At 62.8% G+C, this 57,671-nt stretch carries 40 protein-coding genes, 1 tRNA gene and 1 pseudogene (1 of these 42 cut by a window edge); 7 read left to right on the top strand and 35 right to left on the bottom strand.

Annotation, left to right across the window (positions count from 1 at the left end; all coding sequences use genetic code 11):
- The 6 genes from NKH60_RS12190 to NKH60_RS12215 all read right to left on the bottom strand — a co-directional run.
- Positions 1-2,258 carry the 5' portion of a polysaccharide biosynthesis tyrosine autokinase gene (locus NKH60_RS12190; RefSeq protein ID WP_352872228.1) on the bottom strand. The gene continues 163 nt to the left of window position 1, outside the view, so the window shows 2,258 of its 2,421 coding nt (coding positions 1-2,258); its start codon is at positions 2,256-2,258; the stop codon falls past the left edge of the window.
- Between the two features lie 151 nt (positions 2,259-2,409).
- On the bottom strand, positions 2,410-3,306 hold the full coding sequence (locus tag NKH60_RS12195; RefSeq protein ID WP_352540412.1) for a UTP--glucose-1-phosphate uridylyltransferase: 897 nt from the start codon (positions 3,304-3,306) through the stop codon (positions 2,410-2,412).
- A 75-nt stretch (positions 3,307-3,381) separates the two neighbouring features.
- Positions 3,382-4,332 (bottom strand): glycosyltransferase family 2 protein, encoded by a 951-nt coding sequence (locus tag NKH60_RS12200; protein ID WP_352872230.1) that lies wholly within the window; start codon positions 4,330-4,332, stop codon positions 3,382-3,384.
- A complete protein-coding gene (locus tag NKH60_RS12205; RefSeq protein ID WP_352540410.1) occupies positions 4,322-5,272 on the bottom strand; it encodes a glycosyltransferase family 2 protein in 951 nt (316 codons plus the stop codon). The genes NKH60_RS12200 and NKH60_RS12205 overlap by 11 nt, the downstream gene beginning before the upstream one ends.
- Positions 5,272-6,264, bottom strand: a complete 993-nt coding sequence (locus NKH60_RS12210) for a glycosyltransferase family 2 protein (protein WP_352872233.1) — start codon at positions 6,262-6,264, stop codon at positions 5,272-5,274. Before NKH60_RS12210 ends, NKH60_RS12205 begins: the two co-directional genes overlap by 1 nt.
- Positions 6,265-6,275: 11 nt before the next feature.
- On the bottom strand, positions 6,276-7,448 hold the full coding sequence (locus tag NKH60_RS12215; protein ID WP_352872235.1) for a glycosyltransferase family protein: 1,173 nt from the start codon (positions 7,446-7,448) through the stop codon (positions 6,276-6,278).
- A 302-nt stretch (positions 7,449-7,750) separates the two neighbouring features.
- On the opposite strand from NKH60_RS12215, the pseudogene NKH60_RS12220 reads away from it, so the two are divergent.
- Positions 7,751-8,803, top strand: a pseudogene (locus NKH60_RS12220) (polysaccharide pyruvyl transferase family protein); the annotation flags it as partial.
- Between the two features lie 222 nt (positions 8,804-9,025).
- Here NKH60_RS12220 and NKH60_RS12225 read toward each other — a convergent pair.
- The 8 genes from NKH60_RS12225 to NKH60_RS12260 form a co-directional block, all read right to left on the bottom strand.
- Complete coding sequence (locus tag NKH60_RS12225; protein WP_352469926.1) at positions 9,026-10,489, bottom strand: lipopolysaccharide biosynthesis protein; 1,464 nt, start codon at positions 10,487-10,489, stop codon at positions 9,026-9,028.
- Positions 10,486-11,772: a glycosyltransferase gene (locus tag NKH60_RS12230; protein ID WP_352872237.1), complete on the bottom strand. Its 1,287-nt coding sequence runs from the start codon at positions 11,770-11,772 to the stop codon at positions 10,486-10,488. Before NKH60_RS12230 ends, NKH60_RS12225 begins: the two co-directional genes overlap by 4 nt.
- A 72-nt stretch (positions 11,773-11,844) precedes the next feature.
- Positions 11,845-12,924, bottom strand: a complete 1,080-nt coding sequence (locus NKH60_RS12235) for a glycosyltransferase (protein ID WP_352872239.1) — start codon at positions 12,922-12,924, stop codon at positions 11,845-11,847.
- Positions 12,925-12,955: 31 nt separating this feature from the next.
- Entirely contained in the window at positions 12,956-14,287 is a 1,332-nt protein-coding gene (locus NKH60_RS12240; protein WP_352448451.1) for a UDP-glucose dehydrogenase family protein, read from the bottom strand.
- 85 nt (positions 14,288-14,372) lie between these two features.
- Entirely contained in the window at positions 14,373-15,239 is an 867-nt protein-coding gene (gene exoK / locus NKH60_RS12245) for an endo-1,3-1,4-beta-glycanase ExoK (protein WP_352872242.1), read from the bottom strand.
- A 131-nt stretch (positions 15,240-15,370) separates the two neighbouring features.
- Positions 15,371-15,772 (bottom strand): hypothetical protein, encoded by a 402-nt coding sequence (locus tag NKH60_RS12250; RefSeq protein WP_352469921.1) that lies wholly within the window; start codon positions 15,770-15,772, stop codon positions 15,371-15,373.
- Positions 15,773-16,041: 269 nt separating this feature from the next.
- Positions 16,042-17,064 (bottom strand): glycosyltransferase family 2 protein, encoded by a 1,023-nt coding sequence (locus NKH60_RS12255; RefSeq protein ID WP_352469920.1) that lies wholly within the window; start codon positions 17,062-17,064, stop codon positions 16,042-16,044.
- A 455-nt stretch (positions 17,065-17,519) separates the two neighbouring features.
- A complete protein-coding gene (locus NKH60_RS12260) occupies positions 17,520-17,840 on the bottom strand; it encodes an exopolysaccharide production repressor protein (protein ID WP_352469919.1) in 321 nt (106 codons plus the stop codon).
- 558 nt (positions 17,841-18,398) lie between these two features.
- Here NKH60_RS12260 and NKH60_RS12265 point away from each other — a divergent pair.
- Entirely contained in the window at positions 18,399-19,076 is a 678-nt protein-coding gene (locus NKH60_RS12265) for a sugar transferase (RefSeq protein ID WP_023676307.1), read from the top strand.
- A gap of 207 nt (positions 19,077-19,283) precedes the next feature.
- Positions 19,284-20,495, top strand: coding sequence for a polysaccharide biosynthesis/export family protein (locus tag NKH60_RS12270; protein ID WP_352540403.1), 1,212 nt, complete (start codon positions 19,284-19,286; stop codon positions 20,493-20,495).
- A gap of 125 nt (positions 20,496-20,620) precedes the next feature.
- Here NKH60_RS12270 and NKH60_RS12275 read toward each other — a convergent pair whose 3' ends face one another.
- The gene (locus NKH60_RS12275) at positions 20,621-21,892 is read right to left on the bottom strand and encodes an O-antigen ligase family protein (protein ID WP_352813839.1); all 1,272 of its coding nucleotides are present in this window, start codon (positions 21,890-21,892) and stop codon (positions 20,621-20,623) included.
- A gap of 340 nt (positions 21,893-22,232) precedes the next feature.
- On the opposite strand from NKH60_RS12275, the gene NKH60_RS12280 reads away from it, so the two are divergent.
- The gene (locus NKH60_RS12280) at positions 22,233-22,985 is read left to right on the top strand and encodes an SDR family NAD(P)-dependent oxidoreductase (protein ID WP_352872246.1); all 753 of its coding nucleotides are present in this window, start codon (positions 22,233-22,235) and stop codon (positions 22,983-22,985) included.
- Positions 22,986-23,025: 40 nt separating this feature from the next.
- On the opposite strand, the gene NKH60_RS12285 is transcribed toward NKH60_RS12280, so the two are convergent.
- Together NKH60_RS12285 and NKH60_RS12290 are read right to left on the bottom strand one after the other, a co-directional pair.
- A complete protein-coding gene (locus NKH60_RS12285; protein ID WP_352540401.1) occupies positions 23,026-23,607 on the bottom strand; it encodes a DUF1349 domain-containing protein in 582 nt (193 codons plus the stop codon).
- A gap of 37 nt (positions 23,608-23,644) precedes the next feature.
- Positions 23,645-25,081, bottom strand: coding sequence for an aldehyde dehydrogenase family protein (locus NKH60_RS12290; RefSeq protein ID WP_352454833.1), 1,437 nt, complete (start codon positions 25,079-25,081; stop codon positions 23,645-23,647).
- Between the two features lie 175 nt (positions 25,082-25,256).
- Here NKH60_RS12290 and NKH60_RS12295 point away from each other — a divergent pair, with 175 nt between their 5' ends.
- Positions 25,257-26,288, top strand: coding sequence for a hydroxyacid dehydrogenase (locus NKH60_RS12295; protein WP_352769062.1), 1,032 nt, complete (start codon positions 25,257-25,259; stop codon positions 26,286-26,288).
- 27 nt (positions 26,289-26,315) lie between these two features.
- Here the strand turns inward: NKH60_RS12295 and NKH60_RS12300 are convergent, their stop codons facing one another.
- The 16 genes from NKH60_RS12300 to NKH60_RS12375 form a co-directional block, all read right to left on the bottom strand.
- On the bottom strand, positions 26,316-26,801 hold the full coding sequence (locus NKH60_RS12300) for a hypothetical protein (RefSeq protein WP_352872249.1): 486 nt from the start codon (positions 26,799-26,801) through the stop codon (positions 26,316-26,318).
- Between the two features lie 104 nt (positions 26,802-26,905).
- Positions 26,906-29,737, bottom strand: coding sequence for a nitrate reductase (locus NKH60_RS12305; protein ID WP_352872251.1), 2,832 nt, complete (start codon positions 29,735-29,737; stop codon positions 26,906-26,908).
- A 3-nt stretch (positions 29,738-29,740) separates the two neighbouring features.
- The gene (gene nirD, locus NKH60_RS12310; protein WP_023676297.1) at positions 29,741-30,070 is read right to left on the bottom strand and encodes a nitrite reductase small subunit NirD; all 330 of its coding nucleotides are present in this window, start codon (positions 30,068-30,070) and stop codon (positions 29,741-29,743) included.
- A 66-nt stretch (positions 30,071-30,136) separates the two neighbouring features.
- Positions 30,137-32,587: a nitrite reductase large subunit NirB gene (gene nirB, locus NKH60_RS12315; RefSeq protein ID WP_352872253.1), complete on the bottom strand. Its 2,451-nt coding sequence runs from the start codon at positions 32,585-32,587 to the stop codon at positions 30,137-30,139.
- Positions 32,588-32,606: 19 nt separating this feature from the next.
- On the bottom strand, positions 32,607-33,908 hold the full coding sequence (locus tag NKH60_RS12320) for an MFS transporter (protein ID WP_352448438.1): 1,302 nt from the start codon (positions 33,906-33,908) through the stop codon (positions 32,607-32,609).
- A gap of 58 nt (positions 33,909-33,966) precedes the next feature.
- Positions 33,967-34,164, bottom strand: a complete 198-nt coding sequence (locus tag NKH60_RS12325) for a twin-arginine translocation signal domain-containing protein (protein ID WP_352469909.1) — start codon at positions 34,162-34,164, stop codon at positions 33,967-33,969.
- A 391-nt stretch (positions 34,165-34,555) separates the two neighbouring features.
- On the bottom strand, positions 34,556-35,353 hold the full coding sequence (locus tag NKH60_RS12330; protein ID WP_352872256.1) for an ABC transporter ATP-binding protein: 798 nt from the start codon (positions 35,351-35,353) through the stop codon (positions 34,556-34,558).
- A gap of 11 nt (positions 35,354-35,364) precedes the next feature.
- Positions 35,365-36,261 carry a nitrate ABC transporter permease gene (gene ntrB / locus NKH60_RS12335; protein WP_352681457.1) on the bottom strand — a complete coding sequence of 299 codons (897 nt, stop codon included), beginning with the start codon at positions 36,259-36,261 and terminating at the stop codon, positions 35,365-35,367.
- A gap of 74 nt (positions 36,262-36,335) precedes the next feature.
- Positions 36,336-37,652 carry a CmpA/NrtA family ABC transporter substrate-binding protein gene (locus NKH60_RS12340; RefSeq protein ID WP_352681459.1) on the bottom strand — a complete coding sequence of 439 codons (1,317 nt, stop codon included), beginning with the start codon at positions 37,650-37,652 and terminating at the stop codon, positions 36,336-36,338.
- 359 nt (positions 37,653-38,011) lie between these two features.
- Positions 38,012-39,250 carry a CmpA/NrtA family ABC transporter substrate-binding protein gene (locus NKH60_RS12345; RefSeq protein ID WP_352681461.1) on the bottom strand — a complete coding sequence of 413 codons (1,239 nt, stop codon included), beginning with the start codon at positions 39,248-39,250 and terminating at the stop codon, positions 38,012-38,014.
- Positions 39,251-39,252: 2 nt separating this feature from the next.
- The gene (locus tag NKH60_RS12350) at positions 39,253-39,852 is read right to left on the bottom strand and encodes an ANTAR domain-containing response regulator (RefSeq protein WP_023676288.1); all 600 of its coding nucleotides are present in this window, start codon (positions 39,850-39,852) and stop codon (positions 39,253-39,255) included.
- 443 nt (positions 39,853-40,295) lie between these two features.
- Positions 40,296-43,499, bottom strand: coding sequence for an efflux RND transporter permease subunit (locus NKH60_RS12355; protein ID WP_352872259.1), 3,204 nt, complete (start codon positions 43,497-43,499; stop codon positions 40,296-40,298).
- Positions 43,496-44,602 carry an efflux RND transporter periplasmic adaptor subunit gene (locus NKH60_RS12360; RefSeq protein WP_352681567.1) on the bottom strand — a complete coding sequence of 369 codons (1,107 nt, stop codon included), beginning with the start codon at positions 44,600-44,602 and terminating at the stop codon, positions 43,496-43,498. Before NKH60_RS12360 ends, NKH60_RS12355 begins: the two co-directional genes overlap by 4 nt.
- Positions 44,603-45,098: 496 nt before the next feature.
- Positions 45,099-46,598: a helicase HerA domain-containing protein gene (locus NKH60_RS12365; RefSeq protein WP_352681463.1), complete on the bottom strand. Its 1,500-nt coding sequence runs from the start codon at positions 46,596-46,598 to the stop codon at positions 45,099-45,101.
- 150 nt (positions 46,599-46,748) lie between these two features.
- The gene (locus tag NKH60_RS12370; protein WP_352872261.1) at positions 46,749-48,815 is read right to left on the bottom strand and encodes a PAS domain-containing hybrid sensor histidine kinase/response regulator; all 2,067 of its coding nucleotides are present in this window, start codon (positions 48,813-48,815) and stop codon (positions 46,749-46,751) included.
- A gap of 52 nt (positions 48,816-48,867) precedes the next feature.
- Positions 48,868-54,579, bottom strand: a complete 5,712-nt coding sequence (locus NKH60_RS12375; RefSeq protein ID WP_352818793.1) for a HAMP domain-containing protein — start codon at positions 54,577-54,579, stop codon at positions 48,868-48,870.
- Between the two features lie 44 nt (positions 54,580-54,623).
- Here NKH60_RS12375 and NKH60_RS12380 point away from each other — a divergent pair, with 44 nt between their 5' ends.
- Positions 54,624-55,172: a hypothetical protein gene (locus tag NKH60_RS12380; protein ID WP_352469899.1), complete on the top strand. Its 549-nt coding sequence runs from the start codon at positions 54,624-54,626 to the stop codon at positions 55,170-55,172.
- 228 nt (positions 55,173-55,400) lie between these two features.
- On the opposite strand, the gene NKH60_RS12385 is transcribed toward NKH60_RS12380, so the two are convergent.
- Together NKH60_RS12385 and NKH60_RS12390 are read right to left on the bottom strand one after the other, a co-directional pair.
- A tRNA-Ala gene (locus tag NKH60_RS12385) sits at positions 55,401-55,476 on the bottom strand.
- Positions 55,477-55,639: 163 nt separating this feature from the next.
- A complete protein-coding gene (locus NKH60_RS12390; RefSeq protein ID WP_023676282.1) occupies positions 55,640-56,029 on the bottom strand; it encodes a TIGR02300 family protein in 390 nt (129 codons plus the stop codon).
- 194 nt (positions 56,030-56,223) lie between these two features.
- On the opposite strand from NKH60_RS12390, the gene aroA reads away from it, so the two are divergent.
- Entirely contained in the window at positions 56,224-57,582 is a 1,359-nt protein-coding gene (gene aroA, locus NKH60_RS12395; RefSeq protein ID WP_352769039.1) for a 3-phosphoshikimate 1-carboxyvinyltransferase, read from the top strand.
- Positions 57,583-57,671: the final 89 nt, after the last annotated feature.

The following is a 57,671-nucleotide window of genomic DNA, read 5'->3' on the forward strand; positions in this document are numbered from 1 at the left end:
GAGCTGAGCATGGATTGCACCATCGCACGCGGCGTGCGTCCCCACTCGGTGACCAGCACGAAGCCGTCGACAAGCGGAGCGAAGGCCTTGGCGTCGACGACAGGCCCGAGCGGCGGCAGATCGACGATGATGTATTCGAAGGTTTCCTTGGCGTTATCGATGAAACGCCGCATGCCGGCTGAAGACAGAAGCTCGCTGGTATGCGAAAACTGGCCACGCAGGACGGCCGGGATGATAGCCAGCTTGGTCTGCCGGTCGATCTTGCCGACCGACTGCCATGTCTGCCCGCTCACCACAGCTTCCATCAGGCCCTGCTCGGCCTCCATACCGAGGCTGCGGCTGAGGCCGGGATTGCGCAGGTCGCCATCGATCAGCAGCGTTTTCGATCCGTTGACGGCAAGCAGCCCGGCAAGATTGGCCGCCACCGTCGACTTGCCCTCGCCGGGAAGCACCGAGACCACGCCGATGACCCGGCTGCCCTGGCCTTCCATGACGACGTCGAAGGCGATCTTGGCGTTGCGCAGCGTCTCGGAGAACATCGATGCCGGGGCATCGACGGTTACCCGCATCCGCGCACGTTTTTCGGCTGCCGACAATGTTTTGGAGGGCTGGGATTTGGAGGACTTGGCGGACTTGGATTCAACGACTTTGACGTCAGGCTGACCGCCATTGCGCTGGTCATCCTTGCCAGGCTTGCCGATGACGGGCAGGTAGCCGAGGAATTTGAGGCCCACACGGTCGCGGACATCCTCGCCGGTCCTGAAGAAGCGTTCCCTGAATTCATTCAGGCCACCAACCCCTGCCCCCAGCATCATGCCAAGCGCCAGCGAAAGCCCCAGCACGATGGCTGTGCGCGGGGTTGCGGCCGACTGCGGCATCGTCGCGTCCGAGATGACCCGGATCTTGCCGACCGGGAAGGATTGCTGCTGGGCGGCCTCCTCATAGCGGTTCAGGAACGTCTGGTAGAGCGTCGACAGCGCCGTCGCCTTTTGGTCCAGCTCACGCAGCTTGACCTGCGACTGGTTGTCGATGGAGCTCTTGCCAGCCGCCAAGGCGACATTTGCGCGGAGCGCGGTTTCGCGCGCCAGAGCGACCTCGTATTCGTTGCGGTAGCTTTCGGTCAGTTGCTTCAGCTCGCCGAAAATCTGCGCCGATATGTCGGCCTTCTCCTTGGCGAGCGCGACGGCCTGCGGATGTTGCGGGCCGAAATTGGCTTCGACATCCTGCTGCCGCTTGGATACGGTGAGATAGCGGTTCTTCAGCGTCGTGATGACCGAGCTGCTCGGTTGGTCGTTCGATATCGCAGCGTCCTTGAACGCATTGTCCGACCCGCTTTCGACGATCGACTTGTACTGCTGATAGCGGGCGCCGGCACGTGCGGTATCGGCCTGCGCGACGATCAGCTGGGTGTTGAGATCGGACAATTGCTTGTCGCTGATCAGCTGGCCGTCATTGACGGCCAATCCGTGTTCGGCCCTGAACTTTTCGACCGCCAGTGCAGCCGCCTGGGAGCTCTCACGAAGCTCGGTCAGCCGGCCTTGCAGCCAGACCGCCGCCCGCTCGGTCGCGTCGAAGCTGGCATCAAGTTGATCGGCTAGATAGGCATCGGCATAGGCCTTGGTGATGGCGGTCGCAAGCGCCGGATCGGTCGCCTGAAAGGAGATGCTGATCACAAAGCTCCGGCCGATCCGCTCGGCATCGAGTTGGGTCTGCAGTTTGAAGATTGCGTAGTCACGGGGCGATGAGGATGCGGTGATCGCGTCACGCGTCGCAGCATCAAGCTGAGTGACATCGGTTGTGCTAGCGGCGCGCTTGGGGCGGACAGACTGGACGATACCGCGCACAAAGCCAGCAACCTTCGACAGGGCCGATGTCGGAGGGTTCATGAAAGCGTCGTTCTGATCGAGCTTCAGCTTGTCGACGACCACCCCAGCCAGCCTGGCCGACTGTAGTATTTCGATCTGGCTCAGAACGGCGGAGTCGGTCTGCATGCTGACCGACGCCGCCGAAATGTCGTCGACGACCTTGTTCAATCCTTCGTCGATCAGCACGCTGCTCGTCGCCACATAGGTAGGAGGCGTCGTCTGCAAATAGAGCACGCCGAGAAAGAGACCGATGACGGCGCAGGCGGCAACCACTTTCGCCTGCCGCGCGGCCATGCCAAGCAGGCGCTCGATGTCGATGAAGTCTTCGGCGTTTGCCGCATTAGAAGCCGGCAATGGCGTCCTCTTGTCGACAGGAAAATTGGCATAGTTCATCTTCGGTCCAATTCTAGTTTGCAGGCGCTACCGCCTCGAAGGTCGGGACATAGGGTGCAAACCTTGCGCCGGACACAGTGCGCGTTACGCGCGGCGCAACGGCCTGTCCTGCGTCATCAGCCGCACCCACAATGCCTCGAAAAAATGGACATTATGCGGCTTCTTCCCGACGCTGATGCGACCGGACGAATTCCTGCAGCATCTCGAAGATCGGGCCCTTCATGTCCTCCCGCGCCAGCGCGAAAGCGATATTGGCCTGGATGAAACCCTCCTTCGAACCGCAGTCGAACATGCGGCCGTCGAAAGGCTGGGCGAAGAAGGCCTGGGTCTGTGCGAGACGCACCATTGCGTCGGTCAGCTGGATCTCGTTTCCGGCGCCGCGTTGCTGGCTGGCAAGCAACGAGAATATCTCGGGCTGCAGGATGTAGCGGCCGTTGATGTAGAAGTTCGACGGCGCGTTGGCAGGAGCCGGCTTTTCGACCATGGCCGTTACCTCGAAGCCCGTGCCGACATCAGCGCCGCGCCCGACAATGCCGTATTTGCTGGTCTCGGTCGGATCGCAACGCTCGACGGCGATGACGTTTGCGCCAGTCCGTGCGTAAAGATCAGCGACTTCGGCGAGACAGCCACGCCCGCCGAAGGACACCATGTCCGGCAAAAGCAATGCGAAGGGCTCGTCACCGATGACTTCGCGCGCGCACCAGACGGCATGGCCGAGGCCTTGCGGCGACTGCTGGCGGATGAAGCTCGTCGCGCCGGCGACGGGAAGCAGGCTTTCAAGCGATTCGAGTTGCGCCTTCTTGCCGCTCTGCTCCAGGGTTCCGATCAGTTCAGGATGCAGGTCGAAATAGTCCTCGATCACCGCCTTGTTGCGGCCGGTGACGAAGACGATGTGCTCGATGCCGGCCTCGAACGCCTCGTCAACCGCATATTGCACGACAGGCCTGTCGACCACCGGCAGCATTTCCTTCGGCATGGACTTGGTCGCCGGCAGGAACCGCGTTCCGAGCCCCGCCACCGGTATGACTGCCTTCCTGACTTTTTTCATTGCATGTTCCTTCTGAGGAGATCGATTTCAACCCTGTCGCAGGCGGCGAAACTGTCTTCATTCACCTGCAGCCCTTCACCTCCCCGCCACTACGGCAAACTGTGCCGCTACCCTTCGCAGCCGGACGGCGATCGGCATGCTCATATGCCGAACCGCCGCCGGATCGCTGAGCGCCGTCCATATCGCCTTGAGCGGCGACCGCGCCTTGATGTGCTGAACCAGCGACAGGAATGATGCCGCCCGCCGCAGGCTGCGAGCGCGCCTGGCGAACGCCGCCTCGGCCGCAGCATCCATGGAATGGGTCGCGGCGAAGGTGGCATCGGCCCTGCGCATCGCCTCGACGTGATGAAGTTCGAGCACCCGGGAGATGGAACCGGTGCGAATGTGGTAGATATAGCCCGTCGTCGGCTCGACGACGCATTTGCCGCCTTTAGCCAGAGCACTGGCCAGGAGGATATAGTCTTCGCCAATGATCAGGCTTTCATCGTAACGAAGCCCGTTCTCGTTCAGGAACCGGCGCTGGAAGATCGGCTTGAGGTAGCCGAGATTGAACCTCGATTCGAAGAGGACATTGCCGCTGATGAAATCTACCAGCGAGATTTCACCGAGGCCTTCCAGATAGTCAGCCGGGAACATCGTCTCTTCGGCAACGCCATCCTCGCGAACGACCTGCAGATTATCGACCGCGATCTCGGCGCCCGCTTTCTCCGCGCGCTCGATCATGGTGCAGAGTCGCCCGGGATAGACCGCGTCGTCGGAATCGAGGACCGCGACCCACCTGCCGCGTGCAAGCTCAAGGCCGGCATTCCTGGCGCCGCCGGGGCCACGGTTTTGCTCAAGCGCGACAACGCGTACGATGTCTTCGGGGTAGGATCTTGCCAGGTCGAGCGTCCGGTCGCGCGACTTGTCGTCGACGACGATGACCTCGACGCTGATATTGCGCTGGGCGACGGCGCTGGCAATCGCCCGATCGATGGTCGCCTCGGCATTGTAGGCGGCAATCACGAAGCTCACGTCAGGCTGCACGCTTGCCCCCTTGCTGCGGCGAAGACAGGCCGTATTGGCGGATTTCACGAACCCCGACGAGGCCGCTGACGACGCCGACATGCATAATGCCGCGAAGCACGCTGCGGTTCCGACGTACGGGGTCGATGGCGACCGGAATTGCCGACAGGAAACTGTAGGCGGCCTTTGCCGCGGCAATGCCGACCTGCTTGAGCCGGGCAAGGCCGTGTGCGTTGCGCCCCAGAAGATGACCATGCGTCTGCCCAACGCGGAACCGGCGGCGGCCGAGCCAGTCGAATGCCGCCCTGGCAGGTGGCACCGCTTCGTCGACCCAAGCCTCCGGCGAAAAGGCGATGCGGCCGCCGGCCTTGACCATCTGGTCGAAGAATTCCGTATCTTCGCCGCCGGTCTGGCCACGCGCCAGGCTGAAGCGCCGGCCGCGCAGGCTCTCAGCGCCAATCCTGAGCAGGACGTTGCAGGTGTAGCCGGTGCGGATTTCGCCGCTCACCCAGACCGGCAAGGTCGAGTGGAAATCGCCTTTGCGCATCCAGGCGGGCGCATCCGGCAGGTAACGGGCTTGCACCGGCCCAAGCACCGTCGCAGCACCTGTTGCTTCCGCCGTCGCCACCAGTTCGGCAAGCCAGCCAGCGGTGGCCGTCTCGTCATCGTCGATAAAGGCGACGAAATCCGCCGCACTGGTATCGAGGCAAGCGTTGCGCGCGATCGAGATGTTGCGGGCCGGGGCGTGCCGGTAGGTCACCGGCAGCTTCAACTCCGCAGCCAGCGTCGTCACCATCTGTTCGGCCGTCGGCGTATCGTCGTTGTCCGCGATGATAACACCGACGTCGAATCCCGCGGGCATATCCATGGCCGCTATGGAGCGAAGCGTGTCGGCAAGCTCCGGCCGGCGAAATGTGCAGACGCAGATATCGATGCTTCGATTTTTCCTGACCGGGTCCATCACGCTACCCCGCGCTGCGGTCGCGGTGCGAGCAGTTGCAGCCAGAAACCGACCGACCAGCCGAAATGCATGACCATTGCCGAGACCCCGGCCAGCGCAATGTCGGCTTTGCGCTGGCTGACGGCGGTCCAAAAGCCGTAGCCGAGGCAGACCGACGCCCATAGCAAAAGCGGCACGGCCGCCAGCCAGTGGACGAAGGAAAAGGCGGCGAGAAGAACCACGGGGAACACTAGAAGCGGCACCATCTGCCGGATCTTCGGGATCATGCGGTGCTTGAGAACGTTCTTCGCCCGGCCACGGCCATAGCCGAGATATTGAAAATAGAGGCCCTTCAGCGAGGAGCGCGGGTAGTAGACCATTTGCGTCTTGCCGGTCATCCAGATGCGGTAGCCGGCCTGGCGGAGCCGATAGTCGAGTTCGGCATCCTCATTGTGGCTGAAGGTTTCGTCATAGCCGCCGACCGCGGTGAAGGCCGATATCCGTATCAGTGCGTGGTGGCCATGATCGACCCATTCCCCCGCCGAAAGATGCCGGTGCTTGGAGCCGCCGGTGCCGAGCCTGGAGTTCTGCGCCGCTGCCGCTGCTTTCTGAACCATGCCGCTGCCGCTGGTCAGCATTGAGACGACGACCGAATCCGCACCGGTGGCTTGCGCTTCTTCGACCAGCCGGTCGCAATAATCCGCTGGATAGCCGCCATGCGCGTCGATGCGAATGAGATAGTCGACGCCTTCCCCGAACCTGGCGACGGCGAGATTGATTGCCGCGCTCTGCAAGCGCTTTTCATTGTGCAGCAGGATCACCCGCTGATCTTTTGCGGCGATGTCCGCGACGATCGGCCTGGTGCCGTCCGTGCTGCCGCCATCGGCAACGATGATCACGGCGCCCAGCCTCTCGGCCGCAGGGCGGAGCTCTCGAAGCAACGCGCCGATATGGGCCGCTTCGTTCAGGCACGGAACCACGATCATGCAGGATGGAATTTCGGTTTGCGTCATCGGCAGTCCTTCTATGCCAATGCTTCGGCAGCATATGGACCGGGAGCCGCAGTCAGCCCGCGGAGCTTTTCGACGAGCGCCCGGCAATCGGCGCGGTCGTAGCTCCAGATGCGCGGATTGCGGGCGAGAACACGCGCCCTCAATGTCTCGAACCGATGCTGCTCCATCGTGCCGACGGCGGCTTCGAGCGCCTCGGGCGTGGCTTCTGGCAAAAGAACCCCTATGCCTTGCCGGTCGAGGAACCGGCCGGTTTCGGTGGCTTCCATCGAAATCGGCACGGCTCCGAAGCGGCAGCCCTCATAGAGCCGATTGGGCAGCAGCCATTCGGAGTTCAGGCCCTGCTCAAAAAAGTCGATGGCCCAGGAAAAGTGGACCTCGCGATAGATCGCCGCCATATCCTCGGGATTGCGGTAGGTCCCGCCAAACGAGAGCCAGGGTTCCGATTCGACGAAACCGTGGAAATCGGGAAATTCGGACAGCGCCGGGCGGCCCCTGAGGACGATTTCAAAGCGGCCGTCGAGGCGGCGCGAAAATTCGGCCAGAAGCTCCAGGGAGCGACGGCAGCGAAGCGCCCCGAACCAGCCGATCCGCCAAGGCGGCGCAACGGGGTTCTCCGGCGCCGCGCGGTCATCCAGCGAGGCCGCGGCTGGCTCGAAATACTTGTTTTCGAGCAGTTCGACCGGGGCGGCAATCTGTCCGAACGGCTTGAAATAGTTGGCGATGAAGGCCGGAGAGCTGGTCACCAGAAGCTTCACATCCCTGGCCAGGAAGCGTTCTGCGCCGCGCATCGCCCAGCCCAGCGGATCGTCGCGAAGCAGCAGGCGATGGATATCCAGGCACTCGTAGACGATCGGCACCGTTGCCTGGAAAGCCGACCTGGCGCGGCGGGCAAGCGCCAGCATTTCCAGATTGCGCGCGATAATGAGGTCGGGCCGTGGCATTGAGCCCAGCTTCGAGCCGGTCGAGACGACTGCCTTCATGATCGCGGCCAGACGTTGGGCGAATCGGCCATCACGAGTCGGGCCGAGATCGATCGGCTGCAAGCCCTCGACATCAGCAACTGCGCTTGCCGTACGACGAAAGCCCGCCAGCGTAACCTGGGCGCCGCCTGCCTTGAGCATTATGATCCGCCGGCGCACTGCCGGGTCGGAGACGTCGTGTACCAAGTACAAGACATGCAGCATGAAAACTCGACCGCTGTTGGCCCGCCCGCGACAATGCTAGTACAGCTCTTGCTGCATCGCAACATTTTTGGTTGCAGCGTAGCAAAGATCCCCGTTTTTTGTTGCACTGCAAAATCGATAGGTTAATCTCGCTCTGCTTGGGCCACATGGACCGCGCGTTGGCCTGCCAACGGGCTGCGCGCCAATAATCACGACGCGAGGACCATCCTTGGCGTGCAGCATTTTCGGCCAACCCGCCTGCAATCCGCCCCTTCGCACCCGTCGATGGAAGCACGGGACTACTCACGAAATGAGGTCATTCCATGAAGATCGCGGTTGAAAACACCGTCTGCCTGAATACCGGGGATGCAGCGATTCTCCTGGCGATCCGCCATGTTTTCAAGACGATCGTGCAAGACGATATCCAGTTCTACGTCTTCGACAGCCAGCCGGAGGTGGCGGCGAGGCTCTACACAAGGAAAGAGTATCCTGATCTCGAATTCCACAAGCTGCTGTCGGAATCGCTGTTCCGCTACAAATACGGCAGCGGGCTGAAGAACCTGTTCAAGCCGATCTACAATCGGCTCGTCCTCAATGCCCTGCGGCGGTTCGGCACCCGCGGCGTTCTCGGGCGTTTGTTCAGCTCAAGCAATCGCCGTGGTCTCGATATCTACAAAGACGCCGACCTCGTGGTCACGACAGGCGGAACCTATCTTGTCGAGACTTACAATCTGGAACGGCGACTTAATCAATTCCGGATCGACGCGATTCTGGGCAAGGACCCCGTCTTCTTCACGCAATCGCTCGGCCCGTTCAACAAAAGTTACAATCGCCAGGAGTTGAGCCCGATCTTCGACCGGAGCCCGCTCATCCTGCTGCGCGACGAACGTTCGCGAGGCCACATTGTGGACATGGTGAAAGACCCCGGCAAATGCCACGTCGTGGCCGACGCCGTCTTTGCCCTGGCCGATACTGACAGGATCGGAAAAATTCTGGCCTCCTGCCAGTCGGCGACCGTCACCGGCCGCGTCGCCATTTCCGTCCGTCACTGGAACTATGTCAGCGACGGCGAGGGCGGCATGCGCCGCTACATCGACTCGATCCGCGCGATCGCGACCATCCTGGTCAGGGACCACGCCAAGGAGGTCACCTTCGTCTCCACCTGCCAGGGCGTGCCGGAATACGCCCATGATGATTCCAAGACGGCGCGGGCTATCGTTGCCGAACTCGATCCGGAGATCGCCAAGCATGTCAGCGTGGACGCTTCGTTCCACACGCCGGAGCAACTGATGGCACTGGTGAAAGGCTTCGACTTCGTCGTCGCAACGCGCATGCACATGATGATCATGTCGCTCTGCGTCGGCACGCCGGTGCTGCCGATTGCCTATGAATTCAAGACCAAGGAACTTGCCAAGCGGATCGGCGTCGCCGACCTGCTGCTCGACATCGACACGGTGACGCCCGAGGAAGCGAGCGCGAAGCTCGGCAGACTTACCGCCAATCTCGACCTCTATCGCAGGACGAGCCTTCAGGCAGTGCTTGAGGAGCATGCGTCGGCGATGTCGGCAGGTGAGCTTTTGAGGCCGGTGATTGCCGGCCTAGCGGGCGTTGCGCATGGCGCTGGAAAGCGTGGTGAACAGGGCGCTGCGCGACTGGCGAAGGGCGAGCATGAGGACCAGGCCGATCGAATAATTGAGGGCACCCGCCAGGACCACCGCGAGCAGGTCTGACTGGCTGGTCAGCGATGCCGGCAACTCGCGGTACACGGACCAGGCGAGCAGCGACGACGCGATGAATAGTCCCTGCATGACCAGGAAGTCGGCTGCGGTCACCGGGCCGACCCGGTGGACAAGAACGGCAAGTACCGGGACGCGCAGCACATAACCGCTGATCGCGTAGGCCGCCGCGACACCGACGGCGCCCCAGTGCAGGCCGATGATGAAGGCGGCGACCGTCGTCAGCGACGAGTAGATGCCCCAGTGGAACATGGTCTTGGTCTTGCCCTGGCAGATGAAGATCCAGCCGGTGGTGCTCGAGACGGACTGGATCAGGCTGGCGATGCCCAGCCAGGCGAAGATCGGCGCCACCGCCGTCCAGCGCTCGCCGAAGAGAAGCCCGACGACCTGGTCCGACGTCAGCGTCAGCGCCGCGATGCCGGGCATAGTGATGGCCGCCAGCATCCAATTGGTTCGCACATAGATGTCGCGAAACCGCGCCTTGTCCTCATGGATGCGACTCAGCAGCGGCACCATCACGCGTGTCAGCGGCTGGTTGATATTCTGCAGCGGAAACAGCAGGAGCTTGTAGGCGCGGTCATAATAGCCGAGCTCGATCGCGCCCGAATATTTTCCGATCAGGATGTTGTCGAGATTGCGCGAGAAGAAGTTGGCCAGATTGAAGCCGGTCAGATTGGCGCCGAAGGACAATATGTCGGTATCGACCTTCAGGTCCGGCCGCGACGGCGTCCAGCGCGCCACCTGCCATGCCGCGGCCAGCGCGACAACAGCCGAAACCGCCGGGCCAATGACCAGCGACCAGTAGCCCAGCCCCGCATAGGCGGCGATTGCGGTAGTCGCAAGTCCGGCAGCGGCGGTTATCACGTCGTTCAGCGCGAGTTGGCCAAAGCGCAAGTGACGGTTCATCAGCGCCAGCGGCACCGCGGCGAGGCTGCCAAGCAGCAGCGGCAAGGCAGAGCCGATGGTGATCCCGACCATGCGTTGATCGCCATAGAAGGCAGCGATGGCGGGCGCCAGGCATGCAACCACCACGGCACTGCCCATCCCCACCAGCGCACTGATCCAGAATACCTGGTTGAGCTGCTCGGTGCTGATATCCTTGCGCTGGACCACAGCCTGTTGCAGGCCAAGATTTTGAAGCAGCCCGACAAAGGCCACGATCGGCCCGACGGAAGCCACTAGGCCGAAATCCTCGGGCACGAGCAGACGGGCAAGCACGATGACCGAGAGAAACTGGATCGCCATCTTGAAGCCTTGCGCGCCGATCGTCACCATGCCGCCGCGCAGGGCGACGCGACCGAACTGGGGGGGCGGGTTGGCGTTCATGCCGGCTGCCTGGCTTCGGCCAGTTGAGCAACGATCTGCGCAAAACGTTCGTTGAGTACGTCCGCGTTGAAATCCTGCTCGATCTTGCGGCGCGCCGCATATGCGATGCGCTCGCATTTGTCCGGGTTCTCTGCCACCCAGACAAGCTTGCGGGCCAACGCCGCAACGTCTCGCTCCGGTGCGAGGAAGCCTGTCTCCTGATCCTCGATCAGTTCGGGGATGCCCGAGTGATAGGTGCTGACGACGATCAGCCCGGCGGCCATAGCTTCCATCAGCGCCACCGGAATACCCTCGAGATCGCCGTCTCGCGCGGCTACGCTAGGCAGCAGGAATACGTGGGCATTGCGCAGGCGCTGCTTGACCTCGGCATGCGGACGCGGCCCGAGGAAAGTCACCCGGTCGGCAATGCCGAGATTTGCGGCGAGCTTCTTCAACTCTTCCAGCAATTCGCCGCCGCCAATCACCGAATAGACCCAGTCGCGCCGCGGCAGGCTGGCGAGCGCCCGAAGGGCGAATTCGATGCCCTTCTTTTCGGTCAGCCGGCAGACCGAGATGAAGGACAGCGTGTCCCGGTCCCAGGAACGCCAATAGTAGCCGATCTCACCGGGCCGCACGCCCATATGGTGAACCATGACTTGCGCCGGGGGTGCGCCGACGCCGATCAGGGCATCGCGGAAAAACGCGTTCACCGGGAGCTGGAGAACGCCCTTGTCGAAGACAACCTTGTAGCGCGTGAGCGTGTTGTCATGCAGCGGTTCGCCGACATCGCGGCCGTGGAATATGGTCACCAGCGGAGCGGAAATCCGGCCTCGTTTCATGGCGCGGGCGACGCGCATGCCGTTATTGCCGAAATGCGCGACGATCACATCGGCGTTCTGCAACTTGCGCGCAAAAGCGATGTCGACAGCGGTCGAGAGCTTATCCCAGAACCTGCCCGACCATCTCCTGAGCGTCGGGCGAAAGCGCCCCAGCCCGCCCCACCAGCAGACGACCTTGCCAGGGAGACCCTGCCAGCGGCGATCGTCGATGTTGCTGTCCTTGCCGAAGGACGTCTCGTTGCAGACGACGCCGACTTGCATGCCGCGCTCGAGGCACCCTTCTATCTGGTCGAGGACGAAGGTCTCCGACAAAGAGGGGAACTTATCAACTACGAAGCAAATCTTCATCGAATGGACGATCTTTCGAGGCCGGTCGGCGATCTGCTCGCGCGGATGAGGGATGACGCCCGTCGCCGCCGTGCGAGGCGCCTCAAGCGTCCGGTGTTGTGCGTGTCGTTGTCCCAAAGCAGCTCCCACCCCTGGGTCAGGCGCAAAGGCAGGCTTTTGAACGACGTGGATGGTTTTGGACGAATTGCATCAGGCGGCACGCTCCAGCGCGCCTTGCCTGGCGCGGTCGAGAACGCCGAGAAAAGTCGCGAACTGGCCGTCGGGGTTCATTTGCGGCCGCTCCGAAAACAGCTGCGCCGCCGCCGACAGCCGATCGTACTCGGCCTTGTCGCTCCATAGTCGCCTGACCGCGGCGACCCAGTCGTCGAGCGGTGCGTCATAGTCGAGCACCACGCCGCCGGCGCCAATCGCCTCCGGCAGGCCGCCGCGACGGGACCCGACGACTGGAATGCCGCTGCAATGGGCCTCGGATGCCACCCGCCCCCAGGCCTCTTCCCATTTGCTGGGCGCCAGCAGGATCTTGGTGCGGCCATAGACGGTCTTCATGTCGCTGGTGCGGCTTTCCAGCCTGACGTTGCGCAGCGGGGCGATGATCTGTTCGATCTGCGCCCGATGGTCGTCGTCGAGCTTCCAGCTTTCGACGAACAGGAACGGAATTTCGGGGCATTGGCCGGCGATGCGCACGGCGAGTTCGAACCCTTTTTCGTTGTAAGGATTGATCAGCGTGACGAATTCACCGGTGGTCGGCGTGCTGTAGAGCCCGGGATTGATGGTCGGCGGGATCACGGTCGAGTCGATGCCGAACCTTTCCTTATAGGTGCGCGCAGTGAATTCGGAATTGGCGATATAAAGCGCCGAATGCAATTCGCGCAGGTCGCCGGCCAATTCGTGGAATTCGACGTTCCGCAGATAGACCACCAGCGGTATTCCGAGCGCCTGCAGCGCCTTTCCGATCGGCACCGATTTGTGGCACTGCACGACGGCGACATCGGGATCGAGCCGTTCGACCGCGAAGCGCGCCGCCTCCCAGGGAAACCATGCCCGCACGACCGGATAGCCGGGATAGCTGTCGATGACCGCTCGCTGGCGAAGCAGCTTCATCTTGGCGCGCGCCTTGAAGCCGAACATGCCGTCACCGAACAGCGCCGCCAGAACCGAGGCGTCATGACCGTGCTCGCGCAGCTGCTCGACCAGATGATGCGTGCTCGACTGAACGCCACCGCTGAACTGCGGCGTGTAGCCGTTGCCGCCCGCAAACAGAACTTTCATGGACCTGGCTCCTTGCTGGACCGCCCTAGCGTCACGCCGCCATTCTGCCGATGCTGTGGTATTCGATGCCGTGGCGGGCGATGACCTTGGGGTCGTAGAGATTGCGTCCGTCGAAGATAACGGGCGTGGTCAGCGCGTTCTTCAGCGCATCGAAAGACGGCGCGCTGAAGCTTTTCCACTCGGTCACGATCAAGAGCGCATCGGCGCCTCGCAGCGCGGCCTCCTTGGTGCCGCACAGTTGCAGGTCGTCGCGCAGCCCGTAGATCGCCTGGCATTCCTGCATCGCCTCGGGATCGTAGGCCTGGACATTGGCACCGGCGGCCCAGAGCGCTTCCATCAGCGTGCGGGCCGGGGCCTCGCGCATGTCGTCGGTATTGGGTTTGAAGGCCAAGCCCCACAGCGCAAATGTCTTGCCTTTGAGATTGCCCTTGAAATAGCGGTCCACCTTCTCGAACAGGACCGACTTCTGCTGGTTGTTGCGCTCCTCGACGGCACGCAGCAGCTTGGCGTCGAACTTGACGGCCTCGGCGGTCTTGATCAGGGCACGCACATCCTTCGGGAAACACGAGCCGCCATAGCCGAGGCCCGGATAGATGAAGTGGTAGCCGATCCGCGGGTCGCTGCCGATGCCCTTGCGGACTTCCTCGATGTCGGCGCCCAGTTGCTCGGCCAGGTTGGCCATTTCATTCATGAAGCTGATCTTGGTCGCCAGCATGCAATTGGCCGCGTATTTGGTGAACTCGGCACTGCGCACATCCATGACGATCATCTTTTCGTGGTTGCGGTTGAACGGCGCGTAGAGTTCGCGCATCACCGCCTCGGTGTCCTCGTTGCTGGTGCCGACGATGATGCGGTCGGGCTTCATACAGTCGCTCACAGCGGACCCTTCCTTGAGGAATTCCGGATTGGAGGCGACGTCGAAAGCCAGATCCTCGCGCCCGCGCGCCTTCAGCGTTGCGGCGATCCTGGCCTTTATCCTTTCGCAGGTGCCGACGGGCACGGTCGACTTGCCGACGACGATCTTGGGCTCGTCCATCTCACGACCGATGGCCTCGGCGACGGCCAGCACATATTTGAGGTCGGCCGAACCATCCTCGCCCGGCGGCGTGCCGACGGCGATCATCTGGATCTGGCCATGCTTGATCGCCGCGGCGGCGTCGGTGGTGAACTTGATGCGGCCGGCGGCATGGTTCTCCTTGACCATGTTTTCGAGCCCAGGCTCGAAGATCGGGACATGACCCTGGTTGAGCCGCTCGACCTTTTTTGCATCGATGTCGACGCAGACCACCTGATGGCCGACTTCGGCAAGCACCGCCGCCTGTACAAGACCGACATAGCCGATTCCAAAGACAGTCAAATTCATTCGGTTTCATCCCTGTTCAAGGCTTCGGGCCTGTTCGAGCTTCGGTTTTCCGACCACCTTCGGCCCGGCCGGTTCAGATGCGCTTCTAGTTTGTCTTGCATGCCAGCGATTCGGGGAATTGGCAGGGCTGGCCAAGTGCAGTGAATGCAACACGATCCACCTGCATGGTGAGCTTGCGGCCCGGATCCGAGAACGGCCCCATCCAGCCCTTCATCGTATCGCTGCCCCACAGGCTGAAATAGATCCTTTGCGAATGGGTGGGCAGCTTCGCCGGATCGGTGATCTCGTGGACAAGCTTGCCGTTGACGTACCAGCGCAGCCGGTCCCTTTCCCAGACGAATGCGTAGTCGTTGAAGGCCTTGTCGGTGCCGCCGGCGACGTCGACCAGTTTCTCGTTCTTGCCTTTGCCGGCTATGTAGGCGTTAACCTGGACCTTGGACGTGTCCTTGGTCAGCACCTCGAAGTCGATTTCATCATGCGGCTGCTTGTCGGCATCGCCGACGAAGCTGAAGAATGCCGCGTTGACGCCAGAGCCCGTGTCGGTCTTCATCCGCGCCTCGTAGGTGCCGTAGCCGAAGCGCTGCTTGGTCTGGATCTCGGCGCAGGCGAATTCGCGATCCTTCAGCTTGCGCTTCTCGAAACCGAGCGTCAGCATGCCGTCGGAAAGCCCGATCAGGCTTTTGGACCAGGTGCAGTTCTGATGCTTGCCGTTCGTCCAGCCGTCGGAAATGTACCAGCGTGCGCGACTGAGGCTGGTGAAATCATCGACAAAGGACGGCGCGGTTGGGAGATCCTGCGCGCCGGCGGGCACCAGGCCCGCAACCAGACTGCCGAGAACGACCAGCAGAAACGCGCCGTCTGAACGGAGCCGCCGCAGCTTGCCTGGGATCGGGCGCGTGAACGGGGTGCCTCCGGTTGCCGGGGCGGGCGTGCTTTTAAGACCTGCGTTCATATCAAACTCACCTTGTGCTGTGCGCCCCCAAAGCGATCGTTCGAACCGTGACGAAACAACCTGATCTTGACCTCTGTCGCTCCCAAGCTCCGTGTTGTGCCTAAAACCATTGCGCCGACCCGGGTGTTCGCTCAGCCTGTGCCGGAATCGGCGGGCTTCACAAAATCGGTCCTTATGTCGGGACCGTTCTGCCGCTTCTCTTCGAAGATTTCATCCAGCGAATGACGGAGATCCTTCATCTTCTGCATCTGGCGCGACAGCGCTGCGATGCGCCGCTCGCAATTCAGGATTGACCTGGTCAGTTCGCCGACTTCGGAAGACCTGCGAGAGGAGACCGTTCCGTTCTCCATCGCCTCAACCAGAAAGGCGGCATTGGTAGCCGTTGTCCTGTAGCGGTTCTCAAGGCCGCTCTTCTCCGCCTCGACTTCGGCCGAGATCTGGTCCAGCAGCTTTGCCAACCGATCAAGGCGCGAGGTGTCGGTCTGCGTGTCGCGCGCCGGATCTCTCGACCGGAAGCGAAAGATCGAGGCCATGCAGTCAGCGCCCCATCATCGTCGAGCTGGTGAAGGGCCTTAGTGCCCGTCCACATTCAAAAGACATTTCTTGCATCGTCCAGCTCCTCCGACAGGGTATGTCTCGGGCCAGTTCGGTTGGCCGTCCAAAATTGCTGCACCGCAACATAGATTGCCATTCCCTGCGCGCATAGGCAACCACCTAGATCGTAAACTCATGAATCTCGTTGAAATGGTGCGAGCCGACCGAAGGGTAAGGGAGTGGCTACCGCCATCGCACGTTGACGGGCCTAGCTTTCGTTGGCCGTGCTGGTTCCGGCCATGAGGAAGCGCAGCGGCGGCACATGCTGACGCTTCGCAGCGAGACCAGCGCGGCGAAACAGCGCATCCAGCTTGTCGGAGGCAACGCCGCGGACGACGGCTGTGAGGTTGGACGAGCCGGCCAAGGCGTAGGCCGCGGCCGGGGCCAACCCGCGCTCAGCCTTCACGTCTAAAAACTTCCGCAACCGGTATTTGTCGCGGATGTGCCGCTCGTGCCTTCTCAGCGCAGCCTTCGATGCCTCCGGCAAACTGTCGATCGCAAGCAGTGCCAGGTCGGCATCGGCCAGATGCTTCAGGTCCTGGGTCTTGTGCCGTCCGCTCAGCGAATCGGCGCGCACGATCGCGCCGTAGCCACAGGATTTGATGACCTTGAAGCGCGCGCCAAGGGCAACCGCGCGCGCATAGAGTTCATAGTCTTCACCCAGGCGCAGCTTCTCGTCGTAGCGCAGCCCATGCCGATCGAGGAAGGCGCGGCTGATCACGGGTTTGAGGAACCCCAGTTCCCCTCGTTGCACACGGCGCCTGGAGATGTTGGCGTCGATGAAACCCTCGAAATCGAGGAATTCCGGCTCGGGCGAGAACGGTGGAGCCACGATTTTCGAAACGTCGGTTGCCGCGTCATCCCTGACAAGCATGATGTTGTCTGCGGCGAAATCCCAATCGGTGCTGGCGAACAGTCTGTGAAACCTGCCTTCGAAAAAGAAATCATCAGCGTCCAGAATGCTGATGAACGGCGACCTGGAACCGGCAATCGCGGCGTTGCGTGCAAAGGATGGGCCGCGATTGGCGTCGAAGCGGATGACGGAAAGACGGCCCGTGCCGTCGCCGGCCGCGTGGGCGACTTTCGCGGTATCGTCGGTGGACGCGTCGTCGACGACGACAACCTCCGCAACCTCAGGCTCGCGTAATGCCGATGCAATGGCAGCCGGGATTGTCCGCGCCGCATTGCGGGCGGCGATGATCACGCAGACCTGGAATGATGTCATAGACATGCCTCTCGGTTGCAGAAGCCGTTGCGGATTTCCTCGCCCCGTCCGCTCAATGCCCCACCGCCCATCCTGAAATGCATCGGCCCAAACGCCTATGCTGCAAATGCGAAGCAAGCATCGCCAAAATCATCGGCGCCGTCCAGTTTTTCATTTTTCTGGGTGTCATGGCCCGGTTGGGCAGGCGGCGAGCCTCAATCGGGATGGCTCCAGAAATGCGCCGCTTGGCAGAGCCGTTCCTACATGCTCCATCAGAGCGCTCAACTGGCAGAAACCAGTTGCTGATCCTCGCCGACCGGACGGCGGCGGGGCGGAGCGAGCGCGTCGAGGCCCGCAGTGTCAAGGAATTGAAAGAACAGGAATGCCGACTGCCGGTGTCGTTGAGGTGAGCAATTCGTCAGGGGACCGGCGAGCTTAACCACAGGTCACATGGACATCGCAGACCGCGGCCAGGCCCGAAATCAGTGAAGGCCTCTCCTGGCGCTGAGTTTCTCGGCTTCGGCCGCTTCGTTCGAACTCAGCTTTCGTTCAGCGTCGCGGATTTTGTCGGCCGGGGTCGGGGCATTTCTGGCAACCATGGCAAAGACCAGCAGAAAGTAACCCAGTTGGATGACTATAGCGCAGCCGATGACACGAAACAGCGTCGTACCGAGCGAGGCGCCGCCTAAATAGGACCAGACGATCACGATCGCCAGCGCAAAACACATTCCGATAATGAACTTTGGCAGTGACATACCCGATAGCCCATCAACCGGCTCGGGAAAAAATGTCGACAAGCCCACCCCGAGCACCTCCCTTAAACTCTGCGAGCTTATTTAGGTTGCCCGCTTCTGGCCGGTTGCTTCCGGCCTAGCCCAATCTGTCCATAGTCCGACAGAAACAATTTGCAACTCTATTGAGCCGCGCAATAGGCGGCAAGGGCAGCTGCGCAATAAATTTTAAACGAATCCTCGGGATCGACTCTGCCATGGTGCAACGCACACGTCGGCATCACCACTGATTGCCGGATATCGACTCACTCCAGTAAGACTTATAATATTGAATAGTATTTTAGCATAACATCAGTCATTATCTTGAAATTCTAAATGACGGCAAAGCTCCACAGGAGGGTATAAAGAGCGATTCGCCTAAAATCAGCCCCAAAATAGGACTAGTTTTTCCAAAATTGCCCATAATCTGTCTCTTTTGCGACATAAAGGCGAAATTTTGTGCAGGACGAGTTTATTATTTAGTCAGTTCATGACGCGACTATTACAGCCGTCTGGGAAATTGTGTGTTGCGCTGCAACATTTTTTTGGTATCGTGCGGTAAACCATCCGTTCAACGTATGGAGTTTACGCATGAGGGACGTAGCCAAGCCGGCCGATGCGGATTTTTCGCAGGCCGGCGTCGATTTTCCGCCACCGATTGGCGGCCTGCTCAAACGCAGCTTCGATATTGTCGGTTCGCTGATCGGCCTGGTCGCTCTCAGCCCGCTGTTCGTGATGATAGCGCTGCTTGTCAGGTTTTCCGATGGCGGGCCGATTTTCTATGGTCACAGCCGGATCGGCCGCGGAGGACGGATTTTTCCGTGCCTCAAGTTCCGCACCATGGTTCCAGACGGCGAGCGGGTGCTTGCTGCCTATCTCGCCGCGAATCCGGAGGCCAACGCCGAATGGATAGCGACCCGCAAGTTGAAGAACGACCCGCGGATCACGCGCGTCGGAGCGGTGCTGAGGAAGCTCAGCCTCGATGAGTTGCCGCAGATCATCAACATCCTGCAGGGGGATATGAGCCTGGTCGGGCCTCGTCCCGTGGTGCGCGATGAGCTGGAGATTTATGGCAATTCGGCCGTCTATTATCTTAAATCGCGCCCCGGCCTGACAGGGCTGTGGCAGGTCAGCGGACGCAACGATGTTTCGTATGACAGCCGCGTCGCATTCGACAGGCACTATGTCGAGAACTGGTCGATGTTCGAAGACATCCGCATCATCATCAAGACCGTACCCGCGGTCTGGATGTCGCGAGGCTGCTACTGACGGCCGCTTGCTGGCCGTGCATCGAGGAGCGACTGTCCAGAATTCGGGCCTGGAACTCAGGCCCCTAACTCAGGCATCGGCAGCTCATCGGGCGGGGCAAACCAGATCGGAAACGCTCAGTTGAAAGCAGATATAATCGATATTTTTTGCACCGGTATTCTCTCCAGACGCATGCGGCGAGTACGGCTTTTGACGACTTGCCTTACAATGGCGACCGGCCTGACGCTGTCGCTCGCCTTGCCACAGTTTGCCTTCGCCGACGACTATCGCCTAGGAGCACAGGACAAGCTGACCATTCGCGTGGCGGAATGGCAGACCGTCGAAGGCACGTTCCGTGACTGGTCGGCCATCAATGGAGAATACACGGTCGGGCCCGCTGGAACCTTGTCGGTTCCCTTCGTCGGCGAGATGCCCGCATCCGGCAAGACGACTTCGGAGATCGCCGCATCGCTCGGCGAGGCGCTGCAGCGCAAGCTCGCTCTGGCCGACAAGCCGGAGGCTTCCGTCGAAATGGCACAGTACCGGCCATTCTACATCTCCGGCGAGGTGCAATCGCCCGGCCAGTATCCTTGTGTGCCTGGGTTGTCCGTGCTGAAAGCGATGAGCATTGCCGGCGGAGCCCGGCGGAACCCGGAGAGCGGGCAGCGCTACGACCGCGACCTGATCAATGCGAAGGGCAATTTCGACGTATTACAAGACCAATTGGTCAGGCTGACCGTCAAGCGCGCCCGCATCGAAGCGGAACTGGCGGACAAGCCGGCATTCGCGGTGCCGAAAGAGGTGGCCGACGATCCGAAGCTGCCCAGCATCGTTGCCGATGAGACGGCGATCCTGGCGGCCGACCAGAAGAAACTCAAGCTGCGCTTGCAGGCGCTCGACGATTTGAAGGCGCTGCTGCAGAGCGAGATCGATTCGCTGCAGAAAAAGATCGTCAACCAGCAGAAGCAGGTTGATCTGGCGAAGGAGCAGCTCAACGGCATCGGCTCGCTGGCGCAAAAGGGCCTGGTCGTCAACACGCGGGTTTTGAACTCGCAGCAAACCATCGCCGATCTCGAGGGCCAGATCCTGGATTACGAAACGGCGATTCTCACGGCCAAGCAGTCGATCAGCAAGGCCACCCAGGACGCCATCGATCTCGAGAATACCCAGAACTCCAGCCTCGCGACCGACCGGCAACAGACGGAAGCCGATCTCAACGAGGTGACGCTGAAGCTGAATATGGAAAAGGCCTTGATGTCCGAAGCCTTGTCGGGCAGCCCCATGCCGCAATTCTACGGCAACAACGAACCAGCGGCCTTATCATTTTCCCTGGTGCGGGTGGTCGACGGCAAGACCAGCGAAATCACCGCCGATGAAGACACGCCGGTGCTGCCAGGGGACGTGATCAAGGTCAAACCGGCGCCCCTGGCCATCCAGTAGCTTCTTTCCACCGGAGCAAAGCACCAACCCCGCAGGCAGCGGTCTGCGGGGTTTTTGCGTTTGGGATCTTATGGATCAGAAAACAAGCCGGCCTTCGGGCAACGAACCGCCTGGATCCGCCCGCTCTAGCCTCGCACGGCGTCCGGTTCCTCTAGATGGTTCACGGCGCTCCACCGGGAAGGAGCGACGGCCGGCACCCTCACCAGCTTGAAGTAGCTGTAGTACAGCAGGAACGATCCCATGATGTAGGGATTGAGGGTCTCGACCTCGACGAAGGATCGGATGAACAGAAGCACCATGACGCCGGCAAGAATCACGGAATCGGCTTGCCATGTCCTGAATATCAGCGCCGAGACATGACCCCAGAGCGTGCGCAGGATGATCAGCGAAAGCAGTGTCGCGCCGACGAAGCCGAGTTCCACCAAGGTCTCGATGTAGGTGTTGTGGAAGTGGAAGCCGCTTCGCGCGGCGATATAGAATTCGTTCCACAGCCGCTCGGCCTCGGAGAAGCCCTGAACCCAATAAGCCGCGTAGCCGACGCCGAGGATGGGCGATTGCTGCGCGGCATTCCAGCCCTGTTGCCAGAGGTAGGTTCGTCCGGTGAGCGTCGAATCCTTGCCGAAAAGGCCAAGGACAAAGTCCATCAGCCCGAGATTCAGCGCAATCACGGTGCAGGCGACCAGCCCGCCCGCACCGATCATGAAAATCACCCGGCGATGGCGGAGCGAAAGCAGCTTGCCGATGGAAAGCAGGGCGACCAGAGCGAGAACCGCGGGGGTAGATGCCATTGAAGTGGCGGAATGCGACACCACCAGCAGATAGCCCGATAGAAGGACAATCGGTACGATCAACAAACAGCTTATCCGGCCGCGCCTGAGAAAGGCGAGGTAGACAACGCAGAAATAGATGCCAAGCGATGCGACAAAGCCGATCTGGTTCTTGGAGCTGAACGCGCCGACGAAATTATACGTCCCATCGAGAACATCGTAGGAATAGCCCGCGACCTTGAGCGAGTAGAGCAGGACGACGAAAATCCCGATCAGGGCACCTATGGTCAAGGTCCGGACGCTGACGGTGCGCGCGGCAATGTAGGCGCAGGCGATATGGGAGCAATATTGGACGGCCGTTCTTGCCGTGGTGCCGGGAGCCGCCGACCAGAACACCGAGAAGCAGACATAGGTTGCAAAGGCCAGCGGAAGCCAGGCGCTGGAAGCGTGCCTTAATATCTTGCGGTAGTCGACCAGGATGAGCGGTAGCCAGACTGCATAGTAGGCCAGGATCATGGCCTGGCCGAAAATGGTCGAGTAGGAAAACGCCCAGATCGAGACGGCAACGGCAAAGCTGCCATAGACCGTGTTCTTGTCCGGATCGATCAACAGAGATTTTGGAATCTTCATCTCGATAGCGGTTTTCCGTCCTTGCAGCTCAATGCCGATTTCATGGGCCGCTCGTGGGCCGATTCGTCGGATCGATGGGAGCCTCGCCTGCAGGCGCTCGCATTGTGCAGTGCAATATAACCCATCCGGCGCAGCCTGTCACCCGGATGCCAACCGGGTGCGTCGTTCCAGCCGTTCTCTCCGTATCGGGCTCTCCATACGGGCGAGACGATTTGGCCAGAAGGCAGTGCCGTACAATTGACCGGTGCTGGCCCATCATAAGCTGTTCTGAGGTTGCAAGTCCGCGCTTGAACTTGTCCGCCGTTGACTTCACATTCGCCGCCCAGTGGGAGGAAGACACATGCCGATGAGTTTCGCGGGACGATTTGCCGGACGATCTGCCGTTATCACCGGCGGCGCCTCAGGCATCGGCCTGGCCGTCGCGCAAAGGATCACCGACGAAGACGGGCGTGTTTCGGTATGGGATCGCGATGCCGCCCAGATCGAGCAGGCCAAGGCCATTGTTCCAGGCCTGCACAGCGTGACCCTCGACGTTGCCGACCCCCTAGCGGTCGAAGCCGCCGCCGGAGAGACGATCGAAGCGCTTGGCGCGGTCGATGTCCTTGTCACCAGTGCTGCCATCACCGGACCGAACATGACGACCTGGGAGTATTCCGTAGAGGATTGGCGCCGGGTCATCGACATCAACATCAACGGCGTCTTCTTCTGCAACAAGGCGCTGGTCTCGCATATGCTCGAACGCAATTACGGCAGGATCGTCAACATCGCCTCGATTGCCGGCAAGGAAGGTAACCCGAACGCCTCGGCCTACAGCACCTCCAAGGCGGCGGTGATCGGCATGACCAAGTCGCTCGGCAAGGAACTGGCCAAGACCGGGGTGACGGTGAACTGCGTCACGCCGGCGGCCGTGCGCACCGCGATCTTCCAGCAGATGAGCCAGCAGCACATCGACTTCATGCTGTCCAAAATACCGATGGCGCGGTTCGGCGAGGTCGATGAGGTGGCGGCGCTGATTTGCTGGATCGCGTCCGAGGAATGCTCGTTCACGACGGCTGCCGTCTTCGACGTCTCCGGCGGCCGGGCGACCTACTGAGGCAGGCCGGACGCAAACCGCGCGACCGGATCGCGGCGCCTTAGTCGTGAAGCTCTCGCGAGATCGGCGGGCCGATCGAAAAATCGCTGAATGTCACCTCGAAGCCCTCGCGCTGCGGCGAACAGCACATCATGCCGACATCGACCGTTTTCGACGGGGGGAAATAGGCAAGCCGCACCGGTTTCCAGTGCTTGTCGAATGCGTCGCGATACTGGACGCGGACCGTCTCGGCATGGCGGGTCAGGCGGATCCTGACCCCGTCCGGATCGGCCGGTATGCTGGCCAGCGACCAGTCGGAGGCATCGTTGGTGACGACGACGGAAAAATACATCAGCCCGTCAGTGTATTCGATGCCGGCCTTGATCCAGTGCGTCTCGCTCAGGCGGACCATAAGCCCGGCCTGATCGTAAAGCACCTCATAGTGCCCCTTGACCGTGACTTCGGCGCTGAAATCGCCCTCGACCTCACGATAGAGGAAATGGCCATTGTCGCGCCAGAAGCCGTAGAACGTCTCGCGCCAGAAGTCGGTCTCCTCGCCGGTCCGTACATGCACCGTATTGTTGCCGAAGGCGTGGTGCGGCGGCGGATTGAGCCAGGTCAGGTCCGTATTCTCAGATGCCATCGACTTGCTCGCTGCCTGGCTGGTCTGCCGCCTTTTCCTAGCCGGCAAACGTGTAAGCGGTCTTCACCGTGGTGTAGAACTCTGCGGCATAGCGGCCCTGCTCGCGCGGGCCGTAGCTCGATCCCTTGCGCCCGCCGAAAGGCACGTGGAAGTCGACGCCCGCCGTCGGCAGATTGACCATGACCATGCCGGCTTCCGAATTGCGCTTGAAGTGCGTGGCATGCTTGAGGCTCGAGGTGCAGATGCCGGAGGTCAGGCCGAACGGCGTGTCGTTGGCCACCGCCAGCGCCTCGTCATAATCCTTGACGCGGATGACGTTGGCGACCGGTCCGAAAATCTCCTCGCGCGAGATGCGCATGGCGTTGGTGGTTTCGGTGAACAGCGCCGGCTGCAAATAGAAGCCGCGGGTTTCACGATCGAGCCGCTCGCCGCCGAAGGCGAGATCGGCACCTTCCTGACGTCCGATGGCGATATAGTCCTCGTCCTGTTTCAACTGGCTCTGGTCGACAACCGGCCCGATCTGGGTCTTGGCATCGAGGGCGTCGCCGACGACCAACTTGGCCATGCGGTCCTTGAGCGCCTCGACGAAGCGGTCGTGAATGCCGTCCGTCACCACCAGCCGGGACGACGCCGTGCAGCGCTGGCCGGTCGAGAAGTAGGCACCGTTGATGGCGCAGTCGACAGCGACGGCAAGGTCGGCATCGTCGAGCACGACAAGCGGGTTCTTGCCGCCCATTTCGAGCTGAAACTTGCGCATGTGCTCGACGCTGGCGGCGGCGACGCGCTTGCCGGTGCCGACCGATCCGGTGAAGGTGATCGCGTTGAGGTCAGGACTGTCGAGCATGGCCTGGCCGACCACCGAACCTTTGCCCATCACCAGGTTGAGCACACCCTTGGGCAGCCCGGCGCGGTGCAGGATGTCGACAATAGTCCAGGCGCTCTCCGGAACGAGTTCCGCCGGCTTGAAGACGATGGTGTTGCCGTAGGCCAGCGCCGGAGCGATTTTCCAAGCCGGAATGGCAATCGGAAAATTCCACGGCGTGATGATGCCGACGACGCCGACCGCTTCACGGGTGATCTCGACGCCGACGCCGGGCCGCACGCTCGGCACCAGCTCGCCCGACAGGCGCAGCGTCTCGCCGGCGAAGAAGTCGAATATCTGGGCGGCGCGGACAGTCTCGCCGATGCCCTCGACCAGCGTCTTGCCTTCCTCGCGCGCCAACGCCCGGCCGATTTCATCTTTCCGCGCGGTGATCTCGTCCGACGCCTTCCTCAGCACCGCATGGCGGGCCAGCAGGCCCGATCGGGACCACGCCGGAAATGCCGCCTTCGCCGCCGCGATGGCCTGCCGGGCGTGCTCGGCGCCTCCCGATGCATATTCGCCGACCACGTCGTCGAGATTGGACGGGTTGATGTTACGGGAGCCGGCATCGCCTACCCACTCTCCATCGATGAGGTTCTTTCGAAACGGGATCATGTCGCTGTCTTCCTTGTCGTCCTTCGATCGCCGTCTATCTGGACCACCGACCGCCGCACCGCAAGGCCGAAGCCAGGCAAACTTCTCCTCCTCGACAGGCATGTGATAGGTGTCGGGGCGGGAAAGACGATTCCAGTGTGGTGCGACGCGGATCGCACGGGAGGAAAGCATCATGTCCAACAGCGCCTTGCCGCTGGTGATCAGCGCACCCGAACCGCGCACGCTCGACCTGATCTTCACGCCGGCTGCGCTGGCGAAATTTCGATCGAAATACCGCATCGTCGAAATATCGCCCGAAGCGGTGGCGGCGCTGCCGGCCGATATCCTTGCCGAGGCGCGCTATATCGTCGGCCAGCCACCTATCACGCCGGAGACGCTGGAAAGAATGAAGGCGCTGCGCTGCATCTTCAATGTCGAGAGCAACCTCATCAACAACATGCCCTACGAGACGCTGTTTTCGCGCGGCATCCATGTCGTCACCACCGGGCTGGTGTTTGCCGAACCGGTGGCCGAGCTCGGCCTTGCCATGGCGCTCAACCTCGCCCGCGGCATCGTCGACGCCGATCTCGCCTTTCGTCAGGGCAAGGAGCTGTGGGGCGGCGACGGCAACCGGACGGCACGGCTTCTTTCCGGCGCGGATGTCGGCATTATCGGCTTCGGCGATCTTGGCCGTGCGCTCAACCGGCTGCTGTCAGGCTTTCGCACGCGGACAAAAGTCTTCGACCCGTGGCTGCCGCCGTCGATCCTGATCGAAAACGGCGTCGAGCCCGCCTCTCTCGACGACGTTCTGTCGAACAGCGATTTCGTCTTCGTCGTCGCTTCCGTGACCAGCGAAAACCAGGGCTTCCTCGGCGCCGAGGCGTTTGCCAGGATGCGCAAGGGAGCCGCTTTCATCCTGCTCAGCCGAGCCGGCGTGGTCGATTTCCCGGCGCTGATGGACATCGTCCGCAGCGGCCATATCGTCGCCGCCAGCGATGTTTTTCCTGAGGAGCCGCTTGGCCAGGATCACCCGGTCCGCACATTGCCGGGGTTCCTGCGCTCCGCCCACCGGGCCGGTGCGCTCGACATCGCTTTCAAGCGGATGGGCGACATGGTGCTGGAAGACATGGACCTGGTCGACCGCGGCCTGCCGCCGATGCGTTCGAAGCGGGCCGAGCGTGAGACCGTTTCGCGAATGCGTTCGAAGCCGGTCGACAAGAATTAGGCCGTCTGCCCGACGGGTCGCACATGCTCAGATGGTGAAGGACCAAAACAGGCAGGCCAGTGTCGCTGCGGCGAAGACGACGAAGAACAGGCTTCGCAACAGGATGTTCCGGCGCAGCTCGTTGATGAAGAGATGGCATCCGACGACGGCTGCGACAAACAGGAACCGCCAGTTCAGCAGTGCCGGGAGCACATCGCGCTGACCGAAAGCAAATCTCGCGGCGAGACATCCAACGATGACCGCAAACAACAAGATGACCGTCCAGAAGATCGCATCGGCGGCATGTGTCAGGACGATGCCAGCGAGCCTGATCGGTAGAACCATCATCAGCAGTGCGCTGAAAAAATAGATCGCCGCGAGCGGAATGAACGTCCCCGCATCGGCGATGTCGCTCAAGCGCTTGGCACCGATCGCGCCATAGGGATAGCCATGCCTGGCCACCATCAGGCAGAGCGCCATCAGCAAGGCCGCCAGCGCGGCGGCAAGCGCGAATGAGGTCAGGGCTTTGCCCATGAGGCTCCCGTTCCGAGCGAATCGAAGTCAGAACGTTGGTAGCCCATGGTTTGTAAATTGCTAGTAAGCATCATGCGGCGGCACGGCAGAGTTTCTCGGCGCATTCACTCCGCAGCTTGCAGACGCCGCCCGTCGATAATGGTCTTGATCTCGGCGCGGCAAGAGCCGCAATTGGTGCCGGCGTGAAGGACGGCGCCGATTGCCGCGACGCTGGTACAGCCGCCGCGTACCGCTTCCGCGATTTGGTTGGCACCAACCCCGAAACAGGCGCAGACGATGGCACCGCGGTCGACGCTGTTGCCGCCCGGCCGCCCGGCGACAATCGCCAGCCGCGCCTGCCGATTGGCATGGTCAGCGCCAAGTTGTTCGACCGCCCAGCCGCGCGACACCGCCACCGGGGTAGGCGCAAGATAGAGCGCGCCGACCAGCCTATTGCCTGCGAAACGGGCGAAGCGATGGTGCCCGCCAGCGATGTCGTGATAGGCGAGCGTCTCGCCTTCCATGCCTAATAGCGCGGCGGCAAACCCGGTCCAGTCGCGGCTGTCCTGCAGCGCAATTTCAAGCCGCCAGCCGGCGGGGCCGCGGGCGAGGCTCCAGTAATCGGCGTCGATCGATGCGGGCCGTTCGGCAAGCACGGCGAAGCCGAAGGCTGTGGCGGCGAACCGCTCGATGCGGACGGCAACATTCTTCGAGGCCGGTTGGCCTGAAATCGCATCGGTCGTCGGCGCGACCAGTGCATCGACGCGCGCGCGGCCGGAGAACTGATCGGTCCAGTGCATCGGAACGAATACAGAGCCTTGGCGTTGGCGCACCGTCACCAGGGCGCGGACCAGCACCTCGCCATGGGCAGTCGAGACGCGGACGATCTCGGCATCGCCGATGCCGAAGTGCTGCGCATCCGACGGGTGGATTTCGACGAACGGTTCGGCCATGTGCTGCGACAAGCGCGGGCTCTTGCCGGTCCGCGTCATGGTGTGCCAATGGTCGCGCACGCGCCCGGTGTTGAGCACCAGCGGGAAGTCCGGGCTGGTGCGGGTTTGTGCGGCTGGGCGGATGGCAATGAAGCGTGCCTTGCCGTCGGGTGTGTAGAAATTGCCGTTGGCGAAGAAGCGGGTGCTTTTGTCCTCCGGCTGGCGCCGCGCGCGCCCCTCTGGCCTGCCGGCCACCTCCCCCTCAAGGGGGGAGATTGGCAGTTTTGCCGGCACCGCATTTTCAGCAATGGCAACGATTGGCGAAACCGGTGGTGACATCCAATCTCCCCCCTTGAGAGGGAGATGGCCGCCAGGCCAGAGGGGGGTGCCCTGGCTCGGCGCTGGCCATTGGAATGGCGCCAACTCCTCATACGTCCCTGCATCGATCCCGGCGTAGGCGCCGATGTCGAAATCGCGTGCCCCGTCATTCTCGAATGTCGACAACGCGGCATGCTCGGCGAAGATGTCGGCCGGCGACACATGCGAAAAAGCCTCGCCGAAGCCCATCCGCTTGGCGACTTCAGCGATGATCCACCAATCTGGCCTTGCCTCACCGGGCGTGGCCAAAAAGGCTCGCTGGCGCGAGATGCGGCGCTCCGAATTGGTGACGGTGCCATCCTTTTCGCCCCATGCGGTGGCCGGCAGCCGGACATGGGCGTGGCGGACCGTGTCGGTCTTGGCCAGCACGTCCGACACCACAACAAACGGGCAGGCCTTGATCGCCGCCTCGACGGCATCGGCGTCCGGCATCGAATCGACGGGGTTGGTGGCCATGATCCACAGCGCCTTGATGCGTCCGTCGGCCACCGCTTGGAACATCTCGACCGCTTTCAGGCCGGGTTTTTCGGCGGCGGTTGGGGCATTCCAGAAGCGCTGCACGCGTTCGCGGTGCTCGGGGTTTTCGATCTCCATGTGGGCGGCCAGCATGTTGGCCATGCCGCCGACCTCACGGCCGCCCATGGCGTTGGGCTGGCCGGTCACCGAGAACGGCCCGGCGCCGGGCTGGCCTATGCGGCCGGTGGCCAGATGGCAGTTGATGATGGCGTTGACCTTGTCGGTGCCCGCAGACGACTGGTTCACGCCTTGGCTGTAGACGGTCACCGTCTTCGCCGTCGCGGCAAACAGGCTGTAGAAGCGGGCCAGTTCGTCCTCACTGAGACCCGTGGCAGCCGCGATGCCGGCAAGATCGAGCGCCGAGGCGGCGAAAAGCGCTTGCCCGAAGCCGGTCGTGTGCGCCGTGATATAGGTGCGGTCCAGCGCGTTGTGCTGGCCGAGATAGGCGAGCAGGCCGGTGAACAAAGCGACGTCGCCATCAGGCGCGATCGCCAGATGCATGTCGGCGATGTCTGAGGTCATGGTGCGGCGAGGGTCGATCAGCACCACCTTCATCTCGGGCCGCTTTTCCCGGGCGGCGGCTATGCGCTGGTAGAGTACCGGATGGCACCAGGCGAGATTGGAGCCGACCAGCACGATCAGGTCGGCAAGTTCCAGATCCTCGTAATTTCCGGGAACGGTGTCCGAGCCAAAGGCGCGGCGGTGGCCGGCGACCGACGAGGCCATGCACAGGCGCGAATTGGTGTCGATATTGGCCGAGCCGATAAAGCCTTTCATCAGCTTGTTGGCGACGTAATAGTCCTCGGTCAGCAACTGGCCGGAAACATAAAAGGCGACCGAACCAGGGCCGTGTTCGGCAATGGTTTGCGAGAAGGTCGAAGCGACAAGGTCGAGCGCTTCGTCCCAGTCGGTGCGGCGACCGTGGATCTCCGGGTATAGCAACCTGCCGTCGAGATCGATGGTCTCAGCCAGCGCCGAGCCTTTGGAGCAGAGCCGGCCGAAATTCGCCGGGTGGTCCGGGTCGCCGCGAACGGTTATTTCACCGTCCGCGGCGACCTTCGCCAGCACGCCGCAACCCACCCCGCAATAGGGGCAGGTGGTCCTCACCTCGCGCGCTTCATCAATCTGCATGGTTCACGCCGCGCGGCTGGCCAGCGCTTCCAGCGCAATGAACAGCCGCTCGCCGTCGATCCGCACCGCAATGGTGCGCACCGCGCCCTCGTCCGCGCCGAGCGCCTTGCCTGTCTCCAGCGAGATCACCCAATTGTGCAAGGGACAGGTCACCGCCGTGCCATGGACGATGCCCTGGCTGAGCGGCCCACCTTTGTGCGGGCAATGGTCGTCGATGGCAAAGACCTGATCGTCGGCCGTGCGAAAGACGGCGATCTTTCCTTCCGGCGTGGCGACGCAGCGCGCGCCGCGACGCGGAATGTCCGAGAGCGTGCCGATCGATACCCAATTCATGTGGCCATTCCTCTTTTGCGCGTGTTCTTGTCCGAAAACCGCATTCCACTTTTCGGGAACACGCGCCTACTCCGCCGCCTGGGCAAAGCCGATCGAAGCCATCGGCCGGAATTCATGCTTGTCCTTGCCGGAAGCACGTTCCGACCATGGGTCGACCTGGGCGAATTTCTGCGAAAAGACGAAGCGGTCGAAATAGGCTTTGCGCTTCTCGCCATCGTCCATGATCTGACGCTTGATCTCAGCTATGCCGACGCGCTTGGCCCATTTGTAGATACGCTCAAGATAGCGACCCTGCTCGCGATACATCTGCGTCAACGCCACGATATGCTCCAGCGCCTCGTCCTCGGTCTTGACCAGGCCGAGCACTTCGGTGCCCTTGATGTCGAGACCGGCGGCGCCGGCGAAATGGATCTCGTAGCCGCTATCGACGCAGATCACGCCGACATCCTTGCAGGTCGCCTCGGCACAGTTTCGCGGACAGCCCGACACCGCCATCTTGACCTTGGCCGGGGTCCACGAGCCCCACATGAATTTTTCGATACGGATGCCCAAGCCGGTCGAATCCTGCGTGCCGAAGCGGCACCAGTCCGAGCCGACACAGGTCTTCACCGTGCGCAGTCCTTTGGCATAGGCGTGGCCGGAGACGAAGCCGGCCTGGCCGAGATCGGCCCATACCGCCGGCAGGTCTTCCTTGCGGATGCCGAGCATGTCAATGCGCTGGCCGCCGGTGACCTTGACCATCGGGATCTCGAACTTGTCGACGACGTCGGCGATGGCGCGCAATTCGGCCGCGTTGGTGACGCCGCCCCACATGCGCGGCACTACCGAATAGGTGCCGTCCTTTTGGATGTTGGCGTGGACGCGCTCGTTGATGAAGCGCGACTGGTAATCGTCGGCGTATTCGTCGGGCCAGTCGCAGACGAGATAATAGTTGAGCGCCGGCCGGCATTTGGCGCAGCCGCAGGAGGTCTTCCACTCCAGTTCCTGCATAACGGCGGGAATGGTCTTCAGGCCCTTGGCCTTGATCAGCCGGCGGACCTCGTCATGGCCAAGCGCGGTGCAGCTGCACATCGGCTGGACCGCCGCGGGGTTGTATTTGTCGCCGATGGTCAGCACCATCAGCTTTTCGACCAGCCCGGTGCAGGAGCCGCAGGAGGCCGACGCCTTGGTGTGGGCGCGCACATCGTCGAGCGAGGTCAAGCCCCTGGCCGTGATCGCGCCGGTGATCTTTCCCTTGCATACGCCGTTGCAACCGCAGATTTCCGCATCATCCGGCAAGGCTGCAACGGCCGCCATAGGGTCCAGGGGGGCGCCTCCCTGGTAGGACTGGCCGAAGATGAGCGTATCGCGCATCTCGGATATGTCGGTCTGCTTCTTCTTGAGGTCGTTGAACCAGGCGCCGTCCGCCGTCTCGCCATAGAGCACGGTGCCGATGATGCGGTCGTCCTTGAGTACCAGGCGCTTGTAGACGCCGGCCGCGGCATCGCGCAGCACGATCTCCTGGCGGTCATCGCCCTCGGCGAAGTCGCCGAGAGAGAACAGCTCGATGCCGGTGACCTTGAGCTTAGTCGGCGTGTCCATGTGGACGAAAGCCGCCGCCTCATTGCCGGCCAGATGGCTGGCGGCGACGCGCGCCATCTCGTAGAGCGGCGCGACCAGCCCGTAGACCTGGCCGTTGACCTCGGCGCATTCGCCGATTGCGTAGATATCGGGATCGTTGCTGCGCATGCCGGCGTCGACGACGATGCCGCGATTGACCGCAATGCCGGCTTCCTTCGCCAGCGCCGCATTCGGCCTGATGCCCACCGCCATGACGACGAGCGTTGCGGGAATGACTGTGCCGTCGGCAAGCTCCACCCGCTCGACCTTGCCGTTGCCGGTGATCGCCTGGGTGTTGGCCTTGGTGATGACCTTGATGCCGCGCTGCTCGACGGCGCGCTGCAGGAGATATCCGGCGGCCGGATCGAGCTGACGCTCCATCAGCGTCGGCATGACGTGCAGCACGGTGACGTCCATGCCCTGCGCGTTCAGACCCGCAGCCGCTTCCAGGCCGAGCAGGCCGCCGCCGATGACGACAGCCTTGGCCCGCGACTGGGCGGCAAGCATCATCGCCCGGACGTCGTCGAGATCGCGATAGGTGAGCACGCCCGGCAGGTCATGGCCTGGCACCGGAATGATAAACGGCACCGAGCCGGTGGCGATGACGAGCTTGTCGTAGGGCTCGGTCACGCCATGATCGGAGGTGACGGTCTTTGCCTGCCGGTCGATGGCGACGATCTTGTGGCCCTTGTAGAGGGTGATGCCGTGCTTGATGTACCAACCGTCGCCATGGATGATGATCTCCTCATAGGCCTTTTCTCCCGACAGAACCGGCGACAGCATGATGCGGTCGTAGTTCACGCGCGGCTCGGCGTTGAAGATGGTGACCTGGTAGCGCCCAGGCGCCTTTTCCAGGAGATGCTCCAGCATGCGCCCGGGGGCCATGCCGTTGCCGATGATGACGAGTTTCTCGGTCATGTCCTGATCCACTCCGCTCTCACTCAGCCGCGTAGGAAAGGCCTGAAGCTTCGTCAGACGCCGTGCGCTCCATCCGCCGGATGGAAAAATGCATCCAGGCAAAACAGGTGGCGACAATGACGAAGAGCAGCATGAAGCAGCTCGACCAGACGCCGGTGAGGTCGTTGAGCACGCCGAAGGCGATTGGCAGGATAAAGCCGCCGAGCCCGCCAATCATGCCGACAACGCCGCCGACCGCGCCGACACTCTGCGGATAGTAAGCCGGGATGTGCTTGTAGACGGCGGCCTTGCCAAGGCTCATGAAGAAGCCGAGCACACAGGCAACGGCTATGAAGGCAAGCGGGCCGATCTCGAAATGGAAGGCGATCGGCCCGCTGATACCGCGCACGACGTAGTCTGCCGAGGGGAGAGACAGAACGAGAGTCGCGACGGCACTGACAGCGAAGGTGCAGTAGAGCACGGTGCGGGCGCCGATCCGGTCGGAAAGCACGCCGCCATAGGCGCGGAAAATACTTGCCGGAATTGAATAGGCCGCGCCAATCATGCCGGCGGTCGCAAGCCCGAAGCCGTAGACGCCGATCAGGTAGCGGGGCAGCCACAGCGAGAGCGCCACGAATGCACCGAAGGCGAAGAAATAATAGAAGGCGAAGCGCCAGACCTGCAGGTTCTTGAGCGGCGCGAATTCCTGCAAGAAGCTTCTCTTGGGCGCTGCCTTGCCGGCGCGGCGCTCGCGGATGACCGGATCGTCGCCAGTCGTGAACCAGAAGACGGCGGCCATGACGACTAGTGCTGCCGCCCAGATCAGCGCGACCGACTGCCAGCCCCAGGAAAGAAGCACGAACGGTGCCAGGAACTTGGTGACCGCGGCGCCGACATTGCCGACACCGAAAATGCCAAGCGCCGTACCCTGCTTGCCGGCCGGGAAGAAGCGCGAGACATAGGCGACACCGACGGCGAAGGAACCGCCGGCGAGCCCAACGCCTAATGCGGCGACCAGCATCTGCCCGTAGGTGTGCGCAAAAGCGAGCAGAAAGGTCGCGACCGCCGCCGCAAGCATGGTCGCGGTGTATACCAGCCGTCCGCCAAAACGGTCGGTCCAGACACCGAGCACCATACGCACGAGCGAGCCGGTGAGGATCGGCGTGCCGACGAGCAGGCCGAACTCCGTCTCGTTCAGCCCCAACTCCTGCTTTATGCGCACGCCGATGATTGAAAAGATCGTCCACACCGCGAAGCAGACGGTGAAGGCGATGGTGGACATGGCAAGCGCCTGCCGGGGAGCGCTGTCCTGGCTGGGCGCGGCTGGGAGATTTGCGGTCATTTTCTGGCTCCGGTTTGCGGCGTGGGAGGCACCGCCCTTGTCTGTTCGTTCGCGACTGTCAGCGGCGCAGCATCGGCGAACTGGTTGAAACCGACCTTTGCGCGGTCACTTCAAGACCCTTGCCGTCAGTCTTGGCGCCGGCGGGAAAGAGGAGGAGCGCGGCGGTGAACAGCGCCGCCGTCAGCGCGCTGGCGGCCAGAAAATCGCGGCGCGTGAAGTCCGCGAGGGACGCGCCAGTTCCGATCCGTTTCGTCATCGTCGTCTCCGGTTGGCGCCGCTTGGGACCAGCGTGTCGATTGCGTCAAAACAAAAAAGCCGCCGGCCAGGTCTTCGCGTCCGGGATTTCGGGAGCGCGTGTGGACCTGAGCGGCAGCTTTGCCTGTGGCGCCCGCCATTGGACGCCGTGTCACTTGGCCCTTGCGGACCCTACATTTTGGAAAGCAGGAAGCGTGCCAATTCGACAGCGCTCTTAATTATAGAATGAAATCAATATGAACCGCAGCCGCGCGACTTTTGACCAAGCTCGGCAGCGGATCAAAGATTAGTCAAAATGCCTTGCACAGCAGCATAATATTTGTGCAATGCGGTAGATTGCCCATTGCCGATGCAGATTTGCCAATGATGATGACGAGTTTCCAATTATGGCCTTACTCCGCCGGTTCGACGAAGCGGTGGCGTTCGTAGAGGAATTTCAGCACCGCCTCGCGGCAGCGCAGGAAGGTGCGGTCGGAGGAAAGCTCAATGCGCCGACGCGGCCGGGCCAGCGGCACGGGAAGAACCTCGCCGATGGTGGCCGCCGGCCCGTTGGTCATCATCACGATGCGGTCGGACAGCAGCACCGCCTCGTCGACATCGTGAGTTATCATGATCGTCGTCGAGCCGAGCCTCGAATGGATATCCATCACCGCGTCCTGAAGATGCGCGCGGGTCAGCGCGTCGAGCGCGCCGAAGGGCTCGTCGAGCAGCAGGATCTTCGGCTCCATGGCCAGCGCCCGGGCGATGCCGACGCGCTGCTTCATGCCGCCCGAAATCTCGGCCGGACGTTTGTCCTTGGCATGCGCCATCTGCACGAGATCGAGATTGCGCATGATCCATTCATGCCGTTCGGCCCGGCTCTTTTTGCCGCCGAAGACCTTGGATACCGCAAGGTTGATGTTTTCGTAGACGGTGAGCCATGGCAGCAGGCTGTGGTTCTGGAACACCACGGCGCGTTCCGGGCCGGGGCTGTCGACCTCCTTGTCTTCGAGCAGGACGGCGCCGGCCGAGACCTTGGTCAGGCCGGCGATCAGGTTGAGCAAGGTCGACTTGCCGCAGCCGGAATGGCCGATGATCGAGACGAATTCGCCCTTGTCGATAGTCAGCCGGATGTCCTTCAGCACGTCGCTGACCTGGCTGCCGCGGGCGAAGGATTTGTTGATGTGGTCGAGTTTCAGATAGGCCGTCATCGTCCCTCTCCTCACTTTGCCGTTGTGCCGCGGGTGACGAAGACGCCGACCGCCGCGACCAGGCGGTCGAGGCAAAAGCCGGTGATGCCGATATAGGCGAGCGCGACAATGATGTCGGGCAGGCGCGACGAGTTCCACGCGTCCCAGATGAAGAAGCCGATGCCGACGCCGCCGGTCAGCATTTCGGCGGCGACGATGGCGAGCCAGGACAGGCCGATGCCGATCCGCAAGCCGGTGAAGATGTAGGGCGCGGCCGCCGGCACCATGATCTTCACAAAGAACTCGAACTGGTTGAGCCGGAGGATACGGGCGACGTTGCGGTAGTCCTCGGGGATGTTGCGGACACCGACCGCGGTGTTGATGATGATGGGCCAGATCGAGGTGATGAAGATGACGAAGATCGCCGACGGGCTGGAATCGCGGAACGCCGCCAGCGACAGCGGCAGCCACGCGAGCGGCGGCACCGTGCGCAGGATCTGGAAGACCGGATCGAGACCGCGCATCGCCCAGATCGACTGGCCGACCAGCGCGCCGAGCGCGACGCCGACGATTGCTGCCAGGCCGAAGCCCATGGCGACGCGCTGCAGCGACATCAGCACCCGCCAGGCGAGTCCGATGTCCTGCGGGCCATTGTCGAAGAACGGGTGGGCGATCAGGTCATAGGCCTCGTTCCACACTTGGCTCGGCGGTGGCAGGCTGGCCGTGGGCGACGAACAGGCGACCTGCCAGACGACGAGCATAATGGTGATGACGATGACCGGCGGCACCAGCGTGCTGGCCAGCTTGGCGGCGACCGCGGCCGGGTCGAAGCGGCGCCGCGCCCTGGCGGTCAAGGCGATGACCTCGGCGGGCTTGGCCGGTGCGGGGAACGGCTTCACCTTGCGGTCCTCGATGGCTTGGATAGACATTCTCGAAAAACTCCTTGGCGGCAGGTGCAAGGCAGGCGGCGCTGCCACCGCCTGCCGCGCATCCCCTGTCAGGCTCAGGCCGACACCTTGATTTTCAGGCTGTCGAGATAGGCCGACGGGTTCTCCGGATCGAATATCTTGCCGTCGAAGAAGGTTTCAGTGCCTCGCGACGTAGACGCCGGAATATCGGCCGCGGCGACACCAAGATCCTTGGCCGCCTCGCGCCACAGATCCTCACGGTTTACTTGGCCGACCAGTGCTTTGATGTCGGTGGTCGGCGCGAACTTGCCCCAGCGGATATTTTCGGCGAGGAACCAGCTGTCGTGGCTCTTGAAGGGATAGGACACGCCGCCCTTCCAGAACTTCATATAGAGGTCGGTGCCGTTGGCGACGCGGCCATTGCCGTAGTTGATGTCGCCCTTGAGGCGGCCGATGATGTCGGCAGTCGGCACGTTCATCCACTGCCGCTTGCCGATGATGGCGGCCATCTCGTCCTTGTTTTCTTTTGCCTCGCACCATTGCTGGGCTTCCATGACGGCCATCAGGATCGCCTTGGTGGCGTTCGGGTACTTGTCGATAAAGGCGGCGCGCAGGCCGAGCGCCTTTTCCGGATGGCCCTTCCACAGTTCGCCGGTGGTGGCGGCGGTGAAGCCGACGCTCTGGTGGACGAGTTGCTCGTTCCACGGCTCGCCGACACAGAACACGTCCATGTTGCCGACCTTCATGTTGGCGACCATCTGCGGCGGCGGCACGACGATGGTCGAGACGTCCTTGTCGGGATCGATGCCGCCGGCAGCCAGCCAGTAGCGCAGCCAAAGATCGTGCGTGCCGCCCGGGAAGGTCATGGCGGCCTTCACCTCCTTGCCTGCGGCCTTTTTCGCAGCGAAGGCGTCCTTCAGCTTGGAGGCGTCGAGGCCGACGCCGGTGCCGGCATATTCCTGGGCGACGGAAATGCCCTGGCAGTCGTAGTTGAGCCGCGCCACGATCGCCATCGGCAGTGGCTGCTTGTTTTGCGTCACCTTGCCGGTGTGCATCAGATAAGGCATCGGCGTCAGGATATGGGCGCCGTCAATGCCGTTGGCTTCGCCGCCGAGCACCAGATTATCGCGCGTCGCCCCCCAGGAGGCCTGCTTGAGCACCTCGACATCGGGCATGCCGAATTTCTCGAACAGGCCTTTCTCCTTGGCGATCATCAACGGTGCTGCATCAGTCAATGCGATGAAGCCGAGCTTGGCGCCGGTGACTTCCGGCGCGGCGGGCGCCGCATAGGCGCCGGAGGGCAGCAGCGCACGCGCCGCGGCCAGCGTTGCCGCGGTGGCCGCGCTGATCCTCAGGAAATCCCGGCGGCTGATCGCCGTTTGGGCGGAATGGCTATTGGTGCTTTTCGTCATCGTCATCTCCGGTTGGGCGCGGCTTGGGATCGGCGCCGTCGATTGCGTGTTCGACCAAAACAAAGAAAGCCGCCGGCCAGGCCGCGCGCGTCCGTCCATCCGGGATCGCGTGTTGACCTGAGCGGCAGCTTTGCCTGTAGCGCCCGCCATTGGACGCCTATTCCGTGACCCGAGAAGAGTCTGCCTATTACAAAGCAGGAACCGTGCCAGTTTCGGAATGGGTGACAAACATCAATGAGATCAACGGCATGCCACAATCTTCGGCGCGCCGGGCCGCTGGGCGAGCAAGCCAAGGATTGTTCATTAGCGCAGTTGCACGCACATTTTTTGTGCAGCGCACAAGAATGCCGGAGAAATGATCAGGCCTCAGCGCGCGCCAATTTCTGGCCGGCAATGTAGGCGTCGATCTCGTCGGGATCGAATATCTGGCCATCGAAGAAGCCATCGGGACCGAGCACCAGGCTTGCCCCCGCCGAACCGACCGGAGTCGCGGCCTTCAGCGCGCCCTCGACCTTGGCATTGGCACCGGGAAGCGCCACGCCAAGCGGCTTCAACGCCGAGCGGTAGAGATCGGGGCGGTAGCAGTCGCGGGCAATAGCGAGGTTTTCCGGCGTGTGCGGGACATGCCCCCAGCGCACCATCTGCGTGTAGAACCACAGCGCATGGCTCTTCCACGGGAAGTTCGCCGCCTTGTTGAAGGGCAGAAAGAAGTCACCGACGGTGAGTTCGGCGCCGCCGCCGAGCGCCAGATGCCCGCTGAGAATCGGCATCTGCAGCGCCGGCGCAAGCCCGAGGAAGGCCGGCTGCGCCATCAGGGCCGCGAGTTCGTCACGGTTTGCCGGATCCTGGCACCAGCGCGCCGCGTGATGAAGCGCACGCAGCAGGGCTGAAAGCGCGTCCGGCTCTCTTTCCGCCCATGCCTTGCGCACGCCAACGACTTTCTCCGGGCTGGTCTTCCAGATGGCCGCCTTGACCGTGGCGATGCGGCCGGTGCCGGCGACGACCGCGGCACTGTTCCAAGGTTCGCCGACGCAGTAGCCGTCGATCCTGCCGGCGGCGAGCGCGTCGGCCATGAAGGGGGGCGGCACGATGACGATCTCGATTTCACGCGACGGGTCGATGCCGCAGGCGGCGAGCCAGTAGCGCAATTCGTAATTGTGCCCGGAATGCGGATGGACGACGGCGAAGCGCAGCGGATCGCCGCCGCCATTCGCCCGTTCGCGAATCAGCGCTCGCAATGCCTTGCCGGCCCGCGCCGGATCGAGATCGGGTTGGGCGCCGTGCGCGGCCATGCCGGCCCAGACCGCGTTTGAAACCGTCACGCAATTGCCGCCGAGGCCGAGCGAGAACGGCACGACCGTGTCGGAGGCGAGCGGCGTCAGCCCCAGATTGCAGGCGATCGGCATCGGCCCCAGCATGTGCGCCAGATCGAAGTGGCCGATGGCGATGCGGTCGCGGATGTTGGCCCAGGACGTTTCCCGGTTGAGGGTGAGGTCGATGCCTTCGCGCAAAGCAAAGCCGATTTCCTTCGCCGCGACAAGGATGGCGCTGTCGAAGAGCGGCATGAAGCCAGCATTGATCCGGTGCTCGGCCGCCATTCTCAACTCTCCTCGGGATCCAGAAGCCCTGCCGCCGTCACCAGGCTCTGCGCGATTTCGGCGATCTTGCGGTTCTGGTTCATGGCTGTCTTGCGCAGCAGCGTGTAGGCCGCGTCCTCCGACAGGCCGCGCGATTTCATCAGGATGCCCTTGGCGCGATCGATCACCTTGCGGCTCTCCAACTCGCTGCGGGCTTCTTCCAGTTCGCGCGCCATGCGCGAGAAGGCGTTGAAGCGGCTGATCGCCATGTCGAGGATCGGCTTGACCCGCTCCTGGCGCAGGCCGTCGACGACATAGGCCGATACCCCCGCTTCCACCGCAGCTTCGATCGAAGCCTGATCCGAGCGGTCGACGAACATGGCGATCGGCCGCTTCACCACGCGCGAAAGCTGGAACATGTTTTCGAGCATGTCGCGGTTGGGATTTTCGAGATCGATGACGATCACGTCGGGTTCGATCTCGGCGATCCGCCGCGCGATGCCGGCGACGTCGTGGATGACCGTGACCTGCTGATGCCCGGCCTCCCGCAATCCCGCTTCGATTATCGAAGCGCGGATGTGGTTTTCATCGATCACCAGAACAGTGAGGGATTTGCGGATCATGCCGCATTTTGCGCAGGCGAGACGATTGTGCAATGCGGCATGGCGAGATTCACGGAAACAAAGCCGGCGTCCAGGCGCCGCCTGAGGAATTGGACGACGGCCGGCGCCACGAAGTTGACGCCGCGGGCGCCGCACCCGCCTGATCGGCTGCCTGCAGGTCTGTCGGCGCACGGTGATCGCGTCGGGCGGAAGCAGACATCGCAAGCGAGGACTCCGGAGGTCGCGGTTGCGCCCTCAAGCCCCGCCTGGTCGACCAGATAGAAGATCGCATTGGCCTCTCCGCCCGGCATCGTCTCGCTGAACTGGATGCGGCTGTCAGGCTGGATCAGACCGAGCAGGGTCTCCGCGGCACCTCGACGCCGAGGTTGCGCAGATCGTAGCCGTTGCCGCGCCGCGCCGATTTTCTGGAGTGATAACCGCGCTCGCGCGGCGAATTCGTAACCCTACTCGGCGGCCGTCTCCGATGGCGCCTCTGCCGGCCCCGAAGGTTCGGCCTCGGCACGGGGCTTGCGCCGTGAAAACAGCGACCTGAGCGTGACGTAGAACACCGGCGTCAGGAACAGGCCGACGAAGGTGACGCCGAGCATGCCGGAGAATACCGCGGTGCCGAGCGACTGGCGCATTTCTGCGCCCGGTCCCGTTGCGATCATCAGCGGCACGACGCCAAGGATGAACGAGAAGGCGGTCATCAGGATCGGCCGCAGCCTGAGCCGGCAGGCTTCGACGGCAGCCTCGGCGGCCGACAGCCCGCGTTCCTGCGCCTGCCGCGCGAATTCGACGATCAGGATCGCGTTCTTCGCGGCAAGCCCGATCAGCACGATGAGGCCGATCTGCACGAGGATGTTGTTGTCCAGCCCTCGGAAAGACACGCCGAGCAACGCCGCGAGCACGCCGAGCGGCACCACCAGCACAATGGCGAACGGCAGCACCCAGCTTTCATATTGCGCCGCCAGCGCCAGGAACACGAACAGCACCGACAGTCCGAAAATATAGACAGCGGCATTGCCGGTGTTGCGCTCCTGATAGGCGAGCTCGGTCCATTCATAGGAGGTACCGGCGGGCAGCGTCTTTGCCGTGATCCCTTCCATCAATGCCAGCGCGTCGCCCGTGGAAACGCCGGGCGCGGCGTTGCCCTGCAGCGGCACTGAGACGTACATGTTGTAGCGCTGGACCAGCGCCGGGCCGGTGACGTCGCGGATCTCGATCAACGTGCCGAGCGGAACCAGCGCGCCGGTCGCCGAGCGCACCTTCAGTTTCAAGATGTCGGCGCGATCGAGGCGGAACGCCTGGTCGGCCTGCGCCCGCACCTGGTAGACGCGCCCGAACGCGTTGAAGTCGTTGACGTAGGCGGTGCCCAAATTGATCGACAGCGTCTCGAAGATGTTGGGGATCGGCACGTTCAGGATGCGCGCCTTGTCGCGATCGATCTCCAGGAAGAATTGCGGGCTCGACGCGGAGAAGGTGGTGAACACGCCCGTCAGCCCCGGCGTCTTGTTGGCCTTGCCGGCGATTTCGTAGGCAAGCGCCAGGATCTGCCGCATGTCGGCGCTGTTGCGCTCCTGGATCTGCAGCTTGAAGCCGCCGGCATTGCCGACGCCGCGGATCGGCGGCGGTGGCAGTGCGATAATGAAGGCTTCCTTGATGCTTTGCAGGCTGCCGAACAGATTGCCGATGACCTGGGTCGCCGACTGGCCGGCTTTCAGTCGCTCGTCAAACGGCTTGAACCTGGCGAAGATCACGCCCGCGTTGCTGGCGTTGGTGAAGGTCGCGCCGGAGAAGCCGGCGAAGGCGACAGCGTAATCGACGCCTGGCGTTTTCTGGATGATCTGCGACGCCTGCTGGATGACCGAATCGGTCCTCGACAGCGAAGCGCCGTCCGGCAACTGGACGACGACGATCGCATAGCCCTGGTCAAGCGACGGAATGAAACCGCGCGGCACCGCCTGCACCATGTAGACCGTGGCGTAGATGAGGGCCGCGAAAACGGCCAGCATGGCGGCCATCGTTATCCACGAGCCGACCAGCACGCGGATAATGCTCGAATACCAATGGGCGACCCTGTCGAAGCCGCGATTGAAGCCGTCGGCGAGCGCCCGTCCGAACCGCGCCAGGAAAAAGCGCGGCGGCGCCGCCGCGGCGTGATGCGGCTTGAACAGCAGTGCGGCCAGCGCCGGCGAAAGCGTCAGCGAATTGAATGCCGAGATCGCCGTCGACACCGCGATGGTGATAGCAAACTGCAGATAGAACTGCCCAGAAATGCCGGGGATGAAGGCTGTCGGCACGAACACGGCTATCAACACCAGCGAGATCGCGATGACGGCCGTTCCGACTTCGTCCATGGTCAGGTGCGACGCCGGACTGGGCGCCAGCCCTCTGGCGATATTGCGCTCGACGTTTTCGACCACGACGATCGCATCGTCGACGACGATGCCGATCGCCAGAACGAGGCCGAACAGCGTCAGCATGTTGAGCGAGAAGCCGGCGGCGTAAAGTACCGCCAGCGTGCCGATCAGCGACACGGGAATCGCCACGATCGGCACGATCGCCATGCGCCACGATTGCAGGAAGACGATGATAACGATGATGACCAGCAGCATCGCCTCGAGGATCGTCTTGTAGACCTCCTGGATCGACTCGGCGACGAACTCGGTCGGATTGTAGACGATGTCGTAGTTCAACCCCTTCGGGAAGTCGCGGGAAAGCTCCTTCATCTTGTCCTGGATCTCCGCGGCTGCGGCGAGCGCATTGGTGCCCGGCCGCTGGAAGATGGCGAGCGCCACCGCCGGTTTGCCGTTGAGATAGGAGTTGGTGACGTAATCCTTGGCGCCGAGCTCGATGCGCGCCACGTCCTGGAGCGAGATCAGGCGGCCGTCGTCGGTCGATTTGACGATCACGTATCGGAAGTCGCGTGCGTCGTTGAAGCGGCCTTGCGTTGTGACCGTGTACTGGAACGCCGTGCCGGTGCTGGTCGGCGGCGCGCCGATCGAGCCGCCCGACACCTGGACATTCTGGTCGCGCAGCGCCTGCACCACATCGCCCGAGGTCATCCCCAGGGCGGACAGTTTTTCCGGATCGAGCCAGATGCGCAGCGAATATTCGCGTTCGCCGAAGATGATGAGGTCGCCGACGCCGTCTAGTCTGAGCAGTATGTCGCGCACCCGCGAGCGGGCGTAGTTCGAGACGTAGAGTTGGTCGTAGGTATTGTCGGGCGACAGCATGTGCACGACCATCATCAGGTCGGGCGAGGTCTTGGTGGTGGTGATGCCGAGGCGGCGGACTTCTTCGGGCAGGCGCGGCTCGGCGACCGACACGCGGTTCTGCACCAGCACCTGCGCCTGGTCGAGATCGGTGCCCAGCTTGAAGGTGATGGTCAGCGCCATCGCCCCGTCGCCCGACGAATAGGACGACATGTAGAGCATGCCCTCGACGCCGTTGATCTCCTGCTCGATCGGCGTTGCCACCGTCGCTGCGACCGTCTCGGCGTCTGCGCCCGGATACTGGGCGCGAACGACGATGGTCGGCGGCGCGATCTCGGGATATTGCGCGACCGGCAGCTGGGTATAAGCAATCCCGCCGAGGATCAGCAGGACGATCGAAACGACCGATGCGAAGATCGGACGGTCGACGAAGAAATGTGCGAACCTCATTGCTGCAACTCGGCGGTCTCGGCCCTGGGCGGCAACGTCACCATCTCGACCTTGACCTTGGTGCCGGGCCTGGCGTGCATCAGCCCGTTGACGATGATCGTCTCATCGCCGGTCAGGCCCTGGCGGATCACCCGGTAGCCGTCGAGAAGCGGGCCGGTGCGCACGGGCTTCGCCGACACCATCCCGGCCTCATCCACCAGGAACACGATGCGGCGATCCTGATCGGCGCCGATCGCCTCGTCGGGCACCAGCACGCCGCTATGCGGCAGCGACCCCGGCACGTTGATGCGTCCGAACATGCCTGGCTGGAGAATGCCGTCGGCGTTGGGAAACCTTGCACGCACCCGCATGGTGCCGGTCGCGTTGTCGATCCGGTTCTCGGCAAAATCGAGCTTGCCTTTGAATACCGCCTCCGCGCGGTCGGCGACGCGAACCGCCACCTCAAGCCCGCCGGCGCCTTCCTGCATGCTGCCGCCGCGCTCCTTCGCGTCGCGGGCGTAGCTGAAATACAGGCGCTCATCGACGTCGAAATAGAAGTCGATCGGATCGCGCGTAACGATGGTCGTCAGCAAGGTGGAATCCGGCTGCACGAGGTTGCCGACCGACACCAGCCGGCGGTCGATGCGGCCGGACAAGGGCGCCTTGATCTCGGTGAATTCCATGTTCAGTCTGGCCGTCGTCAGCGCAGCCGTCGCGCCCTGCATCTGCGCCTGCGCCGAAAGGTATTCCCGCCGGCGGTCGTCGACCGTCGCGGTTGAGATATTGCCGGTCTTGGCGAGTTCGTCGGCGCGATCCAGCTGCATCTTGGAGAATTCGAGCAGACTCTTGGCGACGTCCACTTGCGACTTGGCGGCATCATAAGCCGCCTGGTACGGACGCTGATCGATGGTGAAGAGCAGGTCGCCCTTGTTGACCAGTGCGCCGTCCTGGAAGCTGACCTTGTCCAGATAGCCGCTGACGCGCGAACGGATGGCGACCTGGTCGAGGGCTTCGAAGCGCCCGACGAACTCGTCGTCTTCGACGATTTCACGGACCACCGGCTTGGCCGCCGTCACCACGGGTAACTGTTGGTCCTGCGCAAACGCAGTGCTGCTGAAAGCCATGCCGAGCAGGAATGCCGCCAACACGGCGGCGCGGGTAAGCCAGCCGGCCGATCGACAGGGTCGCCCGCCCGCGTCGCGATGCAATTGCCCATTCTCTTGGGTGTCCATTTGCGTCCTCGCTCGCTGGACCCGGAGGTCGGTTGATCCGCTTCTACGCTCAGGCTTTTCGTCGAAATCAGAGCACTACAGTGTGTGCATGGCAACATGATCATTTTCGATGTGGGCTGAAATGTCCACCCTGTGGCTGCCCCGCCACCCGCCACTTGCGATGCAAATCCACCGGGCGGTCCGGGGATGCCATTGAGAGGGGGGCGGCTAGACCTGGGAACAGACCTTGGTCCCGTCGGGCTGAACGTCCGCAATCCTTCTTCAAACGTTAAAGCCGCCATTTCGCTATCGGCCCCAAACGCGACGTCTGAGTACTGGTTCGGCGATGAACACTCTGGCGCTTGCTGATGTTGAGCGACGTCAGCTTTCGCCCAAACCGCGTCAGCCCTTACACCACCAACCTCCCCTGCTCCGCGTCCTCTGCATTGGGATCGCCCGGCGCGGTCGCCCAGGCGAGCTCCACCAGCGTCACCGTCCGCCTTCCAACCCCGTCGAGCTGGCAGACGATCAGCCCCTGCTCCTCGATATATATCAGCAGGCGCCGGGCGCGGCGTAGCGAGTGCGAGCCGTAGGCGCGGGCGATCGCCGCGTCGCTCGGGCAGGGCCAGCCCTCCTTGGCGGCGCGGGCGATCATCATGAACACGCCTTGCATGTCCTCGGGGAGCAGCGAGGCGCGCGCCGAGACGTCCTGCCAAGCGTCATCGCCTGCCATGTCGGAGCCGAGGCCGGCGCGGGCGCGGGTCAGCATGCGGCGGAACTCCGGCAGGTCCGGCACGACCGAGGCGAGGCCCTCGATGCGGCAGCGGACCACGAACTCCTGATAAAGCACGCCGATGACCCGGAAGCCGGCATCGGGTTGCGCCAGCACGGCGCGCAGCACCCGGTCGACGCGCTCGCGGCGCTCCGCCAAATCCTCGGCGCTGATCGGCGGCTCCACCGCTTCGGGGCGGATTTCCAGCGCCGCCGATTTCGCCGCCATCAGCTGGTCGAGCAGGTCCGGCGACGACCGGCGCTGCGGCCGGACGGTTTCGGGCGGCGAGGCCGCCAGGATGATCGCGCGCGCGTCCTCCAACGCCGATTCCGGCAGCGGCATCAGGCGCGGGGTCGCGTTGCGCGGACTTGTATCGGTCGGGCCGATCCGCAAGCCCAGCGGACGGCGCGACAGCGCCGGGCCGAGCGCCATGAATTGCCCGCGCTCGAGGTCGCGAAAAGCCTCCGCCTGGCGCCGCTCCATGCCGAGCAGGTCGGCGGCGCGCGCCATGTCGATATCGAGAAAGGTCCGGCCCATGAGGAAATTGGAAGCCTCGGCCGCGACGTTCTTGGCAAGCTTGGCCAGCCGCTGGGTGGCGATGATGCCGGCCAGCCCGCGTTTGCGGCCGCGGCACATCAAATTGGTCATGGCGCCGAGCGAGAGCTTGCGCGCCTCGTCGGAAACCTCGCCGGCGACAGCCGGCGCGAACAGCTGCGCTTCGTCAACCACCACCAGCATCGGGTACCAGTGGTCGCGGGCGACCTCGAAAAGCCCGCCGAGAAAGGCGGCGGCGCGCCGCATCTGGTTCTCGGCGTCGAGCCCCTCGAGATTGAGCACCGTGGAGACGCGGTGGATGCGCGCCCGCTCGCCGGCGCTCTGCAGGCCGCGCTCGGTATGCTCCTCGGCGTCGATCACCAGGTGGCCGAAACGGTCGCCCAGCGTCACGAAGTCGCCTTCGGGGTCGATGATGGTCTGCTGCACCCAGGGCGCGCTCTGCTCCAAGAGCCGGCGCAGCAGGTGGGACTTGCCGGAGCCCGAATTGCCCTGCACCAAAAGGCGGGTCGCCAGCAGCTCCTCGAGATCCAGCGCCGCCGGGGCGCCTGCGCTCGTCTGGCCCATCTCGATCGCAACGGTCATGTCTCGACTCTCCTTGCGGAGAGGGCTTATCAATCGCATCACAGCCCGTCGAGCGCGGCATGGCCGGCGCTCCGTGTTGCGCACAGGCTGGATGTCGCGGACGATCGAGGATACGGAACGTACCGTTTCGATTCGATGAGGCTTGTCTCCTCAGGTCGAAAACCGGTACCCGCCTTTCACCGGCTGGGCCTGCCTGGCTTTCTGCGAGCCGGCGCGCGCGGCCGCTGCAAGAATGCTCTCCACAAGATCCTTGTCGCGCAGCGGTTTGCCGAGCAGCGGCACGTCGGGGGGCCGGCCGGCGATCGCGTCGGCATCGGCATATCCGGTTATCATCACCGCCGGCCAATCGGCCCGCAGATTGCGGGCGAACCGAATGACCTCCAGGCCCGAGACGAGCGGCATGGCAAAATCGGTGACGATGACATCGAAATCGTACGGCGCGCGCTCGATCATCGCCAGCGCTTCGGCACCGCCCGCGGCACAGGTAACCGCAAAGCCGTGTTGGCGAAGCGATTGCGCCGTCAGTTCCCGCAGTACGTTGCTGTCGTCGATCAGCAGGACCGATGGATAGTCCTCGCCGGCATTCACGACGCTGTCGTCGGCATCGGATTTCTCGGGGATTTCGACCGGACGCTCGATTGAACGCGGCAGCCAGAGCTGGACGGATGTTCCACTGCCGACGGTGCTTTCCATGCGAAGCGTGCCGCCCGATTGCTTGACGAAACCATGCACCGTGCTCAGACCGAGGCCAGTGCCCTTGCCGACCGGTTTTGTGGTGAAGAACGGTTCGACGACCTTGGCGAGAATGTCAGCCGGTATGCCCGACCCGGTGTCCTTGACGGTGACCACGACATAGTCGCCCGCCGAAATATCCTCGGCTGCACGGCCTAGCGTTCGATTTTGCGCCTCCACGATTATCGTGCCGCCGGACGGCATGGCATCGCGCGCGTTGAAGACCAGGTTCATCAGCGCGAGCTCCAGCTGGCTGGCATCGACATGCGCCGGCCACACAGTGTCGTCGACAAGCCAATCGAAACGGATCAGGCCGCCCAGGACCGGGGCCACCAACCCGTTCATTGTATCGCCGAGCGCGGCGAGGCGCACGGCCTGCGGCCTCAGCGTCTGGCGGCGCGAGAACGCAAGCATGCGGTTGACGAGCTCGGCGCCTTGTTTTGCCGACCGGCGTGTCAGTTCCAGAACCTGCCTGGTCTGTCCATCGAACTCGGCGTGGCGCTCGAGCAATCCCAATCCGCTGAGAATTGCGGCAAGCAGATTGTTGAAATCATGCGCCAGCCCGCCGGTAAGCTTGCCGATCGCATCGAGGCGCTGCGATTGCAGCAGCTGGTTCTCAAGCTCGCGCCGCTCGGTAACGTCCAGCAACGTGCCGAGGATCTCAGGCTCTTTGCCGTCGGAGCCATTCGACAGGACGCCCTGGTCGAGAAAAATCCGGTAATTGCCGTCGGCGCATTGCCAGCGGAATTCGCAGGTGTAGGAGCCGGCGGCCTTGGCTGCGAGCAGGACCTCCCTCACTCTCGGCAGATCGTCGGGATGAACCCGGCTCAGGCCGAAGCCTGGATCGGATGTCAGGCGTTCGGGAGGAAAGCCGGTCAGGCGTTCGACCCCTTCGGTGACAAAGCTGGCGCCGAACGGCGGCTCCGCCGCCCTTGCGTGGAAGCAGACCGGAAGAGAGCTCAAAATGGCATGCTGCCGCTCCTGGGCGCTGCGCAGGGCTCGCTCGGCCTCGAGCTTTTCCTTCTGCGCCTGCAGTGCCTGGGCCAGCAGCCGTTGCTCGGCAGCCGCCTTTTGCTGGATTTCCAGCGTCTTCTCATGAAGTTCGACGAACACGGCGACCTTGGAACGCAGCATGGCCGGGTCGAAAGGCTTGAACACGTAATCGACCGCGCCGGCGTCGTAGCCGCGCAGCATGTGCGCGTCTTCCTTGTTGATGGCGGTGAGAAAAATTATCGGCGTTCGCCTGGATTGCTCGCGCTGGCGGATCAATCCCGCGGTCTCGTAGCCATCCAGCCGGGGCATCAGCACATCCAGCAGGATGACTGCGAAATCCTCCTTCAGCAGTGCGCGCAACGCCTCTTCGCCCGACTGCACGCAGACGACTTCACCGATAGGGGCCAGAACCTCGCCGATCGCCAGCAGATTGCGCTCGTCGTCATCCAAGGCCAGGATGCGCGCCTTTGCCGGCCCTGCTGCCGGCGCCATAACCTCCAGCTTCCTTGCTCCGTTTCTCGACAGTTTCTGCATCGAGCGGCCGTCAGTTCACTGCCATGAGCGTCTTTTCCGGACCATGAACACGGGATCGCGAACGGCCGATCCAGACACGCAGCAATGCCAGCAGCAGATCAAGGTCGACAGGCTTGGCGATGTAGTCGGAGGCGCCGGCGTCGAGGCACTTCTGCCGGTCGCCCTTCATTGCCTTGGCTGTGACCGAGATCAACGGGATATGGGCGATCGCCGGCATGCTGCGGATCTGCCGCATCGTCTCGTAGCCATCCATTTCCGGCATCATGATATCGATCAGTGCCGCATCGATGTCCGGGCTCTGCTCCAGAAGCGCGATACCTTCCCGGCCACGCTCCGCATGCAGCACCTGGATGTCATAGGTCTCGAGAACGCTGGTGAGTGAATAGATGTTGCGGATGTCGTCGTCGACGATGAGGACCTTTGCGCCGGCGAGGTCGAACTTGTCCGGCTGTTCGGCTGCCGCACTATTGTTGTCGTGGCCTCGCCCCGGGAGCGTCGCGGATATCAGGAGAGCCAGCTGCGCGAAATTCTCCGCCCGCGGAACGTCCGCCAATGCCGGATGCAAGGCGAGCGACTGTTGCAGCGCTTCCGGATGAGGCGCAAAGAACAGCAGCCGCGACACCGACTGTCCGAACAGGACGGCAATCTCATCCAGCATCTGGGCGTTGTCCTTGGCCGAGCGGCCAAAGCCGAGCACAACGGCATCATAGTTGGCGATGCCGATATCGTCCGCATTCGCGGCGACGCGGCCGATCGCGGTGACCGAGGTGACGCCGTCGCGGATCGCCTCGATCAGCGAAAGGCGGCGCTCGGGATCGGGATCGGCAATCAGGACGCGGCTCTGGACGCGGAGCTTTCTGGAATGAATATCCTGGAAGACCTTCATCAGTTCGTCCGACGATACGGGCTTGGTTGAAATGCTGGATGCACCCTTGCGGGCAAGCACCTCGATGTCTTCGGCGCCCGAGATGACATGAACGGGAATGTCCTTGGTTTTCGGGTCATGGCGAAGCAGATCGAACAGCACCCAGCCGTCGATATCCGACAGTCCGAGATCGAGCGTAATCGCGTCGGGAACCAGCTTGCGTGCCAAAGCCAGCGTGCCGGAGCCCGCGGTCGACAGGACGCCTTTCAGCCCGGCCGAACGTGCAAGGCCGAGCAGCAAACCGCCGAAGGTCGGGTCGTCCTCGACGATCAGCACGACCCGATCTTCCGACGAGATCGTGTCGCGGTCATCGAGCAATTCGGAGGACGGCGGGCTCGGCTGCACCGTCGTCGCGGCCACCTCCATCGCCGGCAGCAACGCCGCTTGCGGGGCCAAGGCCATCCGGGGTCCGTCGAATGGAATGACCAGAGTGAACGTCGAACCCTTGCCCGGCGTGCTCTCGACCCTCAATTCGCCGCCAAGCAGCCGGGCAATCTCCCGGCTGATCGAAAGCCCAAGCCCAGTGCCGCCATATTTGCGGCTTGTGGTGCCGTCGGCCTGCTGGAAGGCTTCGAAGATCAGCTTCTGCTTGTCCTGCGGAATACCGATGCCGGTATCGCTGACGACGATCGCGAGCGCCTCCATGGGTTGCGCCGAACCGTTGTGACGGCCCGCCTTTTCGGCCCGGAAATTCAAGCGGACCTCGCCTTGCGAGGTGAACTTGAACGCGTTCGACAAAAGGTTGAGCACGATTTGCTGCAATCGCTTCTCGTCGGTGCGGACGGTCTCCGGAAGCTCGGGATCGACGTTGATGGTGAAGCCAAGTCCCTTGTCGGTCGCCAGTTGCCGGAAGGTTCGCTCCATGTGCTGGCGAAGATGCACCACCGGCATGTCGTTGATGTCGATCGAGACGGTGCCCGATTCGATCTTCGACAGGTCGAGGATGTCGTTGATCAGGCTCAAAAGGTCGGTGCCGGCCGAATTGATGGTGCGCGCGAACTCGACCTGCTTGTCGTTGAGATTGCCCTGCTGGTTGGTTGCGAGCAGGTTTGAAAGGATGAGCAGCGAGTTCAGCGGCGTGCGCAGTTCGTGGCTCATATTGGCGAGGAATTCCGACTTGTATTTCGAGGTGAGCGCCAGCTGCTCGGCCTTCTCCTCCAGCGCCCGCCGCGCCATCTCGATTTCCAGGTTCTTGTTCTCCACCTGCTTCTTTTCGTTCTCGAGCAGCTGCGCCTTTTCCTGCAGCTCCTCGTTGGTGGCGTGCAGCTCCTCCTGCTTCTTGGTCAGTTCGGTCTGACGCGCCTGCAATTCCGAGGTCAGCAGCTGCGACTGCTTGAGCAGGCCTTCGGTACGCATGGTGGCGGCGATGGTGTTGAGAACGATGCCGACTGATTCCATCAGCTGGTTGAGGAAGGACTGGTGCGTGTCGCGGAATTCGCTGAACGAGGCGAGTTCGATGACGGCCTTCACCTCGTCCTCGAACAGAGCCGGAAGAATGATCACGTTCGCCGGCGCGGCATTGCCAAGGCCGGAGGTAACGCGCAGGAAATTCGGCGGCACATTGTCCAGCATGATGGCGCGCTTGTCGGCGGCACTCTGCCCGACAAGCCCTTCACGCAGATCGAGGCGTTGCTTGATTTCCGCCTTGCTTTCGGCGCCATAGGAGGCGGCGAGCTCCAGATAGAATTCATCCTCGTCGCGGTTGGTCACATAGAACACGCCATATTGCGCATTCACCAGCGGGGCGAGTTCGGACATGATGAGGCGCGAGACCGTGGCCAGGTCACGCTCGCCCTGCAGCATGCGCGAGAAGCGGGCGAGATTGGTCTTCAGCCAGTCCTGCTCGGCATTCTTCAGCGTCTGGTCCTTCAGATTGCGGATCATCTCGTTGATGTTGTCTTTCAGCGCCGCCACCTCGCCGGAGGCCTGGACGCTGATCGAGCGGGTCAGATCGCCCTTGGTCACCGCCGTCGACACCTCGGCGATGGCGCGCACCTGGGTGGTCAGGTTGGCCGCGAGCTGATTGACGTTGTCGGTCAGGTCGCGCCAAAGGCCGGCAGCGCCGGGCACCCGGGCCTGGCCGCCGAGCTTGCCTTCGATGCCCACTTCGCGGGCGACGTTGGTCACCTGGTCGGCGAAGGTCGCCAGCGTCTCGATCATGCCGTTGATGGTGTCGGCGAGCGAGGCGATCTCGCCCTTGGCATCGACCGTCAGCTTGCGCTTGAGATTGCCTTGCGCGACCGCGGTCACGACATCGGCGATGCCGCGCACCTGGTTGGTCAGGTTCGTCGCCATCAGATTGACGTTGTCGGTCAGGTCCTTCCAGGTGCCGGCGACGCCCTCGACCCGCGCCTGGCCGCCGAGCTTGCCCTCGGTGCCGACCTCGCGGGCGACACGCGTCACTTCGCCGGCAAAGGAGTTCAGCTGGTCGACCATGGTGTTGATCGTCGATTTCAGCTCCAGGATCTCGCCCTTGACGTCGACGGTGATCTTCTTCGACAGGTCGCCGCGCGCCACAGCGGTGGTCACCTCGGCGATGTTGCGGACCTGGCCGGTCAGGTTCTCGGCCATCGAATTCACATTGTCGGTCAGATCCTTCCAGGTGCCGGCAACGCCGCGCACCTGCGCCTGGCCGCCGAGCTTGCCTTCGGTGCCGACCTCGCGCGCCACGCGCGTCACCTCCGAGGCAAAGGAATTCAGCTGGTCGACCATCGTATTGATGGTGTCCTTCAGCTCGAGGATCTCGCCGCGCACATCGACGGTGATCTTCTTCGACAGGTCGCCCAGCGCCACTGCCGTCGTCACCTCGGCGATGTTGCGCACCTGGCCGGTCAGATTGGCGGCCATCGCATTGACGTTGTCGGTCAGGTCTTTCCAGGTGCCGGCGACGCCGCGCACCTGCGCCTGGCCGCCGAGCTTGCCGTCCGAACCGACTTCGCGCGCCACGCGCGTCACCTCGGAGGCGAAGGAATTCAGCTGGTCGACCATCGTATTGATGACGTCCTTGATCTGCAGGATCTCGCCCAATGCATCGACGGTGATCTTCTGGGTCAGGTCGCCGGTCGCAATCGCGGTTGCTACCTTGGAGACGTCGCGTAATTGCACGGTCAGATTGCCGGCCATGGCATTGACGTTGTCGGTCAAATCTTTCCAGGTGCCGCCGACGCCCTCGACATGCGCCTGACCGCCGAGCTTGCCCTCCGACCCCACTTCGCGCGCCACACGCGTCACTTCCGAGGCGAAGGAATTGAGCTGATCGACCATCGTGTTGACGGTGTCCTTGAGCTCGAGGATTTCGCCCTTGACGTCGACGGTGATCTTCTTCGACAGGTCGCCGCGGGCAACGGCGGTCGTCACCTCGGCGATGTTGCGGACCTGGCCGGTCAGGTTGGCGGCCATCAGGTTGACGTTATCGGTCAGGTCCTTCCAGGTGCCGCCGACGCCCTTCACCTCGGCCTGGCCGCCGAGCTTGCCTTCGGTTCCGACCTCGCGCGCCACACGCGTCACTTCCGAGGCGAAGGAATTGAGCTGGTCGACCATCGTGTTGATGGTGTCCTTGAGCTCGAGGATTTCGCCCTGCACGGCGACGGTGATCTTCTTCGACAAGTCGCCCGAAGCGACCGCAGTCGTCACCTCGGCGATGTTGCGGACCTGGCCGGTCAGGTTCTCGGCCATCGAATTGACGTTGTCGGTCAAGTCCTTCCAGGTGCCGGCGACGCCGCGCACCTGAGCCTGGCCGCCGAGCTTGCCCTCGGTGCCGACCTCGCGGGCGACACGCGTCACTTCGCCGGCAAATGAGTTCAGCTGGTCGACCATGGTGTTGATGGTCGATTTCAGTTCGAGGATCTCGCCCTTGACGTCGACCGTGATTTTCTTCGACAGGTCGCCAAGCGCCACGGCCGTGGTCACCTCGGCGATATTGCGCACCTGGCCTGTCAGATTTTCGGCCATCAGGTTCACGTTGTCGGTCAGGTCCTTCCAGGTGCCGCCGACACCTTCGACGCGCGCCTGACCGCCGAGCTTGCCTTCTGTACCGACTTCGCGCGCGACGCGCGTCACTTCCGAGGCGAAGGAATTGAGCTGGTCGACCATCGTGTTGATGGTGTTCTTGAGTTCGAGGATTTCGCCTTTCACGTCGACGGTAATCTTCTTCGACAGGTCGCCGGAAGCGACGGCGGTCGTCACCTCGGCGATGTTGCGCACCTGCCCGGTCAGGTTCGTCGCCATGGCGTTGACGTTGTCGGTCAGGTCCTTCCAGGTTCCGGCCACACCTTTCACGCGAGCCTGGCCGCCCAGCTTGCCTTCGGTGCCGACCTCGCGCGCCACGCGCGTCACTTCCGAGGCGAAGGAGGCCAGTTGCCCGACCATGGTGTTGACGATCTTGCCGATGCGCAGAAACTCGCCGCGCAGCTGCCGGCCGTCGATTTCGACCATCATCGTCTGCGACAGGTCACCCTTGGCCACCGCGCCGATGACGCGCGCCACTTCGGCCGTCGGCTGAACCATGTCCTCGATCAGATCGTTGACGGAACGGACGCTCGATTCCCAACTGCCGGTGGCGTTGCGGACACGGCCGCGTTCGCCGATCCGGCCATCCTTGCCGACGACCTTGCTGAGGCGTTCGAACTCGCGCGTGACCTGATCGTTGAGTTCTACGATTTCGTTGAAGGTGTCGGCGATCTCGGAATCAAGGCCGGCGTAGACATTGTCGATACGAACGGAGAAATCACCGCTCCGAAAAACCTTCAGCGCGTTCAGTATTTGACGACGGTCCAATTGCCTTGTGGATGCAAGCACGCTCACAGCGCCCCTCCCAGCTCACGGATTTCTTGAATGTCCTGGTGAAACTGTCCCCTGCGGCCGACACAACTCCCCGCAAGCGCAAGAACGCGGCATGCTCGATTTGGTTCCAGACGAAATTGCCGCTATGCGGCAGGAATTTCGCAGCCGCATTCACGAAACGACGAGCAACAAAGATCCATAATGATTGTATCGATCAATATTTCTGCCCAACGGAACATCTCGAAAAAACTCTCGTTGGTATAGATCGCGATCCAGCGATGCAACTCGATGGAGACACTAAGATGATGAAAATTCTCTCTGCATCCCTACTTGCTATCGGCCTGGCCACATCTGCCATGGCACAATCCATGGGCTCCGGGACCGGTAGCGCCGATGGCAATACCGGCGTCAACACAGGCACTTCCGGCGGCAACACCGGGACCGGCAGCGCAACTACCCCGAACACAATCGATCCGAACGCAACGAACGCTACCACGCCGCAGACAAACGGTATGGAGGATCGCTGCAAGGATACGGCGGGCAGCGATACCGACAACAACACACCCAGCGGCGCTATGACGTCGGATATGCAGAACTGCAACAAGTAACGGAGTTTTGCGCAGCGGTCATTCAGCCCGCGGCCTGGTCCAGACCGGTGCTCGCGGTTCAAACCACAGCCAGAAATATGCAGAGACCGGGCACGGGCTCATTACTTCTGAATGGATCGGCGAGCCCAAGCCGGGCGGCCGATTAACTAGTCTCAGCTAGGTTCTGCGATAGGCGGCGGCCAGCCCGGCGGGCGGGGCGGCCGTTCTGCTGATTTTCGCGGAGAGAACTGGTGGAGCCAATCGGAATCGAACCGACGACCTCTTGAATGCCATTCAAGCGCTCTCCCAACTGAGCTATGGCCCCACTCCGGCAGTTCACCGGCGCCGTTTCCGGCGAAGAGATCCGGCGCGGGTTCTAGACCGCGCCCTTAGTGAAGGCGGCTTCTAACCCCGCCTTCAGTCAATATCAAGCCTTCAAGAACCGCTTTTTCTAAGCAGCGCCGCGAAAGCCGGCGAATGCGGTTCGCTCAGACTTCGTCGTCGTCTTCGCCGACGCCGATCATGTCGGCAACGTCGTCGTCTTCTTCCTCCTCGTCGGCGAGGAACGTGTCATCCTCGTCATCGCCAAGGTCAACGTCGTCTTCGTCATCGCCGAGATCGGGAAGCTCGTCGGCCTTCGCGTCCTCGTCCGCCTCTTCGAGCGAGACGACCTCGACGCCCTCTTCCTCCTCGGCGTCCACTTCCTTCTCGGCAACTTCCTCTTCCTCCTCGAGGGCGGCGATCTTGCCTTCTTCGAAATAGGAGCGCGGATAGCTCTTGCCCGTGTAAGGCGAGACGATCGGGTCCTTGTTCAAGTCATAGAATTTTCGACCTGTCTCCGGGTCGATGCGTTTGGTGCCAAGTTCGGGTTTTGCCACAGCAAGCCTCGTCGATGAAAGTTTGGTCCCCTTAACCAGAGTTTACGGCGCTGTCAAAGCGAAAAGCCGGCGTCCCAAAAAGCTTGAATTCGAAGGCCTTCATACCAAGGGGATGACCATTTCGGCACGCCATGATAGGAGACCCCGCAAACCAGCAGAAAATGGCCGGCCGCCGGCGTTTCCAGGAAAGAACCATGTCGCACACTGCCGCCCCGAAGCAGGCCACCGCCCGCAAATCATCTGGCCTTTCAGGCGCGGCACGGGTGCCGGGCGACAAGTCGATCTCGCACCGCTCGTTCATGTTCGGTGGCCTGGCCTCCGGCGAAACCCGCATCACCGGGCTGCTGGAAGGCGAGGATGTGATGCGTACGGGCGCTGCCATGAAGGCCATGGGCGCCCATATCGAGAAGCATGGCGCTGAGTGGGTGATCCGCGGTACCGGCAACGGCGCGCTGCTGCAGCCGGAAGGCCCGCTCGATTTCGGCAATGCCGGCACCGGCTCACGCCTCACCATGGGCCTGGTCGGCACCTATGACATGGAAACCACCTTCATCGGCGACGCCTCGCTGTCCGGCCGGCCGATGGGCCGGGTGCTCGAGCCGCTCCGCCAGATGGGCGTGCAGGTGCTGAAGGCGACGCCCGGCGACCGCATGCCGATCACGCTGCACGGGCCCAAGCACGCCGCTCCGATCACCTACCGCGTGCCGATGGCATCGGCACAGGTCAAGTCGGCGGTGCTGCTGGCTGGGCTGAACACGCCGGGCATCACCACCGTCATCGAGCCGGTTATGACGCGCGACCACACCGAAAAGATGCTCAAGGGGTTCGGCGCCAATCTGTCGGTCGAGACCGACGAGCGCGGCGTGCGCCACATTTTCATCGAAGGCCAGGCCAAGCTCACGGGGCAGACGATCGCAGTGCCTGGCGACCCCTCCTCGGCCGGCTTCCCGCTGGTGGCGGCGCTGATCGTGCCCGGCTCGGACATTACAATCGAAAACGTGCTGATGAACCCGACCCGCACCGGACTTCTGTTGACGCTGCAGGAAATGGGCGCGCGCATCGACATAATCGATCCGCGCAACGAAGGCGGCGAGGATGTCGCCGATCTGCGCGTGCGCTATTCCGAGCTGAAGGGCGTCACCGTGCCGCCCGAACGGGCGCCGACCATGATCGACGAGTATCCGGTGCTTGCCGTGGCGGCGAGCTTCGCCGAGGGCGAAACGCTGATGCTCGGGCTGGAAGAGCTGCGCGTGAAGGAATCCGACCGGCTGTCGGCGGTCGCCAACGGGCTGAAGCTCAACGGCGTCGACTGCACCGAGGGCGAGGCCTCGCTTGTCGTGCGCGGAAAACCCGGCGGCAAGGGCCTCGGCCAGCATCCCAACGGACAGGGCACCATCGTCCAGACCCATCTCGACCACCGCATCGCCATGAGCTTTCTGGTGATGGGGCTGGCGACGGAAAAACCGGTGACCATCGACGATCAGGCGATGATCGCAACGAGTTTTCCGGAGTTTATGGGGCTGATGAAGGGGCTTGGGGCGGAGATCGAGTAGCTTGATGGCAATCAATAGCCTTGGGGGTTGGGGCCAAACTGGAACGTCGGCGGGACAGCGCCCCCCTCTGTCCTGCCGGACATCTCCCC

It is taken from the genome of Mesorhizobium sp. M1006 (assembly GCF_040318825.1).
In the GTDB taxonomy this organism is placed as follows: domain Bacteria; phylum Pseudomonadota; class Alphaproteobacteria; order Rhizobiales; family Rhizobiaceae; genus Mesorhizobium.

What these genes read in the sequence shown, in the direction of transcription:
- NKH60_RS12195 (WP_352540412.1), bottom strand. Translation starts at nt 3,306, where the DNA reads ATGAAAAAAGTCAGGAAGGCAGTCATACCGGTGGCGGGGCTCGGAACG.
- NKH60_RS12205 (WP_352540410.1), bottom strand. Translation starts at nt 5,272, where the DNA reads ATGGACCCGGTCAGGAAAAATCGAAGCATCGATATCTGCGTCTGCACA.
- NKH60_RS12210 (WP_352872233.1), bottom strand. Translation starts at nt 6,264, where the DNA reads ATGACGCAAACCGAAATTCCATCCTGCATGATCGTGGTTCCGTGCCTG.
- NKH60_RS12215 (WP_352872235.1), bottom strand. Translation starts at nt 7,448, where the DNA reads ATGCTGCATGTCTTGTACTTGGTACACGACGTCTCCGACCCGGCAGTG.
- NKH60_RS12225 (WP_352469926.1), bottom strand. Translation starts at nt 10,489, where the DNA reads ATGAACGCCAACCCGCCCCCCCAGTTCGGTCGCGTCGCCCTGCGCGGC.
- NKH60_RS12235 (WP_352872239.1), bottom strand. Translation starts at nt 12,924, where the DNA reads ATGAAAGTTCTGTTTGCGGGCGGCAACGGCTACACGCCGCAGTTCAGC.
- NKH60_RS12240 (WP_352448451.1), bottom strand. Translation starts at nt 14,287, where the DNA reads ATGAATTTGACTGTCTTTGGAATCGGCTATGTCGGTCTTGTACAGGCG.
- exoK (WP_352872242.1), bottom strand. Translation starts at nt 15,239, where the DNA reads ATGAACGCAGGTCTTAAAAGCACGCCCGCCCCGGCAACCGGAGGCACC.
- NKH60_RS12250 (WP_352469921.1), bottom strand. Translation starts at nt 15,772, where the DNA reads ATGGCCTCGATCTTTCGCTTCCGGTCGAGAGATCCGGCGCGCGACACG.
- NKH60_RS12255 (WP_352469920.1), bottom strand. Translation starts at nt 17,064, where the DNA reads ATGTCTATGACATCATTCCAGGTCTGCGTGATCATCGCCGCCCGCAAT.
- NKH60_RS12265 (WP_023676307.1), top strand. Translation starts at nt 18,399, where the DNA reads ATGAGGGACGTAGCCAAGCCGGCCGATGCGGATTTTTCGCAGGCCGGC.
- NKH60_RS12270 (WP_352540403.1), top strand. Translation starts at nt 19,284, where the DNA reads ATGGCGACCGGCCTGACGCTGTCGCTCGCCTTGCCACAGTTTGCCTTC.
- NKH60_RS12275 (WP_352813839.1), bottom strand. Translation starts at nt 21,892, where the DNA reads ATGAAGATTCCAAAATCTCTGTTGATCGATCCGGACAAGAACACGGTC.
- NKH60_RS12280 (WP_352872246.1), top strand. Translation starts at nt 22,233, where the DNA reads ATGCCGATGAGTTTCGCGGGACGATTTGCCGGACGATCTGCCGTTATC.
- NKH60_RS12285 (WP_352540401.1), bottom strand. Translation starts at nt 23,607, where the DNA reads ATGGCATCTGAGAATACGGACCTGACCTGGCTCAATCCGCCGCCGCAC.
- NKH60_RS12295 (WP_352769062.1), top strand. Translation starts at nt 25,257, where the DNA reads ATGTCCAACAGCGCCTTGCCGCTGGTGATCAGCGCACCCGAACCGCGC.
- NKH60_RS12300 (WP_352872249.1), bottom strand. Translation starts at nt 26,801, where the DNA reads ATGGGCAAAGCCCTGACCTCATTCGCGCTTGCCGCCGCGCTGGCGGCC.
- NKH60_RS12305 (WP_352872251.1), bottom strand. Translation starts at nt 29,737, where the DNA reads ATGCAGATTGATGAAGCGCGCGAGGTGAGGACCACCTGCCCCTATTGC.
- nirD (WP_023676297.1), bottom strand. Translation starts at nt 30,070, where the DNA reads ATGAATTGGGTATCGATCGGCACGCTCTCGGACATTCCGCGTCGCGGC.
- nirB (WP_352872253.1), bottom strand. Translation starts at nt 32,587, where the DNA reads ATGACCGAGAAACTCGTCATCATCGGCAACGGCATGGCCCCCGGGCGC.
- NKH60_RS12320 (WP_352448438.1), bottom strand. Translation starts at nt 33,908, where the DNA reads ATGACCGCAAATCTCCCAGCCGCGCCCAGCCAGGACAGCGCTCCCCGG.
- NKH60_RS12325 (WP_352469909.1), bottom strand. Translation starts at nt 34,164, where the DNA reads ATGACGAAACGGATCGGAACTGGCGCGTCCCTCGCGGACTTCACGCGC.
- NKH60_RS12330 (WP_352872256.1), bottom strand. Translation starts at nt 35,353, where the DNA reads ATGACGGCCTATCTGAAACTCGACCACATCAACAAATCCTTCGCCCGC.
- ntrB (WP_352681457.1), bottom strand. Translation starts at nt 36,261, where the DNA reads ATGTCTATCCAAGCCATCGAGGACCGCAAGGTGAAGCCGTTCCCCGCA.
- NKH60_RS12340 (WP_352681459.1), bottom strand. Translation starts at nt 37,652, where the DNA reads ATGACGAAAAGCACCAATAGCCATTCCGCCCAAACGGCGATCAGCCGC.
- NKH60_RS12345 (WP_352681461.1), bottom strand. Translation starts at nt 39,250, where the DNA reads ATGGCGGCCGAGCACCGGATCAATGCTGGCTTCATGCCGCTCTTCGAC.
- NKH60_RS12350 (WP_023676288.1), bottom strand. Translation starts at nt 39,852, where the DNA reads ATGATCCGCAAATCCCTCACTGTTCTGGTGATCGATGAAAACCACATC.
- NKH60_RS12355 (WP_352872259.1), bottom strand. Translation starts at nt 43,499, where the DNA reads ATGAGGTTCGCACATTTCTTCGTCGACCGTCCGATCTTCGCATCGGTC.
- NKH60_RS12360 (WP_352681567.1), bottom strand. Translation starts at nt 44,602, where the DNA reads ATGGCTTTCAGCAGCACTGCGTTTGCGCAGGACCAACAGTTACCCGTG.
- NKH60_RS12365 (WP_352681463.1), bottom strand. Translation starts at nt 46,598, where the DNA reads ATGACCGTTGCGATCGAGATGGGCCAGACGAGCGCAGGCGCCCCGGCG.
- NKH60_RS12370 (WP_352872261.1), bottom strand. Translation starts at nt 48,815, where the DNA reads ATGGCGCCGGCAGCAGGGCCGGCAAAGGCGCGCATCCTGGCCTTGGAT.
- aroA (WP_352769039.1), top strand. Translation starts at nt 56,224, where the DNA reads ATGTCGCACACTGCCGCCCCGAAGCAGGCCACCGCCCGCAAATCATCT.